This window comes from Psychroserpens sp. Hel_I_66, assembly GCF_000799465.1.
GTDB lineage: Bacteria > Bacteroidota > Bacteroidia > Flavobacteriales > Flavobacteriaceae > Psychroserpens.
This window is the reverse complement of sequence record NZ_JUGU01000001.1, coordinates 1723014-1780684: the sequence shown is the minus strand read 5'-3', so window position 1 is coordinate 1780684 and position 57671 is coordinate 1723014. Positions and strand designations below refer to the sequence as shown.

Sequence of the window (57671 nt, the reverse complement as noted above, 5' to 3'; positions counted from 1 at the left end):
CAGTTGTCGAAGGTATACACAAACTAAAAGCTCCGATTGCTTGAATAATTCCACCAATTATTATGGCTTTTTTATTTCCAATAAGTAAGTCTCCAAAAAGTCCTCCGATAATTTGAGAAAAAACCATTGAACCTGCAAACCAGCCATAGATACTTAACGCTTCAGTTCTGTCCATTTTCAGGATTTCTCCTGTCATATACAGAATCACTAAAGCTCTGAAACCATAATAAGATGCTCTTTCGAACATTCTTGATAAAGAGTAGTAAAAAGTTTCTTTTGTGTGTTTCTGATTTTGAATTTTTTCCATTCAGTTTCTTGGGTTGGCAAATTACCTACAACGTTGTTGTGTAAGAAAAGTTGCGTGGTTTAAGCAATAGAGTTTGTAAATAAAACACGAACCAAGAATATCCGCGAGGATTTTCGTAAATAGGCTTTTACCAGCAATTTTTTTTACACGGTGTTGTAATTAGTTTTTTTCTTTTTCAGATTCAACTTTCTTTTTTAGGTTTTCATAAATATCTTTTGTCAAGTGTTTGTTTTCAATTTTTAGATATTTAGTTCCTCTCTTATCTTTTGACAAATATTCAATCGTTATTGTCGGTTTTTTGTATTCAATCGTGGTTGGATGAGCTCCAGAATCCAAAATAGTAAGTAAAAAGTCTCCAATTAAATTACTTTTAGTTTTTCCTTTGTCAACTTTCTTTTCAGCGTATTTTATTTTCTTAATATTTTCCAGAGGAATTTCAAATTCTTCCAATTCTCCAAGAAAGTCTTCTTTCTCATAATAAAGAGTTTTTTCCAAAATTCCAATCATATTCCTTGAATCTATTTCAATTTTAAAAAGATTCAAATTATTGTGATTTTTCTCCATCTTGGTTTTTTTCGTAAATTAATTACAACGTTGATGTATAAGAATAGTTGCGGATTTGTATGCGAGGATTTTCCGAAGGAAAATCAGACGTTACAAACACGCAACGACCTTTGATTAAGCACTAAACCGCAATTATTTTTATACGGTGTTGTAAACAGTACTTTATATCCATTTTCTTATTAATTCATTTATTCCGAGTAAAATTCCATCGTTATAATTTCCTTTTTTAAATTCAGGAATCATATTTTCATCGATTACTTTTTGGCAAAATTCATCTGTCAAATAGTTTCGAGTTTTTTCGGTTGTTGATATTCTTACTTTTCTTAATTTTTTACTCAACACAACAGTTAGTCCGTTTCCGTCATTATTTTTTCCGACATTCCAATTGTCCGACATTCTGATAGCGTATTGGTAAAATTCCGTATTTTCTGGTACAGATTCGATTGTAATTATTGCGATTTCTCTATTAGAGTTTTCTTTGTAATACAAAAGAGCATTTTCTAAAAATTTAATATCATCTTCCGTGAATATTTTTTCAAAGTCATTTATAAAACCTATTTGTTGAGGAAATTCAGACGCATTTATTTCCGTTTTTGGTTGTTCAATTTTGGTTTCAACTTTTGCAGTTTTACAAGAGAAGAAAGTCAAAATTAAAATTATTATTATGTTCCGAAATGTCATTTTTCGTATTGTTTACAACGTTTATGTATATGAGCTGTGGCGTGTCTCGGCACAGACCTTTCCTGATAAAAACTGGCTTTGGAAAATCCGCAGGATTTTCCAAGTGTGGACTGACCAAGCCATAGCTTATATACTGTGTTGTACACCGTTTTTTATTCGGTTAATATTAATTTTTCATCGTACCAAACATCTTCGTATCCTTTTTTGTCAATTAAGAAACGATATCCAATATCAAGTCCGAAATATTTAATTAAATCCGGTCGTATTTGAAGTAAATGTTCAGCACAAATTGGTTTAAAAAAATTATCGGATTCCGAATATTCTCCTGTCCAAATATACCAACCAGTTGTTCCTTTTTCTTGCGGATGTCTTATTCCGTGAATTGGGTCAGTATTTAAGTTAGAACCAAATCCAATCTTTAATTTTTTATTTATCGGATTCCACTTGGAATGATATTTTTCGCAAATTTCTTTTTGTCTATCAATATGTACATTCCACAAATTATAATCCGCTAAAAGGTTTTCTTCCGTTTCTAATTGGTGTTTCCACAATTCAATATTTTTCTTATTTATCGGAAAATTAATTTCTGGACTATCCCATTGAAAAATGATGTCAGAAATAATTTCATCATCCCAATCGAAAAAATCTTTTCCAATCAAATCCGATGCGTAATTTTCCAAATCCGATTTTTTAAGTTCTCCATTCAGATATTGGTCGCATTTCGCAATTAAATTTGAGCGTGATATTTTGATTTCTTGGTTCAATTTCGGTTTTTCTTAAATGGTGTACAACGTGTTTGTATATGGTTTGTTGCGTGGTTAAACACGTAATTTAGCAAATAAAAACCGAATAGAAAGTCCGCGAGGACTTTCGTAAGTAGGCTAGAACTAGCAATAAATTATATACGGTGTTAGCAGTAGTATTTTATTTCAAATCTGTTTCAAATACAAAATTTTCTATTTTATATAATCCAGATTGAATTATCTTATTTTCAAACCCTTTTTCTTTTAATTGTTCTTTAATTTTCAAATAGGTTTCCTTTGGGATTCTCGGGTCAACAACAATTTCTTCAAACGATTCATTTGGGTTAATCTTATATTTAAAAACTTTGTCTGTCGTTTTACCATTTGTATTATGAAAAACAAAACGAACTTCTTTTTCGTGAGTAAAAGCTAATCTTTTTAACATTAGTGTTTCTGCTTGTCCTTTTCCAGTGCCATCTAGTAAGTATTCAGAAGCATTATTTAAAAGTTCTACTAACTTTTGTTTCTTTTTATATTGAACTTTTCCTGCGAAAGTAAATAGGTTATAAGGTTTTCTGTTGTATGGATTTATATGATTTTCTTGTGTTTCAAACAAGTCCTCAAAAATTTTCCCTATAGTTGACTTAACTTTGATGCCTATATTATCTATTATTAATTCTTTAGTTTTAGAATCTTTAATGTGTTGAGAGTATATTCTCCACATAGCATCGCTTTCTTTTTTTAAACTCCAACATTGTCCGTAATATTTATTTCTAGAATTAACCGTGAAAAGTTCTCCACTTGGCAACTTTCCTGTAGATTTCAAAATAAAGTTTTCAAATGGGTCTTCCCATTCCTCTGTTTTTACAAGTACATTTTGTTTGGTTTCAAGTAATTCTAAAATTCGAAATAAAGGATAAATTCTATAAATATTTTTATTTAAATCTTTTTCTGAAAGGTTTATAAGATTGTTGGTCATATGTTTTTTATATTACTGCTAACGGTTTGTATATGAAAAGTAGCGCTGAAAATAAGCGATAACTTTTCAGATTAAACACAAGCCGAATTTTTAAATTTTACTAATTATTTTATTTTTGGGATTTGTCAAATTTAAAAATTTGGCGACCTCCTAAAAATGCCCGAACCTTTGTGTTAGCAAAGACTCGCGCTATTTTTTATATACGTTGTTACCCGCTGGCTTTATTTCCTCACATACTTTCTAAATGCTGAAATAAATTGAAATACAAAAAAGCCTACAATTATTTTATTTCCAAAATCGAGAAACAAAGTCCAAAATGTATATTCCGATTTAGATATTAAAAAATCCTTTCTGTGAGTTAAATCCAAGAATGAAAAATAATGTCCGACTAAATTCCAGTCAACTTCTGTGGACTTAAAAATTCTACCAATACTTAAAAGATATAAAACGTAGAAGAGTATTGAGAAGATAAAAAGTCCAAAAAGAGGTCTTTTAATTGATAATCCGTGATTGTTTGAAATACTGTTCAAACCAAGGATAAAATTATCAGATTTCGGTAAACTTGAAATCCTTTTCAAAGAATCTTTTGAAATAGCACCAAGTTTTTGTGCCTCAAAATAATTCCCAGAACCTTCTAAAGATTTCCTCAATTGAAGAAACGTTTCATATTGGTCTTTATAATAGTTTTGTGGTTTTTTTTCAGGGTAATGTATGTTTTCTAACGTCATAAACTTTTCAAAACTTAAACTATCCTTTGGAAAATTACAGCTTGTAAAAGTTGCTTTAGCAAAACGTGTTCTATAAAATGATAATGTTTTATAGCCATTGAAATCAATGTTATCGAACCAACTGTTGTCCATATTAGATTTATGGACTTCAACTTTAGAATCAATTGAGTAAGGCGAAATATTATAAAGTAACATTTCAGATTCAGAGCTAAAATCTCTAATGTAAAGATTGCTTATTTCAGTATTTTCAATGGAAATTTTTTCATTGGCAGAACCTCTTAATGATAGAGAATTTAAAATGCAATTTTCAATCTTTAGCTGTTCATCAATTACCTTGGAAAAATCTATGCTCAAATTTATATTTAGTTTTTTCTTTTCCCCGTTTGTTAAAAAATATCGAGTCTTATATTCCGTTATTTGTTCGTTTAGTGTACAGTAAACTCCTGATTCTTCTTCTTTGCTGTGGTTAAAGCGGAAATTTATTTTTTTTGAGTGATTAACGTAAATTGACTGTTTCAGACTTAACAAAGTATCTATTGACTTTACATCAGAGCCTTTAAGTAAAGTTTTCCATTTACTTAAAAATATATTTTCTTCCGTGTAAGATATATCGATTCGTTTTTGATATTGTAAAAATAGAGAAGGCGTAATGCAATTATTAATTGAAATATTTTTAATTAAATTGTTATTAATATTCCCGCTAATTATAGAACCGCCGAAATGAAATGAAATTTGTTCGGTGTTTATTTTGCCTATTTGAATATCTTGAATTTGGCAGGATGAAAAGTTTAAAGATATATTTTTGAAGTCAATTGCATTTTCGTTGATAATAATTAGCTTTTGAAATCGACAATTGTTAAAGTTCAGAACTGTTTTATTATCTATAAATATAACGTCGTCAAAAACTTCCTGCGTTATTTTTATTTCCGCTGTTCCAAAATCCTTATTCTTAATCGTTTTGTATGGTTCTAATTGTATTTCCAATGTTTCTTTAGCTTGCGGGTAACGTTTATGTATAAGAATAGTTGCGGTTTTGTGTGCGAGGATTTTCCGAAGGAAAATCAGACGTAGCAAAAGCGCAACAACCTTTGTTTAAGCACTAATTTAGCAATTATTTTTATACGGTGTTAGGCAACGTATTTTATTCTTTTTTTTTGCGTTCTGGTTTAATTCTTAACACAATGTCTTGTCTCGATTTCCAATTGATTGGTGATATATTTTTTTCCTCACAGAATAATTTAAGTCTTCGCTCCAATTCATTTGCTAAATTTTTCAGATTATCAATAATTTCATCTAAATCTGTTTCAATAAGTTCAGCTTTACGGTTAACAGAATGAATTCTTATAGTATTTAGTTCTTTATTACTATTAGTCAAATCTGGCACAGTTTGTTTTGCGTTTGGGCCAAAAATCACGTTTCCACTTACCAACTGAAATAAATCAAAATCCTCTGAATTCGGATATTTATAAACCCAAGATATAACTCCGAAAAAGGGTGTTTCTGTTTTTAAAAGAGATTCATTAATTCTTTCGTCAAGATGTTGATGAGTATGTCGAAATTCTTTTAAATAGTGTAAATGTCCTACTATTTCAGATTCATTTTCCCAAGGTAGTTGTTTACAGATATTTGCTAGACGGACAGCATTGTCAATTATAGACCAAGCATATCCAAATATTGCAGGCGTATTTCTATTCGGGTTATCGTTTGATATTTTTAGTAAGGCACTTGTCAATTGAGAATATGAGTGGTCAATAAGTTCAAAAGCAAACCGCATTGAATCAAAAATCAAAAGTTCAGAACTACTGAATTCACGAGGTAAATTTTTCAGAATTGAATTGTTCTCTATGAGTTTTGTCATATGTTGCCTAACGGTCTAGTGTATGATTTCGTTGCGTGATTAAGCACTAAAGTTAGCAAATAAATCACAGATAGAAGGTCCGCGAGGACTTTCGTAAGAGGCTATAACTAGCAATGAATTATACACATTGTTGGCAGTAGTTTTTATTCCTTTTCAACTTTTTCTATATGAATTTTAGTTAAAGTCTCTAATAGTTCTAAATTATATTGTATATTTACAATAGATAAGGCGTAAAAATACAATAATGGAAGGTAAGACAAGAACAGAGAACTCAAATAAAAAACAAGGTTCAGTAAAATTGAGTGTTGCTAGAAAAGGAAAAAATCCAGTAAGGTCAAGACATAGTAAGTTTTCACCATCTTGGGTTGTTGTTCATTCTAAAGATGCTCCTGGGTTCAAAATGGAATTAATAGGACGTATTAGAGAAGGTGTGAAAAAGTCAGATTGGAAACAATTGATTCAATATACAGATTCTACTGAAAAAGAGTTTGAACATATACTTCCTGCATCTATAAGTAGTATGCAAAAGAAAGCTGTTTATGGAAAAGAGACGTCTGAGCGTATTTATGAATTAGCTAGATTATTTGGATTAGGTTATGAGGTCTTTGATTCAAAGGAAGATTTTAAGAAATGGTTAATGACTCCGTCGAAAACTCTCGGCAATAAAGTTCCATTTGAGCTACTTGATAGTAGTTTTGGTTTTGAAATGGTAGAAAACGAAATCATTAGGGTTCAATATAACGTTTATAGCTAATGATTGTCTATAGAGTAGCTAATGTAAAATACAAAGACAAAACATTATCAGGAATTGGTGCTGAAAAAGTTGGCGGAAGATGGAATTCAGTTGGTACGAGGGCTGTTTATTGTTCAGAAAATATTTCATTAGCGTTATTAGAATATTATGTTCATTCCGAAAACATAGCATATTTACCTAAAGAAATTTTAATTGCAAAAATTCAATTTCCAGACGAGTTTTTAATAGAAGAATTAAAAGAACTTCCCGAAAGATGGAATCAATATCCGTATTCTTCTAAAACAACAGAGGTTTTTACTGATTTAGCAAAAGATCGAAATAGATTTGCTTTAAGAGTGCCATCTACTATTGTCGGTCTTGAATCAAATATTATTCTAAATCCTTTATTTAAAGATTTTGGAAGAGTTGAAGTAGTCGAGTTTATTGAATTACCAATTGATGACAGGCTGAAAAAAGATAAACGTTAATAATCTAGTTTGTTGGGTCTGAGTAATTACTGCCAACGTTGATGTGTATGATTAGTTGCGTGTTTTAAGCACTAAAGTTAGCAAATAAAACACAGATAGAAAGTCCGCGAGGACTTTCGTAAATTAGCTAAAACCAAGCAATTAATTATACACGGCTTAAGTTTACAATTCATTAAATTAGAGTATAAATCAGAAAGAACAAAAGAGAGGAATAAGGTTAATATACACGCAGAAGCTTTGGACTTCGTCAACATTGAAAACCCCCTCTCTTTTCTACACAGATTCCGTACAGTTCTATGAGGCCTTTCGGACCTCGGTTTTAAGTCGTTGGAACTCGCGTAGATTGTCCTTTCACAAAACATTTTCTTATGGATAAAGATATCAAATATTTTGGGATTGACATCAGCCATCTGGTCTTCGATGTCACGGATCCTGAAGGGACCCACTATCAGTTCAAGAACAATCCCTCTGGCTTCAGAAAGTTTGCAAAACTATTGGACGGTGACAGCCACTGTGTGATGGAGGCCACGGGCTACTACCATTACCAGCTTGCCTACCACCTGCTAGAGTCCGGCATTAAAGTATCCGTGGAGAACCCATTGGCGGTAAAGCGCTTCATACAGATGAAGCTCTCGAAGGTCAAGACCGACAAGAGCGATTCCAGACTCATCTGCGAGTATGCAAAACAGGTGGAACTGAAACTCTGGAAGGGCAATTCCAGGGAGCAGACAGAATGCCTGCAGATGGCAAGGCTCCTTGACGTGTACACAAAGCAGTGCACCATGATAAAGAACAAACTGCATGGAGAGGAGGTTCTGGGAAACCCGAGCAGGGCAGTGGTATCATCCCTGAACCGCTCCAAAAAACATATTGAGAAAGAGATGGCGGAACTGGAGAAAAGACTGCTCATGGCCGTAAAACGGGCGCACCAAGAGGTACTGACCTGCGTGAGGAGCATACCTGGCATCGGTACCAAGACAGGTGTCATGCTGATAGTCCTCACTGGTGGGTTCGAGCGTTTTTCAAGTGCAAGCGAACTCTGCAGCTATGCAGGCCTGACACCAATAATAAGGAACAGTGGGAGCAGCGTGAGCGGGCGCAGCAGGATCAGTAAGATGGGCAACCAGAAGCTGCGGAGCCTATTGTTCATGTGCAGTTTCAGTGCGGTTAAATATAACAGGGCATGCAAGGCGATCTATGATCGTATAGTGGCAAAGGGAAAGAGCAAAAAACTGGCATTGATAGCGGTGTGTAACAAGCTGTTGAAACAAGCTTTTGCAGTTGCTAAATCAGGGTTGAAATATGATAGGGAATATAAAAGTGTGTTGGTGAAAAATTAATGGGGTTTTACTTGTTTTTTAACACAGTACTTTGTTGTGAGCAGTTATTTTCCGCTCAATTTATTCCGTTTGTTTATTGATTCGGATATTGTAAGTCCGTTTTAATTATTTCATCATTCGAATCGGAATAAAATAATCGATAAAGAAAAATCTCTTGATTATTAAAAACCCAAACATCCCTTTTCATATTTTCATTCTTCAATTCCGTAATTATTCCGCCAATTTCATTTTCAGTTTCTAAATCCGTTGATTTTGATTTTAGATAAACGTGAAAAAATCCTTTCAAACACTTATCGTTATACATTGAGTCAATCCGTTTTGCATTCCGATTGAGTTCCGCTATTTTCTCGTATTCTTTCTTGGTCAATTTTTCATAATTACAGTCAATGTAATTACAACTTGTGACAACGACTAATATTATTAAAATCCCAAAATATTTGATTCTCACAGGCTTTTTTTTTAATTGCTCACAACGTTTTTGTATATGGTTTGTTGCGTGGTTTAAGCACTAAAGTTAGCAAATAAAAACCGAATAGAAAATCCGCGAGGATTTTCGTAAGTAGGCTAAAACTAGCAATAAATTATATACGGTGTTGGCAAATCGTTTTTTATAAATCGTAAACTTTTTTAAATTCCATTTTATTTTCCCAACAATCGTTAAATTCAGATTCGCAATTTAATTCAAACCCTAATTCAGTCAATTGTCCAGAATATTTTAAAGGGCTTTTCGAAATTCCGATTGCGATTTCTTTTTTCGGCTTTTCATCCGCTTTGTAAACTTTATTTCGTGTAGTTTCAAATAATTCTCTTTGTCCAATTTCAAACGCAATTTCTTTATCGGTCAGTTTAAAATTCAAGAGCGGATTTCCGTAATGAAAAATACCGTGTCCACTTCCATCTTCAGTTCCAAAATAGAATCCAACTAATTTGTTGTCAACTATGTCAATAAAAATGGAATGATTTTCTTCTTTATTTTCGGCTTGATATTCGTAAACTCCAATTATTTCATTATCGGCCAGTTGAGTTTCCAGATGCTCTTTTTCAACTTCTTTCCATACTTGTTGAGAATTCCACGCTGCAAATGGTACTGCAATAAATTTCGGAAAAGCATAAGCTAAAAAGAAATATACAATTAAAAGTATTCCGATGATTTTTAATATGCGTTTCATAAATGTTTGCCAACGTCTCCGTATATGAAACGTAGCGTTAAAAAAGACGCTATCGTTTCGGATTATACACGAGCCGAATTTTTAAATTTTTCTTTTTATCTTTATTTTACTAAAAGCCAAATTTAAAAATTTGGCGGTCTCCACAAATACACGAAAACCTCTCGGAAAGCCTATAATAGCTATGTTTTATATACATTGTTGTGCATAGTGTTTTCGCGTTCTGGTTTTATTTTCCATATTATCCAACATATAAAACAAGATATAAAAATCATAAATACAGATACTAAAATATCCTTTATTTTCCACATTGAATTAGGTGCATAGTCACGATGAAAATTTGATAATCCAGCGAAAACTATTTTATAAATTGTCCAAATTGTGTGCATTATTGAAAACCCTAAAGCACCAATCCAAAATATTCGTCTATTTATTAGAATTGGCAAAATCAGAATTATTGTCGGAATTATTATTGCGTAAAGAATATCAAAATAGAAAGGGCTAAAGTCATATTTATATTTAACCATATTCAGTCCGCCAAAAATCCATAACAAAGTAATTCCGCCATATATTAAACGTTGGGTTTTGTCATTTTTTAAAAATTCGGCTTTTCCGTCTTTACTCTTCAATTCCTATTAGTCAGCTTTAATTCGTTTTGGTATTCATAAGTTACTTTCTCTGCACGATGTTTTTTTACATTATGCACAACGGTTTTGTATAAGATTAGTTGCGTGATTTAGCAACGAATTTAGCAAATACAAACCGAATAGAAAATCCGCGAGGATTTTCGTAAGTAGGCTTGTACTAGCAATTAATTTTATACGGTGTTGTGCAACGTATTTTTATTTCGTTTATCTATTTCTATCGCTCTTTTATAAAATTCTCTAAATTCGTTTTCATTATATTTTACTCGCATAGCAGATAAAACATCATATAAACCTAAACTGCACCAGTCCCAAAGCATTGTGTCGAAGTTGTATTTATACATTTGTTTTCCAACTTCGCTACGAATTTTTTCGGTTTCGATTTTGTCTATTCCAACTTCGGTTAGACACTTTTCAATTCGTTTTTCATTGTCAGACGTAAATTCAGTATCAAGATATGGTTCTAAAATCCAATCCCAATTCCAACTATGTTTTGTAAGTCTTATTTTGTTCATTTCCGCAAACTTTAGCAACTTCGTTTTTTGTTCCGCTGAAATGAAAATAATGTCTTTATCTACATATATTCTACAAAGTCCGAAATCCGCAGTTATTAATTTGATTTCGCTTGCACTTATTATTTTTTCAGGATAAGCAATTGAAGGTTCAAATGGATATTCGGTTATTGATATCTTATTTTCTTGAATATCGGATTTTCCAATTCCGCAGAAAAAGTTTTTCATTTCATATTCAGTCGCACTAAAAAAAGCTCCGTTTGAAGTCTTGTTTTTTTTAATTCCGAAAATGTTTTTAATGAAATTCACAGTTTTTTTTATATGTTGCACAACGTTTTGTGTATGGTTAGTTGCGTGGTTTAGCAACTAATTTAGTAAACAAAAGCTTGCCAGAGAAAATTCCGAAGGAATTTTCCAGATAAGCACTAGCCAAAGCAATTAATTATACACTGTGTTGTAGCCAGTTTTTATTTATTATTATTCAGTTCGTCAAAAAAATTAGTTGGATTTTTTAAAAATCGGTCGGCATCTGAACCTTTTATTATTTGTCTTAAATCCGAAATATTTGGGTTGCATAAATTTCCGTTTCTGTCCATTAAAATCCAGTCATTTTCTTTACAGATTTTTAGCATTGAGTTTAGGAAATTCAGATTAATATCGGTTAAGTCAGTGCGAAACATAAATTCATCTATAAACTCATTTGTATTGTTTAATCCAATACTCACGTCGTGGTCAAATTCGGCTTTTTCACTTTTCCAAATTCTGTCGTCAGTCCAACTTGCACGAGTGATTATTTTGTCAATTTCCGTTTCTAATTCCGTTATATTAATCTTTGTTTCTTTCCACCAATTAATGGTTCTCGCATCTTCAAAATCAGGTTCCAAATCTTCTTTGTCAGATGAAGTATATTTTTCCCAAAACTTTTCCCATTCGGAATGTTTAATTTCCAACTGACTTGGTATCTCTCCAAATTTTGCTTCAATTGCCTTTTTTGGTAGTATGTAAGTTATAAATTGGTTAATTGCCATAGGGTTTTCTTAAATTGGCTACAACGTTTGGTATATGAGCTGTGGCGTGTTTCGGCACAGATCTTTCCTAATAAAAACTGGCTTTGGAAAATCCGCAGGATTTTCCAAGTGAGGACTGACCAAGCCATAGTTTATATACGGTGTTGTGCAACGTTTTTTACGTTCAGTTTTTCAGAATTCAAATTCAAGTTACGTTATAAATTAATAATCCGCCAAATAAAAATGCAAAAGGCGAGATAAATTGGAAATAAATTGGTTTAAGAATATCTGCACTTTTCATTGAAAATTTGTGATGTATTTTTCTCGGGACAATATAAAGTATGAGAGATGTTATGAGCATTATCCATCCAAAAACTTTAAACGCAATAGGGAATTTAGAAAATTCCGAACATAATATCAAAGCTATTGCTGGAATCAATCGAAGTGTTATTTCTGCGTAATTGATGAAATTTGTACTACCAGCTTTTCTCAATGTATTTCTCGCTTTTATTGGATTAATAAGCATTACAAACCCAATGAAAATTATAAAAATTCCGAAAAGTATCACAACCCATTTTGCAATTTCAACTATCATAATTGAGGTCGTTTTTTTAGAATTTGTTCTATTATTGAACATTTTTGGTCAAATGTTGCACAACGTGATTGTGTATGGTTAGTTGCGTGGTTAAGCAACTAAGTTAGTAAACATTTACGAACCCGTGAATATTCCGCAGGAATTTTCGCAAGTAGGCTAGAACCAAGCAATTAATTATACACGGTGTTGCCCACAGTTTTTATTCCACGTTGTAATTTCCATTCGCCCACTTTATTGTCGGTTCAATCCATTCATTTAATGGTTTAAATAAAAATCCGTGTCCCATTCCTGTATTCAGTTCGATTTCTTTAAAGTGTTTTATTTCGCAATTCGAGATTTTCTTTCGTTCCAATGAAGAAACTCCAAATGGGTCGGACTTTTCGTAAATCGTTAAAATATTTCCGCAAAAATTGATTTCAGGTATATTTTGAATATCACTATTCCTAAAACTTGCAATAAATACAAAATTCAAATCTTGATTATTTGCTAAAGTCGAAACGTATTGAGCAATATATCCGCCTTTTGAAGTTCCAACCACAGTTATTTTTCTCGGTTCTATTTCGTTCTTTATTAAACTGTCAATTTGGGTTACGATTCCGATTGCGTATTCTCTTGCGTTAACATTTCCATTCCGTTTTTCGGATATTACTTTAAGTCCTCCTTTTTTAAATTCAGCAATAATTTCGTTATATTCAGTCCGCCCAAATTCGGGATGCAACTCATTCAGTTCGTGTTCTTCTAAAAATCGATTGTGAAGGAAGAAAACAAATCTGTCATCATTTTTGTTTCCGCACGCAAATAAAGTTGAGCCAAAAAGAATTCCAATTAATAGACTTATTTTCATTGATTTACGATTTTTCTCAAATTGTGGGCAACGTTTATGTATAAGAATAGTTGCGGTTTTGTGTGCGAGGATTTTCCGCAGGAAAATCAGACGTAGCAAAAGCGCAACGACCTTTGGTTAAGCACTAATTTAGCAATTATTTTTATACGGTGTTGTGTGCAGTTTTTTTTCTTTGTTTATATTTTCTTTTAGTTCTAATTAATCTATATCTCAAATCGTCATAAAATAGGCTTATTAATAATATTATCGCTCCAAAAATCAGAGAGTTCAACTTCAAGTCAAGTCTTGAGTAAAGAAATCCGCCAATTATTCCACCAAAAAAGAAGAAGCATATTATATAAATTCGCAGTTTTATAGTTGCTTTAATTTTTTCTCTATGTGGATGAGATTCAGGGAAAAAGAGTTGCGATAGTTCAATTCCTAAATCTGTAAACAGTCCAGTCAGATGTGTTGTCCTTACGATAGCATTTGAAATTTTAGTTACAAAAGAGTTTTGAAGTCCCATAGCAAAGAGAAGCGAGCAAACAATTAAGTCAGGATATTTTATTTCTCCTGTATTACTTATGATTGCAATTGATAATAAAATCACACATTCAATTATTGTTGGTAAAACAAAAACATTTAGTTTTCTATTTTTCTTGAATTTTTCGATTAGGAAACTTGAAAAAAAAGAACCAAAGAGAAAAGAAAAAATATAAATAAAATAAATTGTTCCTTTCCAAACCTCAAAATTAGCGACATCACTTATAAAAAGAGCAAAATGTCCAGTTACATTTGTTGTCAATTGTGTAAATGCCAAAAATCCCGTCACATTGACAATTCCAGCAACAAAGGACAATATCGTAGCAATTCGCAGATTGTGTTTTAAAGTTCTGCTTTTGCCTTGATGTCTAAACATTTAATTCCCATTTGGTTTGGTTTTTCAAATTGCACACAACGGTCTTGTGTATGAAACGTAGCGTATAAATAGTCGCTAACTTATCGGATTTAGCACGAGCCGAATTTTTTATTTTTATGTTTAATTTTCTTTTCTAAATATAACCAAATAAAAAATTTGGCGTACTTTGTAAATATACAAAAACCTCTCGGAAAGCCTGTAATAGCTATGTTTTATACACGTTGTTGTGCATAGTGCTTTTCACGTTCAGCTTAGTTTTCCGATGTTTGTTATTTAGTTCGGAAGTGAGCGTTGGCGAGACATACTCTTTTGCAATTTTGGGCGTAGCGTTGGCTGTAGCGAATTGCGAATGTGTATGGCTTTGAGCGTTGGCTTTTTGCTATTCAAATAATGATTCAAATACTTCATTGGAATCAAAATCAGGCGAACCTTGTCTGGAATAATAATAAGAAAATCGTGCTACAACATCTTTAGTAAAACTGCCGTTAATTGAAGCAACCCTAGCATAATTATCATTAAAATCTTTAACTCTTAATGAATGTAGCTTTTGAAAATTTATTAATCCTCCATCAATATTTTTATACTTAGGCAAAAAGTGATATTTATTCGAATATGCGTTGTGAATTAGCTTCCGTAAAATTTGTTCGGCATCTTCCAATTGTTCTTTTTCCGCTTTTCCCTTTTTTAGAATCCCAATTTTTTCTCCTGCAATTGTATTCTTTATTGGTTCAATTGCTACGAGTAAAATATCCTTTGCTTTTCCTTGAGCTAAATCACAAGAAGGTGTTAGTACAACATAATTCAAAGAGTCATTAGTATTTTGAACAATATCTCCAGTAAATACGTGTGGTTTTATTACTGGTGTAATATAAATTTCAGAGGGATGGTAATTTTCAAATTCAGAATCTTCCGTAATCTCTAAATATTCTTGCAAGTGTAATAGAGTATATCTAAGTAAAGATTTTTGTTTTTCTTCAGGACTCCTTTTTTTGTCATCAGTCCATAAGTCTAATGAACTGGATAAATGGTTCCAAAATATATCATTAATATAGCTTTCTATTGTTCCTTTACGATTTAATATTTCCGTAATACCAGTATTGTAAATAGCGACAATTTCTTCAATAAAATCGAAATCATCATCTCTATTGCGTACTTTGAAGAAAGAGGTTTCTTCACTAAGAGATGGGTCAATATTGTGTGATGTACCAGAAATAACAAAAACAGGAAACCTCAAATTGTTCTTTACTTCTCTAATCACTTCATTTCCTGAACTGTCACTACCTCCTGATTGTTTTAAATCTAAATCAATAACAGCTCCGTCAAAAACATTATCGGAATTTTTAAGCATATCAATAGCTTGGTCTTTATCCGAAAGAATTGTTAACTCAATTTTAATGTCAGAATTTGTTTTGTTGTAAGAGTCTATATCTCTAGTATATATTGCAATAACGTTTGAATCGTCTTCGACAATTAGTAAATTTAGTTCCTTCATATTATTTGTTGATTTCAATCTGAAAATAGGCTCCTTCTGTACTCTTTCTTGCAGAAAGTTCGCCATTTAATCTATCGATAGATTCTCCAGCAATTGCCAAACCTAAGCCTGTCCCATTAATTTTTTTCGAATAACCAGGCTCAAATATTGCACTTGATTCTATTTCTAAATTTGATAGTCCTGGTCCAGAGTCCTTATAATCAATAATTACAGAATTGTTATTTTCCAATACATCAATTTTTATTTCTTTAGTTTTGGACTTAGAGATAGAAAGCCAATAAACACTATTTTCAATTAGATTAGTCAAAGCGATATATAAGTCTTCAGACCAGCCATATATTTCTATATTCTTGTTTCCCATAACCGTGAATTTTATATTCTTATCTTCTAAATGGGATTTAAAAACATCTTTACTTTCATTAATAACTTGAACTACAGGGAAGTTTCTTTTCTTGTCTCGTTTTTGCTTTGCAAGAGGTGAAATTCTCTTAAAAAGATTTGAAATGAATTTGCTATTTACTTTAAAACCATTGATGCTTTGTGTTAATTCATCTAGGTTTTCTTCATCTTTTGTTGCTCTATAAAACTTTAAATAACGTTCCATCACTTTAGTTTCGGAATTAAAAAACTGTAATGGTTTACGACCCTCGTGAAGAATGAAATTAACAATCTTTCCTAAAGTAGCTTGACCTTGGTAAATTGCTATTGTTTTTTCAATTTCTTCTTTTAACTCTAATTTTTTCTCTTCTTCTTTTGTTAATATTGTTTCAATTTCATCAATCGCTTTTTTATCAATTTTGAATTCTGAAAGCTTTTTTCCTATCGTTGTCTTAACTTCTGCTAAACTGAATAAAGAATTTATGGTGTCTTGTACTTTGGTTTGTTTACCTCTGCTTTTTTCGCTTTTAATTCTATAAGCTAATCTTCTAGTTTCTAGTTCGAATAAGGCTTTCTGAGCAAGCTCCTTTAAACCAAAGTAATATTCGTTTTCTTTTAATCCATCTCTTGCACTTTTCTCTTCAAGTCCAGATTTTTCTTCGGATTGTATTGTAACAAAACCAACAATTTGATTATTACTGATTTTTAAAGTAAAGTTTTGGATTCTATCTTTATCTAAATCCAACCAATCTATTCCACCATTTCCATAAGGTCTAATTCGGAAAAAGTTTTTATAAACATTAACACCATAAACTTCATCAAGCAACCTTTTTGCTTGCCTTTTTCCCATTAGATTTTTTGATACAGGGTTTATTAGACCTTTATTTATCAAATTGTCAATTGCTTCTGGCTCTCTATCAAAAACCCTGAAGTCGACTTTCATTGCACCACAATACTTGTTATTGCCGGTTACTTCGAAAGTTGTAGAAATTTTTTCTTTTTGTAGAACTTCTGGATTTACATTGTTTTCAAATAAAAGATTTGCCTTTCCTTGCTCTGAAATGGTTCCTGAAATACGGTAATCGTAAAATTGAATAATTGGGTAAGTATCAATTTTTATGTTCTCATCTATTTCTGGAAATGGTGAGTTTTCAAACGATAAATTAATTTTAAATTCATCATCAATTGATTCTTCAAAAGGTGAAATGAGTTTTCGTAATTCATTAATTAACTGTTCTAAAGTGTCTCTATTCCAATAGGATAATTTAGAATCAATTTTTTCAACAGTTTCCTCTAATCCTTCATCATTTAAAATTATTTCTTCATACTTCTCATCTTTGGCGATAATTAGTATTTCTGTGCCAGATGGCTCGTTTGTTTTGTTCTTATCAACAAGAATTTCTATATTTTCTAAATAATCATCTGTTTTGAAAATTCTCCAATCGATAACAGTCTCTGATTTTTCTCCATTTTCATCAACAGTCGAAAGTGTCATTTCTTGTCCTAGAATTGAAGCAGCAAATCGACCAATACCTTTTCTTCCTTGAAGAATTCTTGTTCCATTTTTACTAATTTTTCTATTGAGTTTGTCATTAGTTGCTGGAACAAGCCATTTATTTATAACTGTGTCAAAATCCATTCCGTGACCATTATCTCTTATGGATATAAACAAGGCGTTTTCTTTTTCTATTTCTGCATATTTAAATACTATGTCAACGTTAGTTGCATCTGCGTCATAAGAGTTTTTAACGAGTTCAACCAATGCAGCATAGGAATCGCCAATTAAATCACTTCCAATGGTGTGAATTAATCTAGCTGCTGGTCTTATTTTGTAAGTTGTATCACTCATTGTAGCTGTGCTTTAATTTGTTTTGCAATTTCTTTTGCCATCAAAGGTGGGACTGCATTTCCTATTTGTCTAAAAGCAGCACTTCTGCCACCTTCAAAAAAGAAGTCGTCTGGAAATGATTGAATCCTTGCAGCTTCTCTGACTGAAATTGACCTTATTTGCCTATTGTCTGGGTAGATATAATGATGACCATCTTTTGCTATATGAGCAACCATTGTGTGAGAAAGCCCATTAATGTCGACAACTTTGTATCTGTCAATAAATGATTTTTCGTTTTTATGAGTTTTGAGTTCAGTCGGTAAATCAGGATACTTTAATCGTTCTGATTTTTTCAACCACTTGTTTATTGCAATTTTGTAAATGTTTAAATCTCTTTCATTGTGAGGTCTAGCTATATGTTGAGTTACAAAGTCAACTCCATTTCTTAATTCAAATCTTTCAAGATATACTGTTGTAGGTTTAGCATAATTTGTGACATTTTTTTGGTCTCCAGGTTTTAGTTTTTTTAAATCGGATAGAATTTGACTTATAGTAAATTTCTCGTTGAGTTTGTCAAATTTTGGGTATTTAAAATCTGTGCCTTTTTGCCAACCTATTAAAATAATTCTTCTTCTTTTTTGTAACACTCCGAAATGCTCCGATTTTTGAATTGTATAATCTAATTCATAACCAATACGTTTAAAATATGCTTGCATATTTTTAAAATAACTTCCTTTTTCGGCAGTTATTAATCCCATAACATTCTCAAAGACAAATACTTTTGGTTCGTACTTTTTAAGGAATTTTGCGTATTCTTTATAGAGAAAATTTCGAGGGTCGTTCTTCATACCATCTTTGTCTCTTGACCTTCCGACAAGAGAGTAGGCTTGACAAGGTGGTCCACCGACAATTAAGTCAATTTGTTTTCCATTGGCTAGTTCATCTATTTTTTTAAAAATGATTTTGTTGTTATCTCCGCCAATTGGAATATTTATAACAGAATCGGAAAGTTCAGAATTGCCAAAGTTTTTTATAAACTCTTCTCTGGTCATTTTTTCGGAAATATAATCGTAATATTTTTCTGTTTTATTTTCAGAATTTAATTTATGATATATCAAACGAGTTTCTAAAGTGTCACAAGCTTTTTTGTCTATTTCTACGTGAGCAATAGGTTTGAAACCAGCCTTTATAAAACCTTCAGATAAGCCACCTGCACCTGAAAATAAATCTATGAAATTGAAATTTCCCATAATTATTTATTCAGTTTTAAATGCCCATAAACTTTTTCGAGAATTTCATTTGAGTCAGCATCAATTGCTTTAGATATAAGATATAATTCCTCCGCTTTGAGATTAGCGTTTTCTTTATTGCTGAGATTACTAAGTCTCGACTTGCTAATTCCAGTTTTTCTAGAAACTTCAGCTTTGTTTATCGATTTGTTAGTAAGATACTTACCAAGAAAAGTCATAATATTTGCATTGAGTTGGTTTCTCAAAAGTAAACAATAGTTACGATTTAACCAATTTTTGTACCTCAATAGATAACTATCGTCTCAAATCCAATTATTCAGCGTTGGGAAAAGGCAAGCTCTTTTTATTTTTTGAGGCACGAAAAAAAATGAAATGTGCTTGACTGTGCGGTTGGCATTTTTAGTTCAAATGTTGAATTTCAGCTCGATTTTCGCATTATGCACAACTTGTTTATATGCGTTATTGAATGTTCCATAATAAACCAAATTGGAGGTATAACGATGGTTTTTGCCAATTTTTCACATCCATATAGTTCACATCAATATTTCGTTATCCAACATAAATATATTTTATAGATTTTCGAAAGGATTTTTTATTTCACTTAGGTTTGTAGACGATACATGGGTATAGATCATAGTTGTTTTGGGACTATTGTGCCCCAAGAGTTCCTGAATATATCTTATATCCGTCCCGCTCTCCAATAAATGCGTAGCAAAGCTGTGCCTTAGAGTGTGCAAGGTAGCATATTTCGTAATTTCCGCCATACTCAGAGCCTTTTTGAATACCTGTCTTGCGCTCACCTGAGTATAGGCCTCTTCGCTTCGCCCCTCGAAAAGGAAACTGTTCGGTCTATAATGTGCTATATAGGATTCCAGTAAAGGAACCAGGCTAGGGGCTAGGAGTGTATATCTGTCTTTTCGACCCTTTGCGGACTTTACCTTTATAAGCCCTCGTGCGGTATCAATGTCATTCGGTCTCAGCTTCAGTGCCTCACCAATTCTAAGACCCGCGGAATATACCAAGCTCAGTAATGTTCTGTGCTTTAGGTTTGTGGTAACATCCAAAATTGCCCTGACCTCACCCTTGCTCAGCACGGTTGGCAGTTTTTTATCCTTTTTCGGTCTCTCTATCTCAATACCCTCAGTCGTTAAGCCCTTAAAACCGAAGTAGTGTTTAATGCCACTGATGCATTGGTTTTGATAGGAGACCGATTTTTTCGTCTTGAAAATAAAGTCGTAGTTGAACTGTTCGATACTTCTTGTTGATAATGAGGCGATGTCTTTGGATTCGAGATAACGCAGGAAAAGACCTGTTACCTCGACATAAGTATGTACCGTGTTTTGACTGAACCGCTTTTGCTGGAGCCATTTCTTGAATCCCTCAAGTTCTTTTAGTTTTTCCATATTTAAGGACGGTAGCTTATAGTTGTCCTTAAATTCTATTTTTTTATTGCTTTTAGAAGTATTTGACTTAAAACCCGAATAATCTACGTACCAGCCCTTATCCCTGAAATGGTCGAAAAGCTCATTAATTACATTTTCGTGATAAACCGTATAGAAGGTACTATAGGTTTTGCTATAGCGCACGTCATCGAAGGCCATAACGTGATTTTTCACATTGTCGTTGGCGCCAAAGTGAATCGCAACTAACCTAAGGTTGTTGTGCTGAAGGGGTGTAAGCGTTATTTGTACTCTAGGTTTCATACTGAGGATACCAAAAATAAGATTTGGAAAAATAAAAGGCGTACCTTATTCGAATATCTTTCGCATAATATACCGCTAAGTTAATAAATGATGAGATTACAGGAGAAATGCCTTCACTGTGGGAGGCGACTTGAGGGAAGAATCGACAAAAAGTACTGCGATCCACAATGCAAGAGTGCCGATCAGTATAAAAGAGAGAAGGAACAACCTGAAAGATTTTATAATAGGGTCGACAATCAATTAAGGTTAAACAGAAAGCTGCTCAAAGCGCATAACAGAGCGGGCAAGGCCATTGTAAGGCAAAATATTTTAATGGAACAGGGCTTTAATCCAAAGTTCTTTACCCATTATTGGAAGAACAAAAAAGGTGAGGTCTATCTGTTTGTCTATGAATATGGATTCTTGAGCAAGTATGAAAATAGCTCACGGAAATTTGTACTTATAACATGGCAGGATTATATGGAGTGATCTAACAATCAATATTTACTAAATGTATATATAACATTCTCCGTTTCAATATCGTAAAAGGCTTTCCTGCCAAAACTATCTAAAGCCATATTTTTCACTGGAAAATAGCGCTGCCCCTTTATAATTGAAGAAAGTTTTCTGACATCTTCCTTGGTGGCGTTCTTTTTTGGTTCTGGTGTAAATATATGTTTGGTGATGTCTACAGCGGCAGTTCCAATAGCGGCATTTCCTATTCCAGCAGCGGTTATTTTATTGCTTGCTGTTGGCTCATTTTTTTTTGGTAGTTCTTCTTTTTTGCCAGACGTCAATAATCCATTGCGTTTTTGTTTAACTTGCCAACTTCTACTTCTGCAGGAGTTACTGCAAAACTTTTGGGCACCTCTTCGATTAGGTTCATATTCCTTTCCGCAATGTGCACAAAAATCGATATTTTTCATAGATAAGCGTAAATTAAACGTTTAATTTACGGTAAATTAAAAATTTTAATCTATACCGAAGTAAGTTTTCAATAAAACTTTTTTAGCTTCTTCCTCCGATAAAATTGATTTTTTCTGTTTTGGTTCTTGTGGTGGCATGCTTTGATGAACAGTAGAAGATTGTTTTGGACTGTCCATTTTAGCAACTGTCAACTTTTGCGTGTTGAGCAAACCGGAAACTGTGTCCTTGGAAAAACTTTTTGCCAGATCGGGAAAGAATTCATCTATGATTTTTTTAGAATCAAAATATTGAGATGATGGAACGGATCTGGAATCGTAGAATGTGCTGAAGACCGTTTCAAGATGCTTTCTGTAGACAGAAAACTGATAGCGAAACAAATTTTCTAAGTTTTCATTATCTTGATGAAGTTTGCCCAAGTTATCGTTCATCCATTGACTGTATGAAAAAAGTGTTTCTACAAGAAATCTGTATTTCTCCAAAAGATATTTAAATTCAGTTTCGGAAACTTCTCCTTTTTTCTCAAGTAGACCAAAAATTTTCTTTTCAAGATTTGCGGATATTGAGAACAATCCTTTCTTACTACTTTTTGAATTGTATTCCACTGGTCCCCTATATTCATCAAATGCAAAAACCTGATTGAAAAAGTCATGGTTGGCTAATTTCATCAGTTCATCAATGACCTCAAGAGGTAACTCGGTCTTGGGTATGTAAAAAAGCAATCCCGTGACCAGGTTGGGGATTAGGCTTATGTAATAATCGTGGAGTTTAGTCTTGGCCATCGTTTCTTTTTAGCATGTCGGAAAAATCTTTTGGCAATTCGGCATCGATATCCCTTAAATATTTTTCAAGGGCTGACATTGTGGAATGGCCGGTAATTTGCATCAATCTACTTTTCGCCTCATTTGGAGAGTACTTCTTTGAAAGCTCCTTGTAAAGTTTTGTGACAAATGTATGCCTGAAACTGTAGAGGCCATAATCTATTCCAAGCCTGAAGTGGTCCTTGACAACTTTTTTGAATCTTTTAGTAAAGTGATCCCTTCTGCTGTTCTCACTAGCTTCCCAATCGCCACCAATTCCTTCAGGGGTAAAAAGCAGTGTGTTTGGCTTGAGTTTAGATAGATCGGGAAGGTCATCCAGTAATATCTGTGGAAGTATTTTCGTTTTTAATTTGCTGTTCTTAGCTTTAAATTGAACCGTTCTATCTTTTACATTGATATTCTTGACCTTGATCCTGCATACTTCAATGGGTCTCATAAAAGTATATGAGTAGAATTTAATGAAGAGTAATAAAATTGGATCGTTATCCTTTAGGTAATCAAAGATTTTAGTTTCGGTCTCACTGGAATATGTCTTATGGCGCTCAGGTTTTGAATTAAGTTTTATTATTCCCCTGAGATAATTTAATTGGACGATTTCATTGTCTACTAAAACTTGTAGGACACTGCTCAGATCAGTTCTGTAATTATTTCTGTTGCGAGGGGAGGAATTGGCAAGAATATCGTTTAGGAAATTCTGAAATATGCTCTTGTTCAATTTGTCTACCGTTGGTGCATCTGGATGATTGCTTTTGAGCCAGTTCAAAAAAGAATTTGTTTTATTCTCATAATCCTTCAAGGTGCGCTTACTTACAACTCTTTCCTTTTGTTTCAATCCAAACTGAAAAGCTTGATCGATTCGCATTTTGGGTTCTTCAACCTGGGTTGCTTCACCGCTTTTCTCCGAAGGTAGATTCTGTTCACTCTCGGTTTTCCTGGTTTGTGTAAGCTTACTGTGTAAAGCTGAATTATCCTCAAAGGGATTGTATCCAAGATTTAGTAATTTGAGTAGGGTTTTCCTGTAAACGGTTAGAACTTCCAATCGTTCTTCTTTCGTATTGTATTGATTGGCTGTTCCATAAAATGGTGTAAGCCGCTTTAATTTTCCATTATCGGGATTCCTAAATGAAAAATAAACGTACCAGCGCTTTTTCAAGTTACCTCTAGCGGTATATATTTTTGGATTAGAAAAAGATCGTTGTTTTGACAAATCGTATGCATTATCGTATTCACATTCGTATGCAAAAGTAATAAAATCTTTAATTGTAAACATAAAAAAACGGTTTAGTGAGAATCTAAACCGCTTAATTTCATTTGTTTACGTTTTGTAGCGAGAACGAGAATTGAACTCGTGACCTCCGGGTTATGAATTTCAAAAAGCCATTTTAAGGATTTTTAAAATATTGGTTTTCAATTACTTGAAAATTACCGTGTTCTTAATCGTGTTCCAAAACGTGTTCAGTTTTGTGTTCACTTTTTGTTTGTAAATGTTTGATATCAAACATAATATAAATATTGATTTAATAATACTTTTTTAAAAATATATTTCTAGATAAAATTATAATTTAGATTAATTACAGATGTACTTATCAATCATATAATGAGTAATTGGTTTAAGAGATTTTCCTGTTTGTGGATGTAGGCCAAGAGCTGTAAAATATTCTAACTTTTTATCCTTGTTTTTTCCATACCAAATATTAACGCTACCATCACCATTAAAAAAAATTGTTTCCAAGCAGTCTGGAGAGATTTTTTTAAATAGTCTAATACGCTCTTCTTTGAACAATTTAAGTTGATTGACATTATATTTCTCAGCGTCAAATTCTACTTCTACATAATGATCTTCTTGCCAAACCATCCATCTTGTTTGATTACCTATCGTATTACTTAGGGGAATAGTTATTATTACCAAAACAATAATAGAAAAAACTATAATTAACAATTTATTGAGAGCCGAAGAACTACGAAACCGTGCAAACAATGTTTTGTTTTTAAGTTTATCTATATTCGTGGATTCTCCATCTTGATCAATATGTACAATGTCATTTACATCATTATCATTATTTTTTTTTGAATTTAAAATGTAATCTTCATAATTTTTATAACCTAAATATCTACATAGCCCATTGACTACATCAAGTTGAGCAATATTGATGTCTTCATTTGTCTCTTTAATTTCCAATGATTTGTCAAAGTAGTTCTTCAAACTTCTTTCACCTATAGAGAAATTCATCTCACTAAAAATATAATCAGATAAAACTTTAGATAAACGATTTTTTGAGGGTATTCTAGCTCCCTTTTTTTGTTCGTTTTCTTTCGCTTTTTGAAAAGCTCCAAGTGTTATTTTTTTATGCATTTTGGGTTGGTTTAAATTTTGGTTAATGTAAAGTTTCCTGTTGGAAAAATGTTGGAATTTTTTTTCCTACAAATTACCAAATACTTACCAGCTACTTTCCATTAATAGTTTGTTATTCTCTTTTTATTTGCTTCACAATCAAGAATAGCTATGCATTGCTAACATAACTAAAGTGCAAAATTGATTGATACGGAAACCCGTAAAATAAGATATCTGCTATCGAGAAAGGGAAGCGATACTTGACTTTTATTTTGCAATTCCAAATTCCCGAAATAGTAATCATAAAGCTTGGCTTTAAAACAATTTGAGATTTCTCAATCAGCCACACTTTTGCAAAATTTTAAAATTATGAAGAAAATAACTTATATGTTTTTGTTATTATTTATTGGAGCAAATTTTACATCCTGTACACCAGAAAATATTGTAGATGAAATTATGGAGCCTCAATCTTGTTGTGGTGAAACAGGTGAAATACCTCCGCCACCTCCACCGCCGCCTGGAGATGAAGTAGGTGGTTGAAAATGAAAATTTGTTAGTACATTAGAGGAATGAAATCAACCAAAACTTCATTCCTCTTTTTTTATATAATCTATTGTCTCTTTTTTTTTATTGGAATTGAGAATGTTTTAGCTCAAGAATCAATTGATAGCTTAAAATATTATTCCTTACGAGTACTTAATCCTAAAAATGGAAATGACTTGTCTAAAGCTTACAAATACTTTAGTAAGTGTTATGATAGTGCAATTAAAAATGATAACATAGATACTACTTTAAGGTGTCTTTATTTTTTATCAAGTATAGATTATAAAAACGGTGATTACACTACTGCCGAAAAAACTGCGGTAAAAGGTTTAAAAATTATAGATAATTCAAAAAGCTTAATTGATTTGTCAAATTTTGAAACCAGCTTCTATAATCTCTTAGGGAATATTTATAATGAAAATGGAAATAAGGATAAAACATTAAAATTATATAATAAGGTTTTATCAATTTCCGATACAGCAAAAGACAGTTTGATTGTATTTAATAATATTTCAATTTTACATAAAAAATATAATGAGACAACAATAGCCCAAGATCAGCTATTAAAGGCATTAAAGATTTTTCCAAGAGTTGATAGTAAATTATCCAAAGCTCTTGTTTTAGATAATTTAGGAGTGATTAATTCGCTGCAAAATAACCCTGATGGTTTAGTGTTTATGAAGCAAGCTTTGGAGCTTAGAGAGCAAGCAAATGACACGTCAAGTATCTATACTAGTTATTCACATTTAGCGAAATATTTTAACGGTATTGGAAATGCAAATGAAGCAAGAAAGTATGCTTTAAAAGCGAATGAATTAGCCAATAAGATTAACTCAGCTTCATATAGAAATGATGCACTTGGTTTATTAACAGATTTAAGCGAAGATGAATTTGCAAAAGCTTATAAAAAGTTAAATGATAGTTTATATAAAGCTGAAAAAGACACCTCGGAAAAGTTCGCATTGATGAAATACGATTTAAGCAAGAGTGAATTAAAAACGCAGGAGGCAAATGCAAAAAGTCGACTTCTTTTTGTAATAGCAAGTTTCCTAATAATATTAGGTTTTGTTTTTTATTTTTTACTTAGATCTAAACACAGGAGAGATAAACTTCAACAAGCTTTTAGTACCGAATCACAAATATCAAAAAAAGTTCATGATGAAATAGCAAATGAAGTTTTTCATATTATGATGAAGTTACAAAGTATCAATCCAGATGATGAACTAATTGATGACATGGAGCATATTTATCATAAAACCAGAGATATTTCAAAAGAACATAGTCTAATAGATTTGAAGGGTGATTTTCAAGATATTTTAAATGATTTAATTTTAAGTTACAATGATTCTAATACAAATGTTATAGTAAAAGGGAACATAAAATTAAATTGGGCTAATTTTTCAGAAATTAAGAGAATCACTATATATAAAGTGGTGCAAGAGTTATTAATAAATATGAAAAAGCATAGTAAGGCTTCAATTGTTGTACTGACTTTTGAAACCAATCGGAAAACTATGTATGTAAACTACAGTGATAATGGTATTGGTGGCCTATTGAAAAAAGGTACGGGTTTGCGGAATGTGGAAAACCGTATTGCATCATTAAATGGAACGACTACTTTTGAAACAGAAATGAACAAAGGGTTTAAGGCAAAATTTAAGATTTAATGATGTTTAAAAAAGTTTTAATAGTAGATGATCATGACGATGTTAATAAAAGTGTATTGGATGTTTTACAATCACTTGATATTGGCAATATTCAAAAAGCTCAATATTGTGATGATGCTTTTCTAAAAATCAAAAAAGCAGAATTTGATAAAGAACCGTTTGATCTAATTATTTCAGATTTATCATTTAAAGGAGATCATCGCGAGTGCAAATTTTGTTCTGGAGAAGATCTAATTGATGCTTTGAGAAAAGACTATAAAGACTTACCTATAATTGTTTATTCAATGAAAGATCAACTTCAAAAAGTGAGGTTGCTTATTAATAATTTTAATGTTAATGCATACGTTTGTAAAGATAGAAATGGGACAGCAGAATTGGAAAAAGCAATTACAGCAATAAATAATAAAGAGCAATTTTTATCCCCTCAAGTTCAGCAAGCTCTAAGCCCAAAAACTAATTTAGAAATAGACGATTATGATCTTGAGCTTCTAAAACAATTGTCTTTTGGTTATTCTAAAGAACAAATTAGTCTTTTGTTTAAAGAGAAATTAATCAGACCTAGTAGTTTAAGCTCTGTTGAAAAACGTCAAAACAAACTCCTCATTCAATTTAAGGCTAATAATGCTACTCATTTGATCAGTATTGTTAAAGACTTAGGATTGATTTAATTCCTTTAAAACAACTTAATTTAAAGATTTTTTCTTGATCTCTGCGGTTTCCCGTAAGGATTCGTTTTTTAATGGTTTTATATTTGATGTAGAACTTTAAATTATAAAATAATGGCAAAAGTATCACCATTTTACAGTATCAACTCACATGTACACCATAATAACAATAGGTGTACTGAAGGAAATAATATTGAAAAACAAAACAGAAAGTCCGGCACGGGAGGAAAACCCTTATGTAGTCATTGTAATAGACTTTAAGTTTGTAATTAAATAGGGAAAAGTAGAAAGTAATTGAGTCGATAAAATTTTCTGGCATTAAATATATGGGCATGAATTTATATTAATGAAATAAAAGTCCTTACGGTTTTCCGTAAGGACTTTTATTGAATAATCTATGTTTGAGAATGAATTTAGAAAGAATAGGACATTTTAATTATTTTAATTTTCTATATTTAATTAACTAACCAATTTTATGCTAAAAACTATTCTAAATACATTTAAATGTAATTTAATAAGCTCTCATGTATGTAGTTATGATGGTAATGACAAACAACTCTTTCGAGTATCGCTTTATTTTAAAAATTGTACAAAAGTTTATATAAACGATGTTTTAGTCCCTAAACAGAGTGTTTATCTAGTTTCGACGCATAAAAATACAGATTCGATAAAAGTTAAACTTCAAGGATTATTTAGTAATCAAACTATCTTTCTTCAGGTAAAAGCAGCCTCCATTGAAGTCAATTTTTCACTATTTTAGAAGAGAAGCGATATAACTACAATTAAATCCACAAAAATAATATCTCACAAAAAATTTCATCTTTCTTCATTAATAAGGCAAAAGCATATGAAGATTTATAAAAGATTGGAAAGAACACAAACAGTTAATGTTTCAAAAACTGTAAAGCTAGAATCAGAAATAAGAAAACAAAATTATAGTCTAACCAATATAACCAACAAGTATGAGCAAGCAAACTTATCAAACACCTAAACCTTCTAAAATAATGAAGTTGTTTTGGAAAGCAGCTGGAGGGGATCAATACATCTTAAGTCAATCTACTTACAGTGACCAAATTAAATATTTTTGTTTAGGAGGTATTGTTGTCGCAACGGCGATAATGGCTGGATTATCTGGTGGTTACGCTTTTTATACCATATTTAAACCTAAAGCTTCAGATGTATCTGAGTTATGGGAGAAGACTGGTGGTTCTGATGCAATTAATACTGTTGCCGGATTTACAGAAAGTACGGATGTAGGCACTACAATCATAGCATTAATTTTTGGTTTAGTTTGGGGCTTAATTATTTACAATATAGATCGCTTTATTGTTACTAGCACTGGTACAGGTGATGGAAGTGAAGCTATTACTTGGGGTGAATTAAAAAGTGCTTTACCAAGAATTATTATGGGCTGTATAATTGCTATTTCTATATCAAAACCTTTAGAAATAAGAATTTTGAAAGGGGAGATTGATGCCAAGTTACAAGTAAAACAAGAACGATTAAAAGAAGACGCTGTTAAAACTATTGAAGATAAATATGTGTCTAGAATTGCTGAAAAAAATGCAACTATTGCTAAATATCAAAGAGAAATTGATAAAGCCGAAGATGCATATACATTATCAGAACAAAACTATCAAGAAGAAATAACAAGACCGGGAAGACGAGGTGTTGGAGAAATTGCAAGGAGGTTGGAAATTATAAAGAAAGATAGATTAAATGACCGAAATGTTTTAAGAGGAAGGTTAGATCCTCTTATAACAGATTTAAATAAAGAAATTAAAGGTTATGTTGAAGAAAAAAATAAAGAAATTGATAATATAAGCGTAGGGTTATCTGGTCTAGATGGTTTGGCTGAGAGAATTACAATAGCAGAGGAAGAGTATCCTATGGTTTCAATTTTCTTAATGCTCTTGTTTTTAGCCATAGAGTTGACACCTATTTTCTTTAAACTAATGCTTATAAAATCACCATACGATTACATGTCTAGTAATTATAAGGCATTAGAATTAGCTCAAAGTGGAATTTACATTGAAGAAGATTATTATGAAGATAAACAAGGAGTACAGAGAGAGTTAGTCCGTTTTCTTAATGCAGAAAAAGAAATTCAAGAAAAAAAAGAATTTCATGATGCTCAAATAAGGATCACTAAATATGCTATTGAGAAATTTGAAGAATCTGAAAAGAAAAAAATAGACAGTAATCCAGAGGATTTTATTAAGTATTCTTAAATGAAATTTAAATTTCTAGAACATAGTAAATTTCTTTGGTGGTTTGCAGGTGAAGACCCTTACATACTATCTGAATGCCCTAAAAAAATAAGGGTTAAGTTTAGTGTTATGGGTTTAATTGTAATTACTATTTTATTAATTACTGGAATTAGTTTTACTTATGGTGTTTATGAATTATTAGAATCCTATTATTTTGGTTTTGCTATTGGTGTTTATTTTGCTTTCGTAATATTGTTTCTTTATTTATTCATCTTATATACGCTTACTAAAAATGTATTACCTAAGAAAAGCGTCAGTAAAATTGGAAGAATTGCTTCGTATGTAATACGGATTGGGTTTCTAGTATTTTTAGGAGTAATTGTTTCTCAACCCATAGAGTATAGCTTGTTTTCTAATAAAGTAGATACACTACTAAATGATAATATTATTAAGGAAATAGAAATAAGAAATCAAATATTAAATAAAGAATATGTCTATAAATTAAAAGAAAGCCAAAATTTAAATTTATCACAAGATCTATTAGCAGAAGAAGTTGCAAACTTTCAATGGGATAAAACAAGTCGATTAGAAAATTTTATTAACTATCAATATTCAAGAAACTTTTTTATTAGAAAAATGATATTGATGGATACCAGTTCTGAGACTTGGTATATATGGATTTTTTCGGGATTATTTGTTTTCATTTTTATATCACCAATTTTAATTAAATCTCGTATATCCATTGATTCTGGTTATTACAGAAATAAAAAAAGAATTCAAAGTAAATTGGTTTTAGAAAATCATTATACATTCGTCGAACAATATAATAGTATACTTAAAAGAAATTATGAGGCACTAAATTTAACTTGGCAAACAACGTATCAAGACCCTCCTTTTAATACAATAAAAATTAATGATTTAGAATTACAAAGTGATTCTGAATTTTCTAAATGGTTACTCAATGAAAATAATTGAAACAGTAATCGTTTATGAGGACTACAATTATGTGGAGGGTAATTTAAAACTTAAGTTTTCAGGTGTTAAATTAAATCAATTTATTAATGGTGATGAATTTTCAATAGAAAATATACTTTCCACTAAATTATATGTTTATAAAAAGTACATTGCACCAAATGTACCAACAGGAATAAATAAAGATCGTGTTTTTGCTCTTCAATTACCGTATAACATTTCTACATATGTTAATGATGGAGATAAAGAACTAGCTTTTAACGCCAATTTTGATAAAATAATCTGTGATGATGCTTTTGTTACAGAAAAGGGCGAACTAAAAATTGATAGATATAACACGGTTAAAGATGAAGGAAAAATATTTTCAACCATAAATGTTAAAGTATTTGGGCTTAAAAAGAATAATAGAGAAGAAATTGAAAAAGTAAGTTTTTATGAACTTTTCCCTAGTGTTGTTGGTGAAGGTGAAATAGAGATAGAGCCTAAAAAAGAATATTATGCTTTTGGAGAAAAAGTAAAAATCAAAGCTATTCCAAAGAATAATTCTAAATTTATTGAATGGCGAAAAGATTTTAGTCATTTCGACTCAGATGAAATTGATTTAGGAATAGAAAAGGATGTTTATTTTAAAGCAGTATTTGTTGAATCCGAAATAATTGATAGTTCAAAATCAAGTACTTTCTTAGATGATTTCAAAATAGCGTATAAATCGAATAAAAGGCTAAACTCTATTATAGGTAAATCCAAAGCTTCATTTAATTCAAATACAGCTTATAATAACACAAAACCAAGTAATATAAATGTGGGTTGCTTTGGGGCTTTTTTTGAAGGAGTAGGTATATTATTTCAAGTTATAGGTTATCTGATTTCTGCATTATTCTTTATTGGCTTTCTTACGGTTTTAATTTCAATATTCGGATGGTATAGTTTATGGATAGCGGTTTTTATTGCTGCAATGTGGCTCATTCCAAAACTGTTTCAGTTTTTAGGACGATTTAATATATTAGGTTACTTATTTAACTTACTTTTTATAGGTATTGTACTTTTATCTTTTTATAATTTATTTAATGTTATTAATACTGGTAGTAGCTCTATACCAACCAAACCAAAAAGAGTCCCGAAAACCATTGAAAACGTAAAGGAAAATACCTCAATAGATTTTATCCATTTTGTTGAATGGGAAGATTCCGATAAAAATAAATATAGTACCAATTTAAAAGTAAACAGTGATTATGTTTTGTATGAAAGTAATATTAAACAAACTTTTCCAAATCTATATACAGAGCTAGACTATAATAGTTTACTAGGTAAACTTTCTATTGAATCTAAAGAGTCTTTATATTTTGTCTTTAGATCCTTAGATTCCATTAAATCAAGCAATGATATTTCATACCTTAAATTCCCAGATGTTGTAGTGTCTATGATTCAAAGTATTCCTTATTATGCCATCTTAGATGATTCGTGTAACCCTTTTGATTATCAAGATAAATCATTGAGGCAGTTACTTCAAAATAATCCCTGTCAAGGCTACATAAAACATGGAATTAAATCGCCTGCAGAATTTTTAAAAGATCTTAAAGCTGACTGTGATTCTAGGACACTTTTGTTATTTACAATATTGAAACATTATAAATATGATGTTGCTATTTTTGGAAGTGAGTACTATAAACATTCTTTGTTAGGAATTAATACTGGTCAAAAGTTAAATGAATTAACATATAAAGAGTATAATGACAAACGCTATTATTTATGGGAAACCACAACGAAAAATTTTGGAATTGGAGAAATTTCAAATGAAATTAAAAACACAAATTACTGGAACTTAAATCTAAAATAAGTAAACTATGGAATCATCAAAATATTTAATAATGTTGCTATTTATGTTGCTATTCTATGTATTAACATTGATTGTTCTAAATAGAGCTATAATCTATAAAAGTTTTAAAACTTTTAGCTTAGAAGAAGGTGCGATAACTGCGAAAATGCCACTATTAATCGCAGGAAATATTTCGATTTTTATATCCATATTTTTTTTAATAAAACCATTTGTTAACTTCATCACTTATCAAGTGAGTAATGATGATGCGTTCTTTTTGATATTTAGTATATCCTCAATTGTTTTTATTTTAAATATCTTATTACTTATTACATCCTACAGTTTAAGTAAACTAATTTTAAATTTTTCAATAAAACAGGATAGCATTTTAATACAATCAATTATATGGTTGGTAATCTGTTCTATTTTAATAGTGCTTACAAGCGAATTGTATAACCAAATAACTAGTACAAATGCGTTTAATATTTATTAGTATAATAGTCGTACTGTGTTTTCTTACTAGTTGTAAAAATGACAGTAAATTATCTGAATTTAGTATTGAAGAACTTCAGAAAAGAGAGCACGATTCCGTAAAGCAATTGTTAAGTCTTTCAAGATTTTTTTATGAAAAAAAAGATTATGAAAACGCGATAATAAATCTTGAAAATTTGATTGATAGTTACGCAACCTATTCTGAGGTTTTGGAGGCTCAAAACCTTCTGGAAAATGCTAGAGTAAATCTCATTTTTATAAAAATAATAGAAGCCAAAAGTATTCAAGAAGTCTTAATTTTGTTAGAGAATAACACAAACGCAGAAATAACTATTGCAGCAAGTAATAAGGTAAATGAATTAATTAAAAATGCAGATAATATTGGTCAATTAGAAGATTATATAAATCAAAATAAACTAAGAGAACATTCAGCGTTAGCAACAAATAAAATTGCAGAGTTAAAAGAGAAGAAAAAACAAGAATCCTATGCTTCTGCAATAGAAAGTGAATCCTCTAGTCAATGGAAAACGTTTTTAGAAGATTATCCTAATCACCCTAAACGAAATGAAATTGAGGAAACAATAATTATGCTCGAGGTTGCAGAAATTTTTAGTGGTGAATATGGTGAAATCCCTGCTTCTCAATTGTCTGGTGAGAGAAATAATAATCAATCAGTTGTTGGTATAAAAAATGATACCAAATACACATTGACTTTGCGTTATAGTGGTACTGACGTAAAAAAAATAAGTATTCAACCTTATGGAAAGGCAACTATTAAATTAAAAAGTGGTATTTATAAGATAGCCGCTTCTGTTAATGCTTCAAATGTTAGAAATTTTGCTGGTACAGAAAGTTTATTTGGTGAATATTCAAGTTCTTATTATATATCTAATTACTAACCAAAAAAATGAAAACAATCTTAGGACTATTTTTGATTATATCTACTGTACTATTTATAGGTATAGTTAATTTACAAAAAGAAGTTATAACAGGCAAAATTACAGCTATTACAGATGGAGACACATTCAAACTTTTAAAAAAAGATTCAACATTAATTAGAGTTCGCTTAGCCAATATAGATTGTCCAGAGCGTAAGCAACCTTTTTCTAAGCGCGCCAAACAATTTACGTCAGATGCTATTTTTGGTAAAAATGTTGAGATTTTAGTATTAAATAAAGATCGTTACGGACGATTTATTGCAAACGTTATTTATGATGATAAAAAAAATCTAAGTAAAGAGTTATTGAAAAATGGTTTTGCATGGCACTTTGTTAAATATTCAAATGATTCTACTTTACAGATATTGGAAGACAAAGCAAGAAAAGATAAAGTAGGACTTTGGCAAGATCCAAATTCAATAGCGCCATGGGAATGGAGAAGTAATAAAAAGAAAAGAGCAAAACAATGAAACAGTTAAGACTTTTATTATTTATTCTATCGTTTGCCTTTTCCTCAAATGTTTTGTCACAAACAGTTTATACATCCAAAACTGGCGAGAAGTATCATAAGGAAACATGTAGATACCTCAAATATTCTAAAAAAGAAACTACTATTGACAAAGCAAAAGTGCTTGGTTATTCCGCATGTAGTGTTTGTAAACCAACAAAAGAAAACACAAAAGCAAGTTCTAATACAGCATCTAATGCCATAACACCAAAAGCGGAAAATAAAACAACTAAAAAGAGAGCGATAGCAACGCAATGTACTGGCAAAACCAAATCAGGTAAACGTTGTAAGCGTAATACTACTAATGTGAATGGGCGTTGTTACCAGCATTAAATTCTGAGAAATTACGGTTTTCCCCAATAATAATATTTTGTAATGCTTTAATTTTGATAGTATAATAATTTACTTAAATAATTTCTGTTGTTTTAGTTAAGTTATCTATTGATTGATAAATAACAATCAGTATTTTCAAAATATATTGAGATGAAAAAAAGTATACTTTTTGCGTTATTTTGTTTTTTTACTACGGTTTTGTTTGGACAGTTTCATGTTTCTACCAACTCTAGATTAGATTTTAGTTGGGACAAATCAAGTGACGATTGGAAATTTGAAAGCGAAGACCCTGAATCATTAACTTTCTTTGAATTTAATAATGACTTTACCCTCGTAAAGCATACAACTTCTTCAACTACTTCAGGATATTTGATTAAATCACAAGAACATGATGAAGATGATGGGAATAATCAATATCTCTTTAAAATTGTTAGTGATGTTGGAAATAAATACATTATGATTTATGATATTAAAAATAACAATATTCGTTTTATTCCTGAAGATTTTTCAACAATGATAAAATTTAAAATTAAAAGCACTTGGACAGATGAATAAAAATATCTTTTTTCTTTTTACATTTTTAATATCAATAATAGCATCAGGTCAAACGATGCATCTTTATGGTGGTAGTAATCATGATGTCTATCTGGGATGTTTGAATTGTAATAGTTATGATAGCAATTCAATTTGGAACGAATACGGAACTTATGGGAGTAGTTATAATACAAAGTCTATTTGGAATGAATACGGTACATATGGCAGTAAATATAATACCTTCTCTCCTTGGAATTCATATTCTAATGATCCTCCTATAGTTGTGGATAAAGATGGAAATTTTTATGGGTATTTCACGGTCAACGCTTACAAGTCTAAAAGAGCAGATTTTGAGTTAGCATTAACTATATATAAATACCATAACGAGATCCGAGAGGATGTAAGTGAGTGGTACGATAATATATTTGACTAGATAGCCTTATATAATTTAGTCCAAGTCATGGCTTTTTGTATATTTAAAGTCAAATAATTAAAAAGTAAATAGGGACTTTAGTGAGTCCTTTATTAGTTTAAAATGCCATAAATGACCCAACAAAACATAAAACAATTAGAAACCGAACTTTGGGATGCAGCAGACGATCTTAGAGCTAATTCAAAATTAACAGCTGCCGAATACAAAGATCCACTTTTAGGTTTAGTATTACTGCGTTTTGCCCAAAATAGATACGAAGATGCTAAAATTGAAGTGCAAAATAACCTACCTATAAATCCACGCACCAAAGAAAAACGCGAAGCACGAAAAGAAGATTACACAGCAGCAGGAGCCATAATGCTTCCTGAAAAAGCAAAATACGATTACTTAGCTAATTTACCAGAAGGCGAAAACATAGCCGAAGCCATAAACAATGCAATGAAGCTTATTGAAGCCGAGTATCCAGACTTAGAAGGTATTCTACCAAAAAGCTACCAAGAGTTTGATGATAAACTACTTCGAGATCTCGTGCGTGTCTTTAACAAAGACGCTGTAAAAAACGCCAAAGGTGATGTGTTTGGACGTATTTACGAGTTTTTCTTAATGAAATTCTCAATGCAAGGGGCAGGTGCACAAGAAGGAGGCGAGTTCTTTACACCTCCATCTTTAGTAAACCTAATTGTGAATTTTATACAACCCAATCATGGTATCGTACACGATCCAGCTTGTGGTTCTGGTGGTATGTTTGTGCAAACAGCACATTTTATAAAAGACCACGAAAACAAAAGCGTTAACGAAGCCATAACCGTTTATGGTACAGAGCTAAAAAGCAACAACACACGTTTGGCAAAAATGAACCTTGCCATTCATGGTATAGAAGGTAAAATTATAGAAAGCAATAGTTTTTACACCAATCCTCATAACTTAGCAGGCAAGTGCAATTTCGTCATGGCAAATCCACCATTTAATGTGGATAAAATTGATGCCAAGAATAAGTTTCTAGCAGATGACGACAGATTACCCTTTGGTCCACCATTAACAGGAAAAGGCACCATAAGCAATGGTAACTATTTATGGATGCAGTATTTTCATAGTTATTTAAACAAAACAGGACGCGCAGGTTTTGTTATGGCAAGTTCTGCAACAGATGCAGGAAATGCCGAAAAACTAATAAGACAAAAACTCATAGAAACTGGCGACGTAGAATGTATTGTAGCCATAAGCAACAACTTTTTTTACACACGTAGTTTACCATGTCACGTTTGGTTTTTTAACAAAGGAAAAAAAGCAGTAAACAAAGACAAAGTCTTAATGATTGATGCTCGTAATGTATATAGAAAAGTAAGCACAACCATTAACGACTTTAGTGATGAACATCTAGAAGGTTTAACAGCAATAATGAATTCGTTTAGGAGTAACAATGTCAACCTAAATGTGGACACTGAGCGAAGTCGAAGTGCCAGCTTGCCAAAAGGGAATTCTTGGCTAAACCAACACTTCCCAGAAAACAACTACCAAGACATAGAAGGCTTATGCAAAATAGCCACACTAGAAGAAATTGAAGAACAAGACTACAGCCTTACACCAGGACGTTACGTTGGTGTGAAGATTGATATAGACATGGATTTTGACTACAAAGGTAGAATGACCGAAATACATACCGAATTAGCACAACTCAATACCGAAGCCAATAGTTTAATGGAGCAAATTCAATCGGTTAAATTATGATGGAAGGTTGGAAAGAGGTTAAAATAAAAGACTTAGGACAAGTTGTTACTGGTAATACACCACCAAGAAAACAACCAGAATTATATGGAAAACACACGCTTTTTATTAAACCTACAGATATAAATATTGGAGAGAAATACTGTCGTGAACCAGAAGAATGTTATTCTGAAAAAGGATTTCATAAATACAAAAAAAGTCTTATTCCCAAAAATGCAACATGCGTTGTAACCATTGGTAGTATTGGAAAAAAAATGATTAAATCACATACTGATTTATTTATTAATCAGGCAATGAATGCTATAATTCCAAATGAAAATTATGATGAAGATTTCATATTTTATCTTTTAAAATTAAATCTTTTTCAATTAAAAACATTTGATTCAGGAACAGCTTCTGGTAGAGAGAATGTGTCAAAATCGTCTTTTTCTAATATAAAGATTAGTGTTCCAAAATCGAAAGAAACCCAACGCAAAATAGCATCCATTTTATCGGCTTATGATGATTTAATAGAAAACAACCTCAAGCGCATAAAATTATTAGAAGAAAAAGCACAACAAACCTATGAAGAGTGGTTTGTACGTTTTAAATTTCCTGGTTATGAAACTGTGGCGTTTGATGAGGTTAGTGGGTTGCCTGTTGATTGGGAGAAGGTAAAGTTAAATGAAGTCTTGAAATTCAATCAAGGAGTTCAAGTAGCTATTGATGATCAACTACCAGATAACAATAACGAAAGAGTTAGATTTATTAGAATAGTTGATGTTACGCAAAGTGGTCAGGAAAAGAGATTTATACAACGCCCGCGAGAAAGCCAGATAGTTAATAGAAAAGACCTATTTATGGTCAGATATGGTGCGCCACAAGTTGTAACTAATTTTGAAGGAGCAATTGCTAATAATTTTTTTAAAATAAATATTATTAATACGAATCAAGTTTTTGCAAAATATGTTTACTCATTTCTAAATAGAAAAGAAATTAGAGATTATTTAATGGGTGTTTCTGTTTCTGCAACTATGCCAGCAATATCATTTAAAAGTTTTGGGCAAATAAAAATGAATTTACCTGAAAAAGATTTGCAACAAAAATTTCATAAATATGTTGATTCAATTTTTGAATTGATTCTAAACCTTCAAAACCAAAACCAACACTTAAAAGAAGCACGCGATATTTTGTTACCACGTTTAATGTCTGGGATGATAGATGTTGATGGTTTGGATTCTGGTGAGGCTTTGGGGATGGTTGCGGAGGAGAATGAGAAATATTAATAAAGTTTAAAAAATGAATAACGAGATATCTTTACTTTCAATAAGCGATATATTAGAGCGAAACTTCTTAATTCCATCATATCAAAGAGGTTATCGTTGGAATAAACAACAAGTAGAAGATTTGTTAGATGATATATATTCTTTTTCAGTAAAAAGAAATAAAGCTGATGGAGAGTTCTATTGTTTACAACCGATTGTTGTAAAACAAGTAGTTGGTAGTGCGACTGATAATGAAACAAATGAAAAATGGGAAGTTGTAGATGGACAACAGCGTTTAACAACAATTCGTATTTTATTCTTGTATTTAATAAGAGAGCTTTTAAACGGTAAAGATTTAAAAGAAAATTACGGAAAAGGTTTGTACACTATAGAGTATCAAACAAGAGAAAAAATAGCAAGTTTTTTAGATGAAATTCCAGAAGGAAATAAAGAAAATATTGATTATTACCATATTTCAAAAGCATATGAGTATTTAAGAAAATGGTTTGAGCGAAAAGATCAACCGCGTTCAGTAAGAGAAGCTATTATTAAAACTTTAGTGCATAACTATAAAGACGAAACAAACTCTAATGGAGTAGTACAAGTTATATGGTATCAAATTAATGAAAATGAAAATGCCATCGACACTTTTATTCGTATTAATCTTGGTAAAATTTCATTAACAAATTCAGAACTTATTAAAGCTTTGTTTTTGCAAGAACGTTTTTATGGTAAAAACAAAGAGAATAGTGAAAATGAAATAGCAAAATTAAAACAATTAGAAATTGCTAACGATTGGGATAGAATAGAAAACACGCTTCAAGATGATGATTTTTGGTGGTTTTTAAATAAGGATGAAAACAAAATACCAGCTAGAATAGAGTTTATTTTTGATCTTGTTTGTGAACTAGAAAAAAAACAAAATCCAGAAATAATAAAAGAAATAGGTACAGATAGATATGCTACTTTTAGACTTTTTTATTTAAAATTAGATAACGTTAAGAGTTTTGAGATTTTAAGTGACACATGGAAAATTGTAAAGGATTATTTTTTAACGTTTCAAGAATGGTATAATAATCCTGTATTGTATCATTACATTGGGTTTTTAATAGCATCTGGTGAGGCTATTGCGAATATTAAACTATATACAGAAAAAGATTTTGGAGAATTGGAAATTAATAAAGGAAAACTTGATGCAATTCCATTTATTCAAACAAAAGATGGTATTGAAGTATCATTAAAAAAGAGAATTAAAAAGCAATTTGAACATCTTAAATGGAAATCAATTAAAGACGGAGCACCCTTTTTAGATTTATCGTTTAGTATTAAAAACAAAAAATCAATTAGAGAAGTATTATTACTCTTTAATTTACAATATATCATTCAGCAAAGTAAATCTAAGGTTGTACTCACTAAGTTTCCGTTTAAAGCATTTAAGGAAATTATAGATGAAAAAGGCAAAAAGACAAGTTGGGATGTTGAACATATAGATTCGTTTAATACCAACGGTTTAAAAAATGACAAAACAAGAGTTGAATGGCTTAAAACTGCTATTATAGATATTAAAATTGAGGATGAACAATTATTAAAACAAGTAAATACATATATTAAAAACCCAAAGACAAGTGGTGAATTTGATGTGCTTCAAAGTAAAATAATTGAATTAGCAGGTGAGTCTGAAAATGGAGAAGAAATAAAAAATAATATTGGTAATCTTACGCTGTTAGACGCTGGAACTAATAGAGGTTATGGTAATGCACTCTTTCCTACAAAAAGAAGAATAATAATAGAAAAGGATAAGTTAGGTGTATTTATTCCAATTTGTACAAAGAATTTATTTTTAAAGTATTTTGACACAAAAGGGACTTCAAGAACAAAATGGACTTCAGAAGATGTTACTAATTATAGAGAAGTAATTGAGGATACATTAAAAGAATTCTTACCATTAAAACCTGAGAAAAAAGAGACAAATGAATAAGTATAATTTATTAAACTTATTATCTGAAACTATCGTTATAAAAACTTTAGAAGAAGATAAAGAGTATACTTTTGATGGTATTCAAATACCAATGATTCAACGCGACTATGCTCATGGACGAGAAGGCGCAAGTGTAATACGTAAACGTTTTTTAAATTCAATTTTTGAAGCTTTAAAAAATGATAAGATTCTTGAATTGGATTTTATATATGGCTCTATAAAACAATTGGATGCTAAGGATTATTTTATACCATTAGATGGACAACAACGCCTAACTACTTTGTTTTTGTTGTATTGGTACATTGGTAATAAAGAACTAGTTGCAGAAGATAAAGAAAAACTTAAAAATAAACTGGCAAATTTTACTTATGCTACAAGAGCATCAGCAAGAGACTTTTGTGATAAATTATGTGAAATAAATCTAAGTTTTAAAGAGTTACCTAGTAAAGAAATAAAGAACTCTGCTTGGTTTTTTGAAATTCTAGAAAAAGACCCAACGGTAAAATCGATGTTGGTCATGCTAGATGATATTCATGAGAAATATAAATCTAGCGCTAAAAACTTATATTCTAACCTTTCTAATTTAACTTTTTATATACTTCCATTAGATGGTTTTGAACTTTCAGATGAGTTATATATAAAAATGAATGCAAGAGGAAAGCAATTAACAGATTTTGAAAATTTTAAAGCAGATTTAATTAATTGGCTTAAGGATGAAAAAAACCCTAATAGTTCTGTTTTTCAAGAAAAAGTTAAACATCTTGAGCAAGTAATGCCATATTACTTGGTCTATGCAACTAAATTAGATACAGATTGGACAAATATGTTCTGGGATTTATGTATACAAGATATAGAAAATCAAGAAGATGAAAACAGGGATGAAAGCAAGGCTATTGTAGATCCATATTTTACTAGGTTTTGGAATAGATATCTATTAAATTCTTCATTGGTTGGTAGTAATGAGTCAAATGAAAATATTCAGAAATTACCATTCTTCACCAAGTTTTATGGTAAAGATGGAGACGAGTCTTCAATGTCTTATGAAAATTTTGATTTGCATCAATCAATTTTCAATCAACAAAGTGTTATTAAAAATTCAGAAGTAGTTTTAGATTCACTTTCTAAAAACTATTACAATATTGAAAGCTTAATATATCCTTCTTGGGATAAAGATAGTAATTGGAGTTTGTTTAGTAATGAAATAAATCAACGACAACGTATATTATTTTATGGTATAACCATATACCTAGAAAAAAATAAATTTGAAATTGATAAATTCAAAAATTGGATTCGTGTGGTTTGGAATATTATAATAGATCCTGATATTAGAACTATTCCTAACATGATTAATGCCATGAGACTAATTAATCGGCTTTCAATTGGGTCAAATAATATATACCAATTTTTAATCGAAGATGAAGTTTTAAAAATTATTGAAGACTCCACGCTTAAAGAACAATTAGAGGAGGAAAGGTTAAAGTCGAAACTAATCTTGTCTGATGATAATTGGGAACAGGAAATTATTGAAGCTGAAAGTCATGCAATGTTTATGGGTAATATTGGTTTTTTATTAAACGAGAATATTCAAATTTCAGAGTTCAAATCTAAATTCAAAATAGCAAAGATTCTCTTTAATGATAAAGGTTCGAATAATGATGTTTTTAAGGAGCATTTAATAATGCGCTCTTTGTTATATAAAATACAGAATTGGTCAACTTTAGAGTCATTTAATTTTGAAGACTCACATTTTAATTGGCAATTTCTACTCAGAAAAAAAGAATGGGTTGGTAAAGTAATTAATGCTTTTTGTAATTATGATTCAATTGAAAAGCTTCAAGGATATTTTAAGGAATTAGTCAGTTCAGATTCTAAAATAGAAAGTTGGAATGAAGAAGAGCAAGCTATTTTAAGAGCGAAAAATGCACATAAAAATATTTACCATAATGGTCGTTTTCACAGTTGGTTGCAAGACCCAGAGCATAAAGCAGTAAATTTTAAATGGTGGGATCATCACTTCTATGTGCACAGACCTAGAAGTTGGTACGATTGGGTAATGATTGATATTAAAAGGAATGAAATAATTAGTCGTTTAATAAAAGATTACGATTTTGAAACAGATCAAGATTGTAATGGAACTAATTATTATTATGGTTTTAGAATTATATTAGAAAAAAAAGATAAAGACTTCACTTTGAATATCATATTAGATAATTTTGGATATTTAAATGTTGGTTTTTCAAAAACAAAAATAGGTTTTATTGATAAGTTTGATTTTGTAGAAATGGATACGGAAACTAATATGTTTTTCGTTGGAAAATACAATTATTCTAATGTTATTACGGACAAAGACGTCAATAAATTTATATCTAAATTAGATAAGAAGATATTTAATAAAACGAGGAAGAAAAGTGTTTTTTATAAGATAGATAAACTATGAGTTACGAATATTCAGAAGACGGTTTAATAGAAAACGCAACGCAAGAGGTTCTCGAGGAATTGGGTTGGACAGTCCTTTCTGCTTGGAAAAAAGAATCTTTTGGAGCAGATGGTTTATTAGGTAGAGAATATAAAAGTGAAGTCATCTTATCACGCTATGTATTACAAGCGCTTAAAAAACTAAATCCACATCATCCAGAATTAGCCTATCAGCAAGCTGTAGATAGAATCACTCAAAATGTAGCAGACCAAACCTTAGGGAGTATAAATAAAGAAAAAAGCAACTTGCTTAAAAATGGTGTTCCTGTAAGTTATACCAATGATAAAGGCGAGTTGGTAAAAACTAAACTCAAAGTTTTTAATTTTAATAACTACCAAGACAATCACTTTTTAGCTGTAAGACAATTAGAAGTTATAGGAGAGTTATATTCCAGAAGACCAGATGTGGTTGGTTTTGTAAATGGGATTCCGTTAGTGTTTTTTGAGTTGAAAGCGCATCATCAAGATTTGCGTCATGCCTATAATGACAATTTAAAAGATTATAAAGACGCAATTCCGCATGTGTTCCATAATAATGGATTCGTCATTTTAAGTAATGGCTTAGATGCCAAAGTAGGAACCATAACAAGTAAATATAAATACTTTTTAGACTGGAAACGTATTGAAGAACACGAAGAAGGTGAAGTAAGTTTAGATACCATGCTTCGTGGGACTTGCGACAAGCATCGTTTAATGGATATTTTTGAAAACTTTTTATTATTTGATGATTCGGAAGGTGACGTTGTAAAACTTATGGCTAAAAACCACCAATATATTGGTGTAAATAAAGTCATAGAGAATGTCGATAATATTGAGGATTTAGAGGGGAAATTAGGAGTGTTTTGGCATACACAAGGTTCTGGTAAATCATATTCTATGGTGTTTTTATGCGAGAAAATTCATAGAAAATTAGGGGGTTCGTACACCTTTTTAATTGCTGTTGACAGAACCGAATTAGAAAACCAATTGTACGATACGTTTTCTGGAGTTGGCGTCGTAAACGATAAAAATGTAATAGCAGGTAAAAAGAAAGGCATGACTGGTCGGGAGCATTTACGAGAACTGCTCTCTGAAAATCACAGATATGTGTTTACACTCATTCATAAATTTTCAATAGATCCAAAACTAGAAAGTGAATATCCCTTAATCACAGAACGTAAAAACGTCATCGTCATTAGTGACGAAGCACACCGAACCCAATCTGGTACTTATGCAAGAAATATGCGTTTTCATGGTTTGCCAAATGCATCTTATTTAGGGTTTACAGGAACACCAATTATAAAGGAAGAGGAAGAGCTAACCAAAAATATCTTTGGTGAATATGTGTCGGTATATGACTTTAAACGTGCCATAGAAGATGAAGCCACCTTACCATTACGTTATTTAAATCGTGGCGAAAAGTTAGATATCACTAATCCAGAATTAGACGACCAAATGGCTGAGGTCTTTGAAAACGAAGACCTTGATGATGACCAAAAGAAAAAACTTGAATATTTATTTAGTAGAAACTATCCTATACTTACAGCACAACCGCGTTTAGAAGCTATTGCCAAAGATTTGGTTTGGCATTTTAACGAAAGAGGGTATCAAGGTAAGGCGATGTATGTGGCTTTAGATAAGCCAACAGCAGTTAGAATGTACGAATTGATTCAAAGCTATTGGCCAGAATATTTAAAAGAATTAGAAGAGCGCATTAAAAATGCAGAAGACCAACAAGAAGAACAAGAACTTAAACGCAAATACAACAAAATAAAAGAAACCGAAATTTGTGTGGTCGTGAGTAGTGAGCAAAATGAAGTAGATAAGTTCCGTAAAATGGATTTAGATATTGAGGTGCATCGCAGAAAAATGGTGGAAAGAAACTTAGAGAAAGAGTTTAAAGATGAAGACAATCCGTTTCGATTAGCCATAGTTTGTGCCATGTGGATTACTGGTTTTGATGCACCTTGCGTTTCAACAGTATATCTAGATAAACCTATAAAAGGACACACGCTAATGCAAACCATTGCAAGAGCCAATCGTGTCTATGATGATGAAAAAGAAAACGGTTTAATTATAGATTATGGTAATGTTTATAAACAATTAGAACATGCCTATTCTATTTATGGTGAAGGCGGGAAGTCTGGTGGAAAAGGAAAACTTGGAAAACCTGTTGAACCTTTAGAAGATGTAGAAATAGAATTAAAGCAAGCTATTAAAGATGTAAAAGCGTATTTAATAGAATTGAAGTTTTCCCTTCAAGACTTAAAGGATGCCAAACCAATGTCTAAAATTGCAAAAATAAAAGAGGCTACAGATTGTGTGTGTTTAAATGAAACCACAAGAACCACTTTTGAAGCCATGGCTCGAGTTGTTTTTAGAAAATACAAAGCGTTGTTTCCTAATGATAAATTAAAGAAACACGAGAGAGATTACAATGCAATTGAGGCTATTTATACTGCATTAAATCAAAATGTGAAATCAGCAGATGTTACTCAAATCATTATGGACTTGCAAGCTATAGTGAGTGACAGTGTTGTTATTCAAGATCAAATTTTAGTCAATGAACCTCATAAAGAAGTTTATGTGGATTTATCATCTTTAGATTTCGATAAGCTAAGAGCTGCTTTCGCAAAAACACCTCGTAAAAACACCTTGGTATTTAATTTACAAGAAGCCATTGAGCAGCGCTTAGAACAAATGCTTAAAGAAAATCCATTACGTATTGCCTTTTATGAGCGTTACAAAGAAATAATTGATGAGTACAACAAAGGAAAAAGTTTAGAAGATACTATTGAAACTTTCGGAAATCTTACAAAATTCATTGAGGATTTATCAGTTGAAGAACAACGTGTAGTTAGAGAAAATTTAAAAGATCAAGAAACATTGGCTATTTTCGATTTACTGAAGGAAGGCAAAGAACTTTCAATTAAAGAATTAAAAGAAGTTAAAAAAGTAGCTGCAAAAACGTTAGAAACTTTAAAATCTGAAAAGCTTAAAATTGAAAATTGGAGAGAAAGTAGGCAAATAAAAGCACAGGTTAAAAGTGCAATTTATGATAACTTATTGTATTTACCACAAGACTTTTATACAGATGAAGAGGTAGGTGTTAAAACAGCTAATGTTTACCAACATATTTATTCTAACTATTATGGCAATAGTAGGAGTGTTTATAATCAAAAGGCTAGTTAATAATGGATATGATTTTTAAATATCTAGATTCTAAACTTAGCCCTCAATTTACCAACAAAACCTATTTTTTCTTTAGCTGTTACTTCAAATGTTTCTTTACTATCATATAAGCTTATAATGGTGTTGTCTCTTTCTTTTAAATGGGATAAATTGATAATCGTACTTTGGTTAATTTTCTCAAAATTATCAGTCGATAATAATTTAGATAATTTAGATAATTTGGTTATGGTTATATAAACATTCTTAAAAAGAATTTTATCATTTCTTCCATAAATATATACATGGTTTTTATCTGGTTGTTCTCCATTAATATTTCTAGATGTATTTATATAAAAGGTTTGTTCAGGTGAAAATCTTACATCTTTATTTACTCCTATATGTAATGTAATTTGATGATTTGTTTTTTTTGACTTAGTAGTTTTTATTTTGCCTATAATCTTATGTTTCAGAATATTTTCAAACTCCTTAATGTCAAAAGGTTTGCTTAAATATCCAGAAATATCTAAACTATTTATTACTTTTTGTTCGTTATTTGATGTGGAAGTTAGAAAAATAATTTTTTTATTATTTGCTATTTTTTTGCTAACTCAAAAGCATTGTATACTGGCATTTCAAAGTCTATAACAAGTAAATTGTAATCATTTTCATTAGCTTCTTCAAGGCTTTTTTAGAATTATCAGCATACAAATTTTAATGGGCAAAAAATCACTCCAATCATATTTGAAAACTTCCAGTAGAAAAATAAAAATTACCCTCATCGGGGAAAAGGCACTTTACATTTTTTTTTATAATAAATAATTACGTAGAACTACGTATATGATATTTCGTTTATTTTCAGTTTCTTGTATGCTGAATAAAATGAAATCATAAACAAATAGTTTATGACTCATATAATAGGGATATAGGTAATTTTCTATATCTAATTGTTACCTGCAAGCTGAAAATGAGAATCCGAAACTACATACTGACAATAATGATTTTGATTTTTTGCTCTTGCAAGGAAAAATCGGAAAATCAAAAAACGGAACAGAATTCTGAACCAAATACCGAAACCCAAGCTGAACTAAACACAGAATCAGAATTAGATACTGATTACTCAATTTCTGCTGAACTTTTTGCAAAAGACGTATTAAAAGAGAATTTAAGAAAACACACTTTTGACATTGCTGATTTAGAAAAGCCAGTACACACTCAAATTTTTCATAACGTCGGATTACAGAAAATAGAAGCTTACTCTAACAAGGACTATCCGAAAAATTCTGAACCTAATTATTACGAACATTTTACTCTTTTTATTGCTACTTATCATAGCGAACTTAATGCTCTAAAGACATTTGAGTTGATTAAAATGACCTCTAAAGAAAATCTGGCTGAATACCAATTAGCTCAAAAGGAATTTGTTAATCGTGTTAAAGCACTTAATATCGGAGCAAAACCAGGTGGAATGATTGTGCAATCACGAAGACATATATTTAGTTTAGTCAAGACTTGCCGAGAAACATCAATTGGCGGAACTTGGAATGATTACGAAAAGAAGTTTATTAAATATTTGACAAAACGTGGCGATGAAGAATTTAAAGTTTTGAATTCACATTGCGGAATGAATAAATACGAATTGAAAACAATAAAAGCCAGCAGGTAACACCGTATAAAATTAATTGCTAGTGCAAGCCTACTTTCGAAAATCCTCGCGGATTTTCTATTCGGTTTGTATTTGCTAAATTAGGTGCTTAAAACACGCAACTAATCTTATACATAAACGTTGTAAATAATGCGAAAATCGTGTTTAGCATCAACATTTGAACTAAAAAAGCCAAACGCATAAACAGCACATTTGTTTTTTTTGCCGATACAAAGGGCAACACTAAAAAAACCAAAACAGCTGTTTCTTGACAACGCTCAACTTTGTAGGAAATTGATAATAATGACTTAAATTGACAAAAAAATTGAATGCTTAAACGATTAATAATATTAAACTCTGACATCTACTCAAAAGCGGATATAGAACTTGACAATTGTAATTCTCTTCAAATTGTAGGACCAAACAACATCGGAAAAAGTACGCTGATTTACGCTCTAAACTTTCTATTTATAATTGATGGAAGAGAAATGACTTTTAGCGGAAATCGAACAGGAGACAAAACTACTTTTAACCATTATTTCCCTTCAATAAATTCTAGTTTTATAATCTTTGAAATTTTCAAAAATCGCTACTACTCTATTTTAGTCAAGAAAAATGCCGAAGGCAATCTAGATTACTACAAAATTGACAGTGAATACAAAGAGGAGCTCTATTTTACAGAAACAAATAGCGGTCAAAAAATAAGAAAATTTGACTCATTATTATCTGAATTTACTACAAATGCTATTGAGTACAAAAAATTCTCTAAGCGTTCAGAGGTTTTTAATTTTGTATACCAAAAAGGAAAAAGAAACAACGGAGTTGTTTGGCTAAATCAAAACGTAAATCAAGATGGACGTGGAATTAGCAATAATTTTTCTAAAATCTACAAGTACTTAATAAACTCAAAATTAATCAACAACGATTCCCTTAAAGAATCTTTAATTATAGCAGATAACAAAGAAAATGAGAGTGTTTCTTTTTCAAAGAAAAATCAAAAAGACATTCAAACTTTATTAAAGCATAATCGAGATATAAAAGTAATCAAAAGCATACAACGAAGCTTTACTGATTTCAAGGAATTGGTAAATCAATACAAAGGAAGAAGTGGAATTTTGTCTGAATTAATTTTTGCATTTGACCAACAATATTCTTCACTTTATTCTGAGTTGGGAACTTCTGTTTCTAAAATGAAAACAGAAAGAGATAAAAACCGAACTTATTTAAATGAAACCCTAAATCCAAAAAAAGACAGATTGAACCAAGAATTGGGTAAAATAAAAACCCAATTGGAGCAGAAACAGAAAGATATTGACAAAAAAGATGAACTGATAAAAGAAGTTAAGTCGTTTGAGAGTTTGCAATTTTTGGAACAATCTCTTGAAAATTTGGATACTGAAAGAAAAACAATAGAAAGTCAAATAACTCAAATAGAGCATCAAAATCTAAGCAGTAAAGACATTGAGAGCAAAATTGAAAAATTCAAATCTCAAATCGATAAACTCACAAAACAAGTTGAGAGCTATTCAAATCAATTGATTCATCAGATTTCAGATAATCAAGAGAACAAAGAATTACTAAATAGAATTCTGTCAACAGAGATAACCAGTCTGCCATCAGAAAATATTTCTTCAAAAATCAATCATATAGAGAACTTGATGAAACTTTTTGATGGAGCAATAGAATTACCTAATGACTTGAAAGGGAAATCAATTTATTCAATTGAAGATTTAAAAAAACAAGTAAGGGAATTTGAGAAAGAAAAGATTTACAATGAAAAGTTACTACCAATTGCTAAAGATTTAGAAAAGCATCAAAAAGATTTAGAAGAAATAAAGAAAAAAATCAAAAATGTATCCGATAATATTGAGAAGCTAAACAAACTACCAACTTTAGAGAAGGAACTAGAAATATTAAAAGCTGAATTCAGTAAGCTACTAGAACAACAAGAGAAATCTACAAGTGATATTAAACTTCTTGAGGAAGAAATAAGAAAGCTAGATGAGTCTATAAGGCAAGACGATAGAGAAATTACTACAAAAGAAAATCGAATCAAAGAAATCCAAACTTGGAAAGTAGAACTTGAGCAACTTGGAATTAAACCTATTGAATATCAATCAACAGATTCACTTGACAATATCTACAAAAATCTTAAAAGAAACTTTGAAGAAAGAAGAGAAATCAAACTCAAAAAAGATAGTTTATTTGAACGCTTAAAGCTCAAAACAGAAACATCTTTTGCAAGTGAAACTGATTTTATAAAACACGTTAGTTCTGAATTAGTAACATTAGAAGATAAACAAAAGGCAATTGATGGTTTGCTTAAAAATATATCAACCCAATTTGCAAATCCTTGTCGTACAATTTATTCGAGATTTGAAGAATTTAACTCATTTATTACAAATCAATTCAATTCAAAAATTAAGAAAATAAAAATCTCTGATATCGATACATTAAAAATTGAAATTGTAGAAAACGAGAAACTCATAAAAGACTTAAATAAAATCATTCAAATTAGAGATTTAACGTCCGAACTAATTTTTGATGACCAGTCAGAAAATCTAAACACACTTAATAAATATTTAGATAATCAAACCACAATTACATTTAATGATTTATTTGATATCAAACTTCATCTACATAAAAAAGGACAGCACAAAGTTGTTGACCTGAAAAATCAAATTGAATCTGATGGAACGGATAAAATGATTCGATTGGTTCTAATTATGTCTATTATTAATCAAATAGTTGTAAAAGATGACGAAAACAAAATTGTCCTGTTTGTTGATGAAATAGGAACGATTGACGAAGCAAACAGAATTGAAATTTTGAACTTCTGCAAAGAACATAATTTTATACCAATTTCAGCTGCACCACTTCATCCTTATGATGGTTTTGATAAATACTATCTAGTCAGGAGAAACAAAGGTAAAATCGTAGTTAGTGAAAAGAATGGAAATGTTATATTAAGAAAACCGATTGAAGCGTAATGAAAGAAGTGGACTTCAAAACATATAAACTTTTACTTGAAAGCAAATCGGTTTCTAAATCAGCAATTCCTAAAAGCGTTTTAAAATCTGATACTTTTCAAAACTTGCTTCGTGCAGAAATTTTAGAATCATTAAAACTTGGAAGAGGTTTCAAAATTACAGTTTGTAAAGAAAATGAATTTGAAAAATTTTTTAAAACATCTTTTCCAGAATTAAATGTTAGTAAAAGCAAATCTGGGAATATTAAAAAATATAGAAACTCAAAAGCAACAAAAATTGATAATAGCCCAATATTCTTGCTAAGAGGTTTTAATTCAATTCAAATAAACAATCAACTTGTAGATATTAAAAAACAAACTCTTGATTTTGGTTTATTTTCTGTAATTCCTAATTCAATTATTGCTGATAACATCTGTTTTGTAGAAAATTTAGAAACTTTCTTAAATGCAGAAAAACTCTTAGGTAACAAATATTTGTACCTACATAAATATGGTAGAATCGGAAAAGAATCCATTTCAAAAATTAGAGCAAAGGAAGTTTTGGTTTTTGTGGATTTTGACTTTAATGGACTTGATGAATATTTACGAATAAAAGAGGTTTTTACTAATGCTAAATTGTATTTACCATCCAATTACAATGAACTTTTTGACAAACATTCTGCGTCATTAAAAGGGAACAAAGCAAAAATGAGCATTCCAGTAAAAAACTCAAAAGATTCATTCGTTATTCAAATTAGAGAACAAGTTGCTCGAACAAATAGATTTTTAGAACAAGAAATTTTAATTAATGTTTAAGTCAGAACCAAAAACCATATTACAATTTTTGGCAACTCATTTTGACTTGCTAAGGCAACTTTTTGACATACAAGTTAAGAATGAAATTATCTTAAAAAGTCAAGTTTCTGATGCACTTAAAGAATTTGGAAGTGATATTGAAAACCAACTTTTTGAACACAAATTACTTGTTGAACAAAATGACGATTATGTAATTAATGAACCATATTTTGTCTTATTTGAATTTGTTCTTCAACAATTCAAACCTTTACTTCCAGAAGAGATTGAAAAATTCGGTCAATCTATAAGAACATTATTTCTTGAAATCAAAAAAGAAAGTAACGATAAAAACCTTCTTTTGGCTAGGATAGAAGCTATTTCCAAGGAAATAAATCAGTTTAAGAATGCAGTGACAAATAATACAATAAGCCTTTTAAATGAAAGTAGAGAACTAAAAGCAAATACTCGAAAAATAGAATATCAAGAGAAAGTCCAAAAAGCGAGATATTTAATTGATAATTATATTATTCCATTAAATAATATTTTAGATGTTAACCATTCTCAATCAATATATAATGAACTGTTGAGTATCTCTCAATTTTCAAATAACAAACGTTTTGATTACACAGACGAAAGTATAAGAAGACAGTTCGAAAAACTTTACAATTTGTTGAGGCAAATAGAGAAGGATGTCTCTAAACAATCTAATATATTAACAAATGAACTTTTACCACTTATTGATAGAATTAGAACAGAGAGTGAGTATTTACAAGGTTTTCACTTATACTTAACAAACGGAAATTGCTACAAAGAAATTAAACCACCAGAGCTTTTTAATACAAAAAGAGATAATCTCTACAATCCGTTTATTTACGAAAACACAAAAGAGTATTTTGACCAATTTAAAAATGAAGAAGATGTATTTATTGAAGAGGAAACTGATATTGTAGAACAATGGATTTTCAACAAAAGTGAATACAAATCTCAACTAAATTCAAAACTTCCAGTAAATGACTTTTTTAGTTGGTGTAAAACAGCATTTGAAAATGAAAACAAGAATTTTGATTTTGACAATTATTTTATGGTTACCAGTTTAATATTTGAAGAAGATTATGAAGTACAGCGAGACAAAGAGAACCGAAATATTTCTTTTAAAACAGAACAAGGAGAGCTAATAATGCCAAAACTAAAAATCACTAAAAAAGAAAATGTATCCGAATAAACACAAACAAATAGTTACATCTTTAATGGATGGAAGATTTATAACCATTGACGAATCTTATTTTGATATCGTAAAGGAGAATCAAGATTTCTATGTAGAATTTTTTGATAAGTCATTTGGTTTTGAATTAAAGAACACGCAAGAGTTTTATTATCTAATTTCAGAAGAAACAAATGAAAATACTTCTCGTGATATAAGCATATTCTTCTCAATCTTTTGCTATGAACTAGACAAAGACGGAAAGAATTTTATGGATGAATTAGGGTTTTCGGACTTTCACATTGAGGAAATAATCGACTACATCAAAAACAGTTCTTGGAGTGATATTGTAAAATCAAATAAGCAGTTAAATGATGCAGATAGTATAAAAAGGTTAGTTGGTTCTACAATGGTAAAAAGGAACATAGCTGTTAAACATTCAGATGACAACTATTCATTTACAAAAGCATATAAATTTTTTATTGATTTTGCACGTGAATTGTTAAAATCAGAACCGAATAATGCCAAAGCATAAGCCATACACATTTGCAATTCACTTCAGCCAAAACACAAGCCCAAAATTGCAAAAGAGTATGTCTTGCCAACGCTCAATTCAGAACTAAATAACAAACATCAGAAAACCAAGCAGAACTTAAAAAGCACTACTTACAACAAAGCTGTATATAACTCATAGCTATTAGTTACTGAATCGAAGATTGGGCATATTTGCTAGTCCGCCAAATTTTTTAATTTGGCTTATTGAGAAAAGATAATAAGAAAAATTAAAAAATTGGGCTCGTGATTAATCCGAAAATATTTTCTAATTTGCACGCTAAGAGCTATATATAAGACCGTTGTACACAATGCTGACCCGTCCTGAATAAAGGCTACATAGTCTTAATATAAATCAAAATACCATCCACTAAATCAAAATAAGGATATTCACCTTTAAAATTTGGATTCATATTAGTTATTAAATGATATCTACCATTCAATTTTTCCACTAGTTGAATTAGATCACCTTTAGTGGCAGGTTTGTTGGATTCTTTTGTGAATAATTTTGTTAAGGCTTGTGCAGCTAGAGTTCCAGTAGCAGCATTTCCAACACCAGCCATGGACATACCCTCTTTTTTAGGAGCAGGTATATTATCGGGAACTGAAAGTTTTTCGGATTTGGTTATGCCTGAAACTTTTTTTGTCTTCCTCGCATGATGAGCTTTAGAACGACAAGTATTGCTGCAAAACTTCTGTACTCGTCGTCTTTTTGGGGTAAATTCTTGATAACAGTACTTACAGATATAAAATTCAGAATCTTTCATTTAGCGTATAATAAACGTTTGTTTGACGCTAAATTAGTAAATTTTTCTGAAATTTTAGAATTATTGATTACAATTGTACTCAAAAATTACAGCTTAACATTAAATACAGTCTCTAACAAAAAATCATCAATCTCTTCATCAGTGAAAGATATTTTTCTCTTCTTAGTAGGAGTAGTCTTTTCTTTTTTTGATTCCTTATGTTTCCCAAAAACGATAGGATTCGGTGTCGCGTTAGGTCTTGAAAACTGAGATTTTAAAGTTTTGAAAATTTCAGTATCACTAATCTTTGATTCTCGTTTCTCAATTCGAAATTGATGTTTCACTTTTAAGCAGTGTTGAGTGAAATAATCTGCCTGAATTTTAAAAGCATTTATAATTATATCGTTTACATCTGGGAAAACAGATCTAATATTTTCATGCATCCAAGTGGTAATGTATTGGTGACCGTTGATGTATTTTATGTAATCTTCCAAGATCATGTCAAATACCGAAGGACTAATTTTTGATTTGGTATCCAATAAGAGCACCAAGTTCTTTTTCAAAATTCTTTCTTTGGTAAGGATTTCAGGTATAATTATGCTTTCCAGATCATTTGAAATCGCATTTCCTTTTTCCTTGTAATATACAATATCATCATAGCCCTCTTTGGGTATAAAACCTTTTAGTACTGAATTTTCAACTTTTGAATGTACAGAGCTAGGTATATAAAATAAATATTTCTGGATGATGTTGGCGTTTAGAATATCCGTAGTATCAATCATTATTCAAATGTTTAGAATAGTCCTTTGGTAAAACAGCATCAATATCTCTCAAATACTTTTCTAGAGCATCCATGGTAGAATGTCCAGTAATCCCCATCAACTCACTTTTAGCTGCATGAGGAGATGAGTTTTTGACAAGAGATTGGTATAAAATCGTAATGAATGTATGTCTAAAACTATAAAGGGTTTGGTCTTTATCTAGATTAAAATGATCCTTTACAACATTCTTAAAACGCTTAGAGAAATAATTACTCTTATTTACATCCGCAGTATCCCATTCACCGCCAATTTTTATAGGAGTGAATAGAAAAGCATCTGGATTTAATTTACTTAAATCGGGTAATTCTTCTAATATGATCTGCGGAATTAGTTTAGTCTTTAACGGACTATTCTTAGCTTTAAATTGCAGTGTTTTGTCCTTTACATTAACATCCCTTACCCTCAATCTGCAAACTTCCACCGGTCTCAATAAATTATAACTGATAAATTTAATATAGAGTAGAAGTATAGGGTCTTCGCCTTTTAAATAATCAAAGATCTTTTTGTGTTCTTCGGTGGTATAGGATTTATTACGTTTGGGAATACTTCGCAATGCAGGAATCTTTTTAATGGGATTGGAACTAATTATCTCATTATCCTCTAGTGTTTGAAAAAGGCTACTCAAGTGAAGTCTGATATTATTTCTGTTTCTAGAACTAGATCTCAACAATACGGAGTTTAGAAAATCCAGTGCAGCTTTTTTATTGATCTGCTCAATAGATTTGATTTTGGGTCTGTTTTCTTCGAGCCATTTAACCAAAGCGTTACTGGTGTATTCATAATCTTTATGTGATCGAGCACCAATTTGTTTTTCCTTGATTTTTAAACTAAAATCAAGAGCTTCTCTAATTGGCATCCCTAAATCATCTGGTGTATCTTCTTTTAATTCGGTTTTAGAGATAGTTTCAGAAGGCTTGAGTTTAGATGTGGCTTTTGGATATTCAATTTGCGGTACAAATGACTTTTCGTTTTTTTCAGCCAAAGAATTTTTTAGATCGGTTTTAAGCAACTGAGATTTATGAAACTCGGTATTATCTATGTTCGGGTTGTAACCTGCCTTAAGTAGTTTTAAAAGTCTTCTACGGTAGCGGGATAACAATGCCAACCTATCTTCCTTATTTGTATAGTTATTGGCATTGCCATAAATGTTGTTTTGTCTTTCAAGTTTGCCAGTATCTGGATTCCTAAAAGAGAAACGCACGTACCATCTCTTAGATAGATCGCCATTGGCGCTATATATCTTAGGTACGGAAAAATCTTTTTTGTGTGCCAAATCGTGTTCTGAATCGTGTTCCAAATCGTGTTCAAAGGTAATAAAGTCATTTAATGTAATCATAAAAAAAAGGTTTAGAGTGAACTAAACCTTTTGTTTGAAACCGATTAAGACTGTAGCGAGAACGAGAATTGAACTCGTGACCTCCGGGTTATGAATCCGACGCTCTAACCGACTGAGCTACCTCGCCATTTATGAGGGTGCAAATATAAAAACAATATTTATGTGAGCAAACATAAAATGTGCAAATTATTTTTTTTGATTTTTAGTTTTAAACTCAACAATTAATGTATATATTGACCACATAATATTATATCTATGGAAGACAAAGTTAAAATTGAGATGGAATTCGTAATTCACGCCTCCCCTCAACTTTTATATCAATATATATCAACGCCATCTGGATTATCAGAATGGTTTGCAGATAACGTAAATTCTAGAGGAGAATTTTTTACCTTTATTTGGGATGGTAGCGAAGAAAAAGCAAAGTTAGTAAGCAAAAAAAGTGGAGAACGCATCAAATTTAGATGGATGAGTGACGATGAAGAAGGTAATTCGTACTTTTTTGAAATTAGGATCCAGGTAGATGAGATCACTAAGGACGTTTCTATAATAGTAACAGATTTTACAGATGAAGATGAGGTTGAAGAAGCTAAAATGCTTTGGGATAATCAAATTTCAGATTTAAAACAAGTTTTAGGTTCTGCATAGAACCTCTACGTAATATTAATTTTATATTTGTCTCGACTAAAAATCGAGACTTTTTTTATGATAAATTTTAACGGTAATCTAATTGAAAATTTAAATTTTATTTCTTCGGAAAACAGAGGTTATAAATACGGTGACGCCCTCTTTGAGACTCTTAAAGTCGTTCACGGTAAGATTTTGTTTTGGGAAGACCACTATTTTAGGTTAATGGCTTCCATGAGAATCATGCGTATGGAAATCCCAATGAATTTCACAATGGAATATCTAGAATCTGAAATTTTAAAAACCGTTAAGGCTAACCAATTATCAAAGGCAACTGCAAGAGTTAGAATTAATGTAGATAGAGGAGAAGGAGGTAAATATCTTCCGAAGAAAAAAAATATTAACTACAGTATCAATGCGGAGATTTTAAAACAAGATTTTTATGCATTATCAAATGCATCTAGCTACACTGTAGATTTATTTAAAGACTATTTTGTCTCACCAGG

54 protein-coding genes and 1 tRNA gene (2 of these 55 cut by a window edge) are annotated in these 57671 nt (G+C 30.9%); 26 read left to right on the top strand and 29 right to left on the bottom strand.

What is annotated here, in order from left to right; genetic code table 11:
- The 7 genes from GQ40_RS17120 to GQ40_RS08075 form a co-directional block, all read right to left on the bottom strand.
- On the bottom strand, positions 1–307 hold the start of the coding sequence (locus tag GQ40_RS17120; protein WP_052184195.1) for an MFS transporter. Its footprint begins 908 nt before the window's first position; the window shows 307 of its 1215 coding nt (coding positions 1–307); its start codon is at positions 305–307; its stop codon lies off the left edge, out of view.
- Between the two features lie 159 nt (positions 308–466).
- Entirely contained in the window at positions 467–871 is a 405-nt protein-coding gene (locus tag GQ40_RS08100) for a hypothetical protein (protein WP_047547369.1), read from the bottom strand.
- Positions 872–1033: 162 nt separating this feature from the next.
- Complete coding sequence (locus tag GQ40_RS08095; protein ID WP_052184194.1) at positions 1034–1519, bottom strand: TPM domain-containing protein; 486 nt, start codon at positions 1517–1519, stop codon at positions 1034–1036.
- 185 nt (positions 1520–1704) lie between these two features.
- Positions 1705–2316, bottom strand: a complete 612-nt coding sequence (locus tag GQ40_RS17115) for a hypothetical protein (RefSeq protein ID WP_081990189.1) — start codon at positions 2314–2316, stop codon at positions 1705–1707.
- 160 nt (positions 2317–2476) lie between these two features.
- Entirely contained in the window at positions 2477–3121 is a 645-nt protein-coding gene (locus GQ40_RS08085) for a hypothetical protein (RefSeq protein ID WP_156115547.1), read from the bottom strand.
- 374 nt (positions 3122–3495) lie between these two features.
- Complete coding sequence (locus GQ40_RS08080; protein ID WP_047547363.1) at positions 3496–4986, bottom strand: hypothetical protein; 1491 nt, start codon at positions 4984–4986, stop codon at positions 3496–3498.
- A gap of 157 nt (positions 4987–5143) precedes the next feature.
- Complete coding sequence (locus tag GQ40_RS08075) at positions 5144–5860, bottom strand: hypothetical protein (protein WP_047547361.1); 717 nt, start codon at positions 5858–5860, stop codon at positions 5144–5146.
- Between the two features lie 244 nt (positions 5861–6104).
- Between GQ40_RS08075 and GQ40_RS08070 the strand changes: the two genes are divergently transcribed.
- The 3 genes from GQ40_RS08070 to GQ40_RS08060 all read left to right on the top strand — a co-directional run bounded on the left by GQ40_RS08070 (position 6105) and on the right by GQ40_RS08060 (position 8421).
- The gene (locus GQ40_RS08070) at positions 6105–6614 is read left to right on the top strand and encodes an antitoxin Xre/MbcA/ParS toxin-binding domain-containing protein (protein ID WP_047547359.1); all 510 of its coding nucleotides are present in this window, start codon (positions 6105–6107) and stop codon (positions 6612–6614) included.
- Positions 6614–7081 (top strand): RES family NAD+ phosphorylase, encoded by a 468-nt coding sequence (locus tag GQ40_RS08065; protein WP_047547357.1) that lies wholly within the window; start codon positions 6614–6616, stop codon positions 7079–7081. Before GQ40_RS08070 ends, GQ40_RS08065 begins: the two co-directional genes overlap by 1 nt.
- Before the next feature lie 368 nt (positions 7082–7449).
- Entirely contained in the window at positions 7450–8421 is a 972-nt protein-coding gene (locus GQ40_RS08060) for an IS110 family transposase (protein WP_047547355.1), read from the top strand.
- A 73-nt stretch (positions 8422–8494) separates the two neighbouring features.
- Here the strand turns inward: GQ40_RS08060 and GQ40_RS08055 are convergent, their stop codons facing one another.
- The 17 genes from GQ40_RS08055 to GQ40_RS07970 form a co-directional block, all read right to left on the bottom strand.
- Entirely contained in the window at positions 8495–8788 is a 294-nt protein-coding gene (locus GQ40_RS08055) for a hypothetical protein (RefSeq protein ID WP_047547353.1), read from the bottom strand.
- Positions 8789–9029: 241 nt separating this feature from the next.
- Positions 9030–9590, bottom strand: coding sequence for a hypothetical protein (locus GQ40_RS08050; RefSeq protein WP_047547351.1), 561 nt, complete (start codon positions 9588–9590; stop codon positions 9030–9032).
- A gap of 179 nt (positions 9591–9769) precedes the next feature.
- Positions 9770–10216, bottom strand: coding sequence for a hypothetical protein (locus GQ40_RS08045; protein ID WP_047547349.1), 447 nt, complete (start codon positions 10214–10216; stop codon positions 9770–9772).
- 188 nt (positions 10217–10404) lie between these two features.
- Entirely contained in the window at positions 10405–11052 is a 648-nt protein-coding gene (locus GQ40_RS08040; protein ID WP_156115545.1) for a hypothetical protein, read from the bottom strand.
- Positions 11053–11210: 158 nt separating this feature from the next.
- Positions 11211–11771, bottom strand: a complete 561-nt coding sequence (locus GQ40_RS08035) for a hypothetical protein (protein ID WP_047547346.1) — start codon at positions 11769–11771, stop codon at positions 11211–11213.
- A gap of 184 nt (positions 11772–11955) precedes the next feature.
- Positions 11956–12387 carry a hypothetical protein gene (locus tag GQ40_RS08030; protein ID WP_231565557.1) on the bottom strand — a complete coding sequence of 144 codons (432 nt, stop codon included), beginning with the start codon at positions 12385–12387 and terminating at the stop codon, positions 11956–11958.
- Positions 12388–12544: 157 nt separating this feature from the next.
- Positions 12545–13189, bottom strand: coding sequence for a hypothetical protein (locus tag GQ40_RS08025; protein WP_047547345.1), 645 nt, complete (start codon positions 13187–13189; stop codon positions 12545–12547).
- 142 nt (positions 13190–13331) lie between these two features.
- Positions 13332–14087: a YoaK family protein gene (locus GQ40_RS08020; RefSeq protein ID WP_047547343.1), complete on the bottom strand. Its 756-nt coding sequence runs from the start codon at positions 14085–14087 to the stop codon at positions 13332–13334.
- A gap of 379 nt (positions 14088–14466) precedes the next feature.
- On the bottom strand, positions 14467–15579 hold the full coding sequence (locus GQ40_RS08015; RefSeq protein ID WP_156115544.1) for a hypothetical protein: 1113 nt from the start codon (positions 15577–15579) through the stop codon (positions 14467–14469).
- A 1-nt stretch (position 15580) separates the two neighbouring features.
- On the bottom strand, positions 15581–17806 hold the full coding sequence (locus tag GQ40_RS08010; protein WP_047547339.1) for a sensor histidine kinase: 2226 nt from the start codon (positions 17804–17806) through the stop codon (positions 15581–15583).
- On the bottom strand, positions 17803–19035 hold the full coding sequence (locus GQ40_RS08005; RefSeq protein WP_047547337.1) for a DNA cytosine methyltransferase: 1233 nt from the start codon (positions 19033–19035) through the stop codon (positions 17803–17805). The genes GQ40_RS08010 and GQ40_RS08005 overlap by 4 nt, the downstream gene beginning before the upstream one ends.
- A 2-nt stretch (positions 19036–19037) precedes the next feature.
- Entirely contained in the window at positions 19038–19280 is a 243-nt protein-coding gene (locus GQ40_RS08000) for a helix-turn-helix domain-containing protein (protein ID WP_231565556.1), read from the bottom strand.
- 324 nt (positions 19281–19604) lie between these two features.
- The gene (locus GQ40_RS07995) at positions 19605–20738 is read right to left on the bottom strand and encodes a tyrosine-type recombinase/integrase (RefSeq protein WP_047547331.1); all 1134 of its coding nucleotides are present in this window, start codon (positions 20736–20738) and stop codon (positions 19605–19607) included.
- A 476-nt stretch (positions 20739–21214) separates the two neighbouring features.
- The gene (locus GQ40_RS07985; RefSeq protein WP_156115543.1) at positions 21215–21643 is read right to left on the bottom strand and encodes a hypothetical protein; all 429 of its coding nucleotides are present in this window, start codon (positions 21641–21643) and stop codon (positions 21215–21217) included.
- A gap of 45 nt (positions 21644–21688) precedes the next feature.
- Positions 21689–22423, bottom strand: a complete 735-nt coding sequence (locus GQ40_RS07980; RefSeq protein ID WP_047547327.1) for a hypothetical protein — start codon at positions 22421–22423, stop codon at positions 21689–21691.
- Positions 22410–23732, bottom strand: coding sequence for a tyrosine-type recombinase/integrase (locus tag GQ40_RS07975; protein ID WP_052184192.1), 1323 nt, complete (start codon positions 23730–23732; stop codon positions 22410–22412). Before GQ40_RS07975 ends, GQ40_RS07980 begins: the two co-directional genes overlap by 14 nt.
- 297 nt (positions 23733–24029) lie before the next feature.
- The gene (locus GQ40_RS07970) at positions 24030–24815 is read right to left on the bottom strand and encodes a hypothetical protein (protein ID WP_047547325.1); all 786 of its coding nucleotides are present in this window, start codon (positions 24813–24815) and stop codon (positions 24030–24032) included.
- 348 nt (positions 24816–25163) lie between these two features.
- Between GQ40_RS07970 and GQ40_RS07965 the strand changes: the two genes are divergently transcribed.
- From GQ40_RS07965 to GQ40_RS07880, 16 genes are all read left to right on the top strand, one after another.
- Positions 25164–25334 carry a hypothetical protein gene (locus GQ40_RS07965; RefSeq protein ID WP_156115542.1) on the top strand — a complete coding sequence of 57 codons (171 nt, stop codon included), beginning with the start codon at positions 25164–25166 and terminating at the stop codon, positions 25332–25334.
- 29 nt (positions 25335–25363) lie between these two features.
- A complete protein-coding gene (locus GQ40_RS07960) occupies positions 25364–27004 on the top strand; it encodes an ATP-binding protein (protein WP_047547321.1) in 1641 nt (546 codons plus the stop codon).
- Complete coding sequence (locus GQ40_RS07955; RefSeq protein ID WP_316931467.1) at positions 27004–27672, top strand: response regulator; 669 nt, start codon at positions 27004–27006, stop codon at positions 27670–27672. The genes GQ40_RS07960 and GQ40_RS07955 overlap by 1 nt, the downstream gene beginning before the upstream one ends.
- 959 nt (positions 27673–28631) lie before the next feature.
- Positions 28632–29900: a DUF4407 domain-containing protein gene (locus tag GQ40_RS07945; RefSeq protein ID WP_047547316.1), complete on the top strand. Its 1269-nt coding sequence runs from the start codon at positions 28632–28634 to the stop codon at positions 29898–29900.
- A complete protein-coding gene (locus tag GQ40_RS07940; RefSeq protein WP_047547314.1) occupies positions 29901–30854 on the top strand; it encodes a DUF4407 domain-containing protein in 954 nt (317 codons plus the stop codon).
- The gene (locus GQ40_RS07935) at positions 30841–32688 is read left to right on the top strand and encodes a hypothetical protein (protein WP_047547312.1); all 1848 of its coding nucleotides are present in this window, start codon (positions 30841–30843) and stop codon (positions 32686–32688) included. Before GQ40_RS07940 ends, GQ40_RS07935 begins: the two co-directional genes overlap by 14 nt.
- A 452-nt stretch (positions 32689–33140) precedes the next feature.
- A complete protein-coding gene (locus GQ40_RS07925) occupies positions 33141–34058 on the top strand; it encodes a hypothetical protein (protein WP_047547307.1) in 918 nt (305 codons plus the stop codon).
- 8 nt (positions 34059–34066) lie between these two features.
- Positions 34067–34567, top strand: a complete 501-nt coding sequence (locus tag GQ40_RS07920) for a thermonuclease family protein (RefSeq protein ID WP_047547305.1) — start codon at positions 34067–34069, stop codon at positions 34565–34567.
- Positions 34564–34938: a hypothetical protein gene (locus GQ40_RS17715; protein WP_197052658.1), complete on the top strand. Its 375-nt coding sequence runs from the start codon at positions 34564–34566 to the stop codon at positions 34936–34938. Before GQ40_RS07920 ends, GQ40_RS17715 begins: the two co-directional genes overlap by 4 nt.
- A 150-nt stretch (positions 34939–35088) precedes the next feature.
- Positions 35089–35493: a hypothetical protein gene (locus GQ40_RS07910; protein WP_047547302.1), complete on the top strand. Its 405-nt coding sequence runs from the start codon at positions 35089–35091 to the stop codon at positions 35491–35493.
- The gene (locus tag GQ40_RS07905; RefSeq protein WP_047547300.1) at positions 35486–35905 is read left to right on the top strand and encodes a hypothetical protein; all 420 of its coding nucleotides are present in this window, start codon (positions 35486–35488) and stop codon (positions 35903–35905) included. Before GQ40_RS07910 ends, GQ40_RS07905 begins: the two co-directional genes overlap by 8 nt.
- Positions 35906–36016: 111 nt before the next feature.
- The gene (locus GQ40_RS07900) at positions 36017–37633 is read left to right on the top strand and encodes a class I SAM-dependent DNA methyltransferase (protein ID WP_047547298.1); all 1617 of its coding nucleotides are present in this window, start codon (positions 36017–36019) and stop codon (positions 37631–37633) included.
- Positions 37630–38895 carry a restriction endonuclease subunit S gene (locus GQ40_RS07895; protein WP_047547296.1) on the top strand — a complete coding sequence of 422 codons (1266 nt, stop codon included), beginning with the start codon at positions 37630–37632 and terminating at the stop codon, positions 38893–38895. The genes GQ40_RS07900 and GQ40_RS07895 overlap by 4 nt, the downstream gene beginning before the upstream one ends.
- A gap of 13 nt (positions 38896–38908) precedes the next feature.
- Positions 38909–40852: a DUF262 domain-containing protein gene (locus GQ40_RS07890; RefSeq protein WP_047547294.1), complete on the top strand. Its 1944-nt coding sequence runs from the start codon at positions 38909–38911 to the stop codon at positions 40850–40852.
- Positions 40845–43289: a DUF262 domain-containing protein gene (locus tag GQ40_RS07885; protein WP_047547291.1), complete on the top strand. Its 2445-nt coding sequence runs from the start codon at positions 40845–40847 to the stop codon at positions 43287–43289. The genes GQ40_RS07890 and GQ40_RS07885 overlap by 8 nt, the downstream gene beginning before the upstream one ends.
- Positions 43286–46498, top strand: a complete 3213-nt coding sequence (locus GQ40_RS07880; protein WP_047547289.1) for a type I restriction endonuclease subunit R — start codon at positions 43286–43288, stop codon at positions 46496–46498. The genes GQ40_RS07885 and GQ40_RS07880 overlap by 4 nt, the downstream gene beginning before the upstream one ends.
- Positions 46499–46521: 23 nt before the next feature.
- Here GQ40_RS07880 and GQ40_RS17925 read toward each other — a convergent pair whose 3' ends face one another.
- Positions 46522–46809: a LytTR family transcriptional regulator DNA-binding domain-containing protein gene (locus GQ40_RS17925; RefSeq protein WP_410523953.1), complete on the bottom strand. Its 288-nt coding sequence runs from the start codon at positions 46807–46809 to the stop codon at positions 46522–46524.
- A gap of 662 nt (positions 46810–47471) precedes the next feature.
- On the opposite strand from GQ40_RS17925, the gene GQ40_RS07875 reads away from it, so the two are divergent.
- From GQ40_RS07875 to GQ40_RS07855, 5 genes are all read left to right on the top strand, one after another.
- Positions 47472–48140, top strand: coding sequence for a hypothetical protein (locus GQ40_RS07875; protein WP_156115541.1), 669 nt, complete (start codon positions 47472–47474; stop codon positions 48138–48140).
- A 308-nt stretch (positions 48141–48448) separates the two neighbouring features.
- Positions 48449–51109 carry an ATP-binding protein gene (locus GQ40_RS07870; protein ID WP_047547285.1) on the top strand — a complete coding sequence of 887 codons (2661 nt, stop codon included), beginning with the start codon at positions 48449–48451 and terminating at the stop codon, positions 51107–51109.
- Positions 51109–51903: a hypothetical protein gene (locus GQ40_RS07865; RefSeq protein ID WP_047547283.1), complete on the top strand. Its 795-nt coding sequence runs from the start codon at positions 51109–51111 to the stop codon at positions 51901–51903. The genes GQ40_RS07870 and GQ40_RS07865 overlap by 1 nt, the downstream gene beginning before the upstream one ends.
- The gene (locus tag GQ40_RS07860) at positions 51896–53104 is read left to right on the top strand and encodes a hypothetical protein (protein ID WP_047547280.1); all 1209 of its coding nucleotides are present in this window, start codon (positions 51896–51898) and stop codon (positions 53102–53104) included. The genes GQ40_RS07865 and GQ40_RS07860 overlap by 8 nt, the downstream gene beginning before the upstream one ends.
- Complete coding sequence (locus tag GQ40_RS07855; protein ID WP_156115540.1) at positions 53091–53618, top strand: condensin complex protein MksE; 528 nt, start codon at positions 53091–53093, stop codon at positions 53616–53618. The genes GQ40_RS07860 and GQ40_RS07855 overlap by 14 nt, the downstream gene beginning before the upstream one ends.
- A gap of 352 nt (positions 53619–53970) precedes the next feature.
- Here GQ40_RS07855 and GQ40_RS07850 read toward each other — a convergent pair whose 3' ends face one another.
- The 4 genes from GQ40_RS07850 to GQ40_RS07835 form a co-directional block, all read right to left on the bottom strand.
- Positions 53971–54402, bottom strand: coding sequence for a hypothetical protein (locus GQ40_RS07850; RefSeq protein WP_047547277.1), 432 nt, complete (start codon positions 54400–54402; stop codon positions 53971–53973).
- An 86-nt stretch (positions 54403–54488) separates the two neighbouring features.
- The gene (locus GQ40_RS07845; protein ID WP_047547275.1) at positions 54489–55163 is read right to left on the bottom strand and encodes a hypothetical protein; all 675 of its coding nucleotides are present in this window, start codon (positions 55161–55163) and stop codon (positions 54489–54491) included.
- The gene (locus tag GQ40_RS07840) at positions 55156–56538 is read right to left on the bottom strand and encodes a tyrosine-type recombinase/integrase (RefSeq protein ID WP_052184190.1); all 1383 of its coding nucleotides are present in this window, start codon (positions 56536–56538) and stop codon (positions 55156–55158) included. The genes GQ40_RS07845 and GQ40_RS07840 overlap by 8 nt, the downstream gene beginning before the upstream one ends.
- A 53-nt stretch (positions 56539–56591) precedes the next feature.
- Positions 56592–56665: transfer RNA gene (locus GQ40_RS07835), tRNA-Met, on the bottom strand.
- Positions 56666–56793: 128 nt separating this feature from the next.
- Between GQ40_RS07835 and GQ40_RS07830 the strand changes: the two genes are divergently transcribed.
- On the top strand, positions 56794–57186 hold the full coding sequence (locus tag GQ40_RS07830; protein WP_047547274.1) for an START-like domain-containing protein: 393 nt from the start codon (positions 56794–56796) through the stop codon (positions 57184–57186).
- A gap of 57 nt (positions 57187–57243) precedes the next feature.
- On the top strand, positions 57244–57671 hold the 5' portion of the coding sequence (locus tag GQ40_RS07825; RefSeq protein WP_047547272.1) for an aminotransferase class IV. The gene runs 418 nt beyond the window's last position; the window shows 428 of its 846 coding nt (coding positions 1–428); its start codon is at positions 57244–57246; the stop codon falls past the right edge of the window.

Excerpts from the sequence above, each read along its gene's own strand:
- GQ40_RS08025 (WP_047547345.1), bottom strand. The coding sequence starts at position 13,189 with ATGAAAATAAGTCTATTAATTGGAATTCTTTTTGGCTCAACTTTATTT.
- GQ40_RS07905 (WP_047547300.1), top strand. The coding sequence starts at position 35,486 with ATGAATAAAAATATCTTTTTTCTTTTTACATTTTTAATATCAATAATA.
- GQ40_RS07925 (WP_047547307.1), top strand. The coding sequence starts at position 33,141 with ATGCGTTTAATATTTATTAGTATAATAGTCGTACTGTGTTTTCTTACT.
- GQ40_RS07865 (WP_047547283.1), top strand. The coding sequence starts at position 51,109 with ATGAAAGAAGTGGACTTCAAAACATATAAACTTTTACTTGAAAGCAAA.
- GQ40_RS07910 (WP_047547302.1), top strand. The coding sequence starts at position 35,089 with ATGAAAAAAAGTATACTTTTTGCGTTATTTTGTTTTTTTACTACGGTT.
- GQ40_RS07875 (WP_156115541.1), top strand. The coding sequence starts at position 47,472 with ATGATTTTGATTTTTTGCTCTTGCAAGGAAAAATCGGAAAATCAAAAA.
- GQ40_RS08065 (WP_047547357.1), top strand. The coding sequence starts at position 6,614 with ATGATTGTCTATAGAGTAGCTAATGTAAAATACAAAGACAAAACATTA.
- GQ40_RS07885 (WP_047547291.1), top strand. The coding sequence starts at position 40,845 with ATGAATAAGTATAATTTATTAAACTTATTATCTGAAACTATCGTTATA.
- GQ40_RS08015 (WP_156115544.1), bottom strand. The coding sequence starts at position 15,579 with ATGAAGGAACTAAATTTACTAATTGTCGAAGACGATTCAAACGTTATT.
- GQ40_RS07935 (WP_047547312.1), top strand. The coding sequence starts at position 30,841 with ATGAAAATAATTGAAACAGTAATCGTTTATGAGGACTACAATTATGTG.
- GQ40_RS07940 (WP_047547314.1), top strand. The coding sequence starts at position 29,901 with ATGAAATTTAAATTTCTAGAACATAGTAAATTTCTTTGGTGGTTTGCA.
- GQ40_RS07955 (WP_316931467.1), top strand. The coding sequence starts at position 27,004 with ATGATGTTTAAAAAAGTTTTAATAGTAGATGATCATGACGATGTTAAT.
- GQ40_RS07985 (WP_156115543.1), bottom strand. The coding sequence starts at position 21,643 with ATGAAAAATATCGATTTTTGTGCACATTGCGGAAAGGAATATGAACCT.
- GQ40_RS07995 (WP_047547331.1), bottom strand. The coding sequence starts at position 20,738 with ATGAAACCTAGAGTACAAATAACGCTTACACCCCTTCAGCACAACAAC.
- GQ40_RS08060 (WP_047547355.1), top strand. The coding sequence starts at position 7,450 with ATGGATAAAGATATCAAATATTTTGGGATTGACATCAGCCATCTGGTC.
- GQ40_RS08100 (WP_047547369.1), bottom strand. The coding sequence starts at position 871 with ATGGAGAAAAATCACAATAATTTGAATCTTTTTAAAATTGAAATAGAT.
- GQ40_RS07855 (WP_156115540.1), top strand. The coding sequence starts at position 53,091 with ATGTATCCGAATAAACACAAACAAATAGTTACATCTTTAATGGATGGA.
- GQ40_RS07970 (WP_047547325.1), bottom strand. The coding sequence starts at position 24,815 with ATGCATAAAAAAATAACACTTGGAGCTTTTCAAAAAGCGAAAGAAAAC.
- GQ40_RS07975 (WP_052184192.1), bottom strand. The coding sequence starts at position 23,732 with ATGTTTACAATTAAAGATTTTATTACTTTTGCATACGAATGTGAATAC.
- GQ40_RS07860 (WP_047547280.1), top strand. The coding sequence starts at position 51,896 with ATGTTTAAGTCAGAACCAAAAACCATATTACAATTTTTGGCAACTCAT.
- GQ40_RS07830 (WP_047547274.1), top strand. The coding sequence starts at position 56,794 with ATGGAAGACAAAGTTAAAATTGAGATGGAATTCGTAATTCACGCCTCC.
- GQ40_RS08070 (WP_047547359.1), top strand. The coding sequence starts at position 6,105 with ATGGAAGGTAAGACAAGAACAGAGAACTCAAATAAAAAACAAGGTTCA.
- GQ40_RS07900 (WP_047547298.1), top strand. The coding sequence starts at position 36,017 with ATGACCCAACAAAACATAAAACAATTAGAAACCGAACTTTGGGATGCA.
- GQ40_RS07965 (WP_156115542.1), top strand. The coding sequence starts at position 25,164 with ATGAAGAAAATAACTTATATGTTTTTGTTATTATTTATTGGAGCAAAT.
- GQ40_RS07845 (WP_047547275.1), bottom strand. The coding sequence starts at position 55,163 with ATGATTGATACTACGGATATTCTAAACGCCAACATCATCCAGAAATAT.
- GQ40_RS17715 (WP_197052658.1), top strand. The coding sequence starts at position 34,564 with ATGAAACAGTTAAGACTTTTATTATTTATTCTATCGTTTGCCTTTTCC.
- GQ40_RS08035 (WP_047547346.1), bottom strand. The coding sequence starts at position 11,771 with ATGGCAATTAACCAATTTATAACTTACATACTACCAAAAAAGGCAATT.
- GQ40_RS07870 (WP_047547285.1), top strand. The coding sequence starts at position 48,449 with ATGCTTAAACGATTAATAATATTAAACTCTGACATCTACTCAAAAGCG.
- GQ40_RS08075 (WP_047547361.1), bottom strand. The coding sequence starts at position 5,860 with ATGACAAAACTCATAGAGAACAATTCAATTCTGAAAAATTTACCTCGT.
- GQ40_RS07945 (WP_047547316.1), top strand. The coding sequence starts at position 28,632 with ATGAGCAAGCAAACTTATCAAACACCTAAACCTTCTAAAATAATGAAG.
- GQ40_RS08005 (WP_047547337.1), bottom strand. The coding sequence starts at position 19,035 with ATGGGAAATTTCAATTTCATAGATTTATTTTCAGGTGCAGGTGGCTTA.
- GQ40_RS07920 (WP_047547305.1), top strand. The coding sequence starts at position 34,067 with ATGAAAACAATCTTAGGACTATTTTTGATTATATCTACTGTACTATTT.
- GQ40_RS07960 (WP_047547321.1), top strand. The coding sequence starts at position 25,364 with ATGAAATCAACCAAAACTTCATTCCTCTTTTTTTATATAATCTATTGT.
- GQ40_RS07980 (WP_047547327.1), bottom strand. The coding sequence starts at position 22,423 with ATGGCCAAGACTAAACTCCACGATTATTACATAAGCCTAATCCCCAAC.
- GQ40_RS08010 (WP_047547339.1), bottom strand. The coding sequence starts at position 17,806 with ATGAGTGATACAACTTACAAAATAAGACCAGCAGCTAGATTAATTCAC.
- GQ40_RS07850 (WP_047547277.1), bottom strand. The coding sequence starts at position 54,402 with ATGAAAGATTCTGAATTTTATATCTGTAAGTACTGTTATCAAGAATTT.
- GQ40_RS08030 (WP_231565557.1), bottom strand. The coding sequence starts at position 12,387 with ATGTTCAATAATAGAACAAATTCTAAAAAAACGACCTCAATTATGATA.
- GQ40_RS07895 (WP_047547296.1), top strand. The coding sequence starts at position 37,630 with ATGATGGAAGGTTGGAAAGAGGTTAAAATAAAAGACTTAGGACAAGTT.
- GQ40_RS07840 (WP_052184190.1), bottom strand. The coding sequence starts at position 56,538 with ATGATTACATTAAATGACTTTATTACCTTTGAACACGATTTGGAACAC.
- GQ40_RS08050 (WP_047547351.1), bottom strand. The coding sequence starts at position 9,590 with ATGAAACGCATATTAAAAATCATCGGAATACTTTTAATTGTATATTTC.
- GQ40_RS07880 (WP_047547289.1), top strand. The coding sequence starts at position 43,286 with ATGAGTTACGAATATTCAGAAGACGGTTTAATAGAAAACGCAACGCAA.
- GQ40_RS07890 (WP_047547294.1), top strand. The coding sequence starts at position 38,909 with ATGAATAACGAGATATCTTTACTTTCAATAAGCGATATATTAGAGCGA.
- GQ40_RS08020 (WP_047547343.1), bottom strand. The coding sequence starts at position 14,087 with ATGTTTAGACATCAAGGCAAAAGCAGAACTTTAAAACACAATCTGCGA.